The organism is Streptomyces sp. NRRL F-5123, from assembly GCF_000721495.1.
Classification (GTDB): Bacteria; Actinomycetota; Actinomycetes; order Streptomycetales; family Streptomycetaceae; genus Actinacidiphila.
Genome location: NZ_JOHY01000009.1, coordinates 172,138 through 212,651, shown reverse-complemented (window position 1 = coordinate 212,651; position 40,514 = coordinate 172,138). Strand labels below are relative to the sequence as shown.

The following is a 40,514-nucleotide window of genomic DNA, read 5'->3' as shown; positions in this document are numbered from 1 at the left end:
GGGCTGGCCACGTGGGGGGTGGGGGAGGTGTGCGGGTTGGCCGCCGGGCGGTACGGGCTGAGGTCTCTGCGCGCGGGGACCACCCTCGACAACGCCGCCTCGCGGGCGGTGCTGGAGCGGTCGGGGTTCGCCGTGGTGGGGGAGCGGGAATACTCCGGGAGGCCGGGACTGGTGTATCGCCGCAGCCTGGAGGACGCCTCATGACCTCGTGGCAGCTGGCTCCCGCGGCCTACGACACCCCGGAGGCGACGCGTCTGCGGCGGGACTACTACGACGAGGTCGCCAGCCGCTACTGGAAGCGGCCCGCCACGTCCGCGGAGGTCGACGAGGGGCTGGCCGGCGACGGGGCGGAGCTGCTCGCGCCGCCCACCGGGCAGTTCGTGGTGGGGCGGTACGGAGGCCGGGCCGCGGCTTGCGGGGGGCTGGTGATGCTGGACGGCGGGCGCGCCGAGCTCACCCGTGTCTACCTGCGGCCCGCCTTCCGGGGGAAGCAGGGCGCCGGGCTCCTGCTGGAGCTGCTGGAGAGCGAGGCGCGCGGGCTCGGGGCCTCCCGGACGGTCCTCAACACCCGGCTCGACCTGGTCGAGGCCCGCGCCTTGTACGTCCGGCACGGATACCGCGAGATCCCGGCGTACTGCGCGGGGCCGTACGTCGAGATCTGCTACGGCAAGGACCTCGGGCCGGCGGCCGCCTGACCGGGCCGGCGATCGCGCGCCGGCCCGGCGAGGGCGTGAGAGCTACTTGAGGTGGCGGGCGAAGAAGCGGTCGCCGTCCTCGCGTTCGAAGGACGGGGTGCCGAGGTGGCCGCCCAGGTTGGCGTGCAGGGTCTTCTGCTCGCTGCCGAACGCGTCGAAGAGGTCGAGGGCCCGCCGGCGGGGATTGCCCTCGTCGTCCCACTGGAGCAGGAGCAGCAGCGGGACGGTGACGTCCGGGGCCTGTGCGCGCTGCGCGCGGGGCACGTAACCCCCGGCGAAGAGGCCGACGGCCTCGATACGGGGGTCGGCCAACGCGAGGGCTATGCCGAGGGCGGTCCAGCCCGAGTACCCGACGCGGCCGCTGACCTCGGGGAGGGCGAGGAGCGCGTCGAGGGTGGTCCGCCACTCCGGCACGGCACCGGCGACCAGCGGGGCCACGAGGGACTCGAAGGTCTCGTCGACCGGCTCGCCGGCCTGCATCGCCCGGCGCAGCTCGGCGCGGGCCTGCTCGGCGGCGGCGGAACGCGGCCGGTCGCCGCACCCGGGGGCGTCGATGGTGGCCACCGCGTAGCCGTACGCCGCGGTCAGCCGGGCCCGGGCGACGAGGCGGGGCTCCCGCCTGGGCAGGCCGTTGTTGTGGGCCATCAGGATCAGCGGGGCGGGCGAGGATCCGGTCGTCCAGAGGGTGCCGGGGATCTCGCCGAGGGTGAATTCGCGCTCGACGACGCCGTCGTCGAGGAGCTTTTCGGAAGTGAAGTGCACGGTCGTGCCTTTCGGGAGTACGCGTGACGGCGCTCCCGGACGACCTATCGCCCGACCGTGGCCCACGAGGGGAGCACCCATGTCGATACTGCGTTCACGGGTACCACCTCCTCGTTCTCTCGCACGGCCTCGGCGAGGTTAGCAGGGGCGGCCGCGGCCCGCCAAAGGGTTTTCCGTGCGCCCTGCCGGGCGCTGGGGCAACAGCGTCCGGCGCGGCTCACTCCGTTTCCTCAGGCCGCGGCGGCAAACCCCTGCGAATCGTCTCAACCACGCAGCCAAACCGCGAAGTTGGCCACGTGCCCGCCCGAAACTCACCTCTTGTCATGTGCAGCTACCCCTGGTTAATCTCCCGCCGGGGGGGTCTTGCGGTGGAGCACGGTCGACGCTGCTCGGATCCCATGGGGATTTTTTACGGATTCGGGTGGGGTATTCGTGTCGTCGCGTGTCATTGTCATGCGCACTTCGAGATCATCGAAGCGTTTGTTCCGTCGTAGAGCCATGGGGGTCACGACCCTCGTATCGGTGCTCTCTCTCGTGTTCACGGCGGCCACGTCCTCGGCGGCGCAGGCCGCGACGGACTGGAACCTCGGCAACACCGGGGTCTCCCATCTCGCGGACCTGGATGCCGCGGCCAGCGGCGCCGTGCGCAACGACGGCCTCAGCAAGTGCCTGGACGACCTCGCCGGCAGTACGGCCAATCACGCGACGGTCGGCTCCTCGGCGTGCACGGGCACGGCGAATCAGGACTGGACGTTCACCCCGAGCCAGGGCCTCGACTGGATTTACAGCCCCCACGGGACCCTCACCCTGACCGGCACGCCGGGCAAGTGCCTCGACGTCGCCAGCACCAACGGCGGCGCGGCGCAGGCTGTCGCCGAGGGCGGCGCGGTGAAGATGCTGCTCACCCCGTCCGGCGAGGTGTACGCGAAGGGCACCACGGGCGGCTGGACGAAGGAGAACGACACCGCCTTCCAGATCGCGGCCGGTTCCGACGGGACCCAGATGCTGATCGGTGCCGACAGCACCGTCTACGCACGCAACACCATCGGTGCGACCGCCTGGACCAGCGAGGGCGGCACGTCCGTCAGGGCGATCGCGACCAACGGCGGCGTTCAGCTCTACCTCGACGGTGACGGAATCGTGTACGCGCGCAACGGGATCGGCGCGAGCACCGGCTGGACCGTGGAGAGCGGCAGCGGGGTGAAGGCGATCTCCGTGGGCTCAGACGGCACCCAGATGATGATCGGCAGCGACGGGGCCGTCTACGCGCGATCGAGTATCGGCTCCTCCACCGGCTGGACCAAGGAGCAGGCCCCGGGCGCCCTGGCGATCACCACGAACGGCGGTGTCCAGATGCTCCTCGGCAGCGACGGGGCCGTCTACGCCAGAACCGGCATCGCCCTGAACGGCTGGACGAAGGAGAGCGCCGCGATCGTCACTCCCACCGGTTACTACGGCAGGACCGTGATCGCGGCCGGCTCCGACGGCACCCAGATGATGATCAACACGGACGGCTACGCCTACGCCAAGAAGGGGATCTCGCTCAACGGGTGGACGAAGGAGACCGGCCCCGTCGACGCCGACGTCGACCACACGGCGATCGCCGTCGGAGCGGGCGGCGCCCAGGCCGTCCTCCTGAGCACCGGTGTCGTCTCCACCCGGACCGGGATCAGCGCCACCGGGTGGGTCGCCGAGAGCGACGTCAAGGCCGAGACCGACAACGGCAGCCTGGTCCAGCTCTTCGACTGCCACGGCTGGCGCAGCCAGCAGTGGCGGTTCCAGCACGACAAGACCGGCGGCGTCCAGCTCTACAACCCCTTCTCCGGCCGCTGCGTGGACACGCCGAACGCGTCCTTGGACGACGGCGTCGCGCTGCAGATCTACACCTGCAACGACACCGCCGCACAGCGCTTCTCCCCGCCGGCGGCCTCCGGGCCGCCGAGCGGCCCCATCACCAGCTCCACGATGGGCAAGTGCGCCGTCCCCGCGTCTACCACCGCCGCACCCGCCGACGGCACCGCGGTCGTCCTCTACACCTGCGGTGTCGGCTACACCACCGGTCCGCTGCTGCCGTGGAAGCTCAGCCTCGACGGCACCCTCGTCGCCGGCGGGCGCTGCCTGGCCCTGGCCGGCGGGGAGGCCGGCACCGCCAACGGCGCGCTGGTGCAGATGACGAAGTGCGGCACCGGTCTCGACCAGCAATGGGCCGTCGGGTACGACACGAGCAACCGGCCGCGCCTGCTGAACCCGTACACCGGGCGCTGCCTCGACGATCCGAGCCAGTCGAAGACCGACGGCACGCAGCTGCACGTGTACACCTGCAACAACACCGACGCCCAGGTGTGGGACATCCCGCACGCCTCGCGCACCTTCGTCGGCCCGGTGGCGGCGACACCGTCGACGCTCCCGCCGGGTACGGGGGACCTCGACGCCCGGGAAGCCGCGATGGCCCAGGCGGCGACGGCGCGGGACACCCGCGAGCACCTCGCGACGCTGCTGCACGCAGGCGGGATCGGAGTGCGGACGTCCATCGCCCAGACACTGGCCGGCCCGGACACTCCGCTGACCGAGCCCTGGTCGGACTACCTGAGCGAGAACTGGGAGAATGCCCCCAACGGCCCCTTTTTGGACGATGTCGGCAAGGCAGCCGTCGCGGACCAGGCACGCGCGCAGCGATCGGCCGGGATCAGCCGGTTCCTGTCCGGCTACCCGATGGACAAGTACGGCGCCCAGCCCGATTTCGACGCCGACGTCACCAACTTCATGTCGAGCGATGCGACTTTCCGGCTGGCCAGCCAGGGTATGTGGGCGAATCTGCCCATCGCGCACGCCGACCAGGCCGCGCAGGACAAAGTGACGGCGATCGCCGCCGCGCACGCGGCGGCGGACCCGGACAAGGCGTGGTACTGGAACTTCTACCGCGACATGGCGAACAGTGGTTCGGCCGACGACGTCCGCCGGTTCATCCAGTACGACGGCTACCCCACGGTGGCACCGGTCCCCGGGACACAGGAATTCCGGGTCGAGGTCGAGTCCCTCAAGGCACGCTGGGGCTCGGGTGATCCTTCCAACCCGTTCGACCCCGACCACGTGCTCGTCGGCGCCGAGGAAACGGCCTGGGCCGAGTACCAGGCCGAACTGAACGCCCAGGCCCAGCCCCGAGCCGACATCCTCGCCGCCGAGATGCAGGCCCTGGAAGCGCTCCAGGCCAGCGCGGAGACGATGCGCGACGGCCTGGACTACGCATGGACGGCCGGCGGCATCCTGTGGGCCCAGGGCCAGAAGACGGCCAACGCATCCGGCTGGGCCAACGTGAGCACTGCCAACGCGACGCACGACCTCGGGCTGATCAAGGCGAAGGTCGCCGGACTCGCGTCGGCCGCGCAGAACGAGGCGCTGATCGCCCAGGACGCGGCCGCCAAGGTGGACGCCGCACGCGCCACGGCGTACGCGACCGCTGACGCCGCCGGTCTGCCGGAAGGCCGGGGACTGACCTACGCGCTGCAGTCGGCGCAGGTGACCCGCGCCGCCGCAGCCGCGGCGCAGGCGACGGCCAACGCCATGAAGACGGCGGTGGCGGCCACCAACTCCACGCTTGCCGACTCCGCGACACTGCTGGCGAACGCCAGTGCACAGGCCCACGCCGCTCGCGCGCTTTATCAGCGGCAGACCGCGCAGGACAACGCGGCGCAGGCTTCGGCCCTCGCCACCCAGGCAGCGGGCCAGGCCGCCGCCGCCGCGACCGCGGCCACCACGGCCGCGTCCGACAAGGCTGCCGCGGCGGCCCTGGAGACGGACGCCAAGGCCGCAAAGGCCAAGGCCGACACCGCCGCAGCCGACGCGGCGAACCAGGCCACCATCGCCGCGAACGCCAAGGCGACTGCGGAGACGCAGCAGGGCAAGGCCGCCACGGCCGACGCGAACGCGCAGGCGCAGGCCGCAACGGCGGCGACCAAGGACGCCGCCGCCGCCGACAAGGCCGACACCGCGCGGACACTCAACGCCGCGGCGCAGCAGGCGGCGGCGGACGCGTCCACAGCGCGGGCCAAGGCCGAGGACGCACAGATCGCCAAGCATGCCGCTGACGCCAAGGCGCAGGCGCTGGCCGCCGTGGCAGCCGCCAACGAGGGGACCGAGGACGCCGCGGGAGCCACCGCCGCCGCCCAGCAGGCCCAGGCGGACGCGGACGCGGCCGGTGTCGCGGCCTCCGCGGCCGGCGCCAGCGCCACCCAGGCGTCCACGGCCGCCGCCGCGGCGCAGGCTGCGGCCACGCGGGCGAACTCCGCGGCGGAGACCGCGAACTCGGACGCGGTCACCGCGGACGCGGCTGTCGAGCAGACCAATGCCGATGCCCGGAAAGCCGATTCGCTGGCCGCCGACGCGATCGCCCAGGCCGGAATAGCGGCAACGCAGTCCGCCGCCGCCCAGGCGTCCGCGGCGCAGGCGAAGACCGACGCCGACAATGCCAAGGTGGCGGCCGACGCCGCACAGACCGAGGCCGTTCTCACGGCCTCCGACGCCGCGACGGCGACCGGCCAGGCGCTCGCCACCGCACAGGCCGCCCAGTCGGCCGCGGCCGAGGCGGCGACGGTGGCCGCACCGGCGAACGAGGCCATCGACCTGGCGGCGCCGTACGCGGCGCGCGACTCCGCGGCCGGGCTCGCGTCCTTGACCTCCCAAGCGGCCAAGACCATGGCGCAGCAGCAGTCCGCCGTTGCGGCGGCCCAGGCCGCGCAGGCAGCGGCCCTCGCGGCGGCGGCGCGGGCGGCGGCCGACGCCGCTTCGGGCGACGCCAAGCTGGCGGCGCAGGCCGCGGCCGACGCGGCGACCTCGGCGTCGCAGGCGGCCAACTCCGCGGCAGCGGCGATGGCCTCCGCGGCGCAGGCCGCGGCAGACGCGGCCACCACCAAGGCCACGGCGGGCCGGATCCACACGATCGACGCCCAGACGCAGACCGATGCGGACAATGCCCACGCGTCCGCTTTCGACGCCGGTGTCTCGGCTGCGGCGGCCCAAGCGGCGGCGACCGACAGCGAACTCGACGCGTCGTCGGCCGCAGCAGCGGCGAGCGGTGCCGCCGAGAGCGCGTCCGACGCCCAGAGCCACGCGGACGACGCGGCGGGCTACGCGGCGAGTGCGAACGCCGCCGCGTCCACCGCACAGTCCGACGCGGATGCGGCGCAGACCGCCGCCGCGAACGCCGAGGCGGAGCAGGCCGCGGAGGAAGAGGCCAACCGCAGGGCCGCCCAGCAGGCGGCAGCCGCTCAGGCGGCTTCGGGTCAGCCGGCGCTCGACGCGAGCGACCAGGCGCTGCTGCTGGCGAGCTGCGGCCAGACCTGCGTCGACAACTACAACCAGGCCCAGGCGCTCGTCGGCACCGACCTGGAGACCTTCATCATCGACAACGGCGGCCAGTTGATCCTGGACTTCATCGGGGTGAACGACGTGGAGGACTGCTTCGACAAGCACGATGTCTCGGGCTGCCTATGGACGCTGGTGGACCTGATCCCACCCTTGAAGCTTTTCAAGTCAGGCAGCTTCGCCGCGAAGATGATGGAGATGGCACCGAAGATCGCCAAGTTCATCCAGGACGTGAAGGAGGCCAAGAAGACCCTGGAGACGCTGAAGGCGCTTCTGAAGGAGCTGCAGAAGGCGAAGGCGCTGGAGGACCTGTCCAAAAAAATGGACCAGGTGTGCGGCGGGCGGGTCGCGCCGGGGAAGATCGACTACGGACCGGTCGGGCCCGGCGGTCGGGCCACCGTCGGCGTCGCCTGCCTTACCAAGCCTATGGTCGAGGGCTCCGGGACCAACCACACTCGCTACAACGTGCCCGGCTATACGGACGCCCAGAAGCGGGCCACGGCGCTCGGCACCAAGTCAAGTGAGACGATCAACGCGTGCCATCTGATCGGGGATCAGCTCGGCGGTTCGGGGACCGAAATGGCGAACCTGGTGACCTGCGCCCGTGCGGCGAATTCCAAAGCCTACGCGCTGCCGTGGGTGCCGATATTGAACCCGAACATGGGGACCCGCGAGAACCAGATCGCGAGCGGCGTGAAGGCAGGGCAAACAGTCGCCTACGTGGTGGTGCCTCTATACGCCGACGACACCAACGTGATACCTTACGCCATCAAGATGACGGCCGAGTGTGTCGCGAACTGCTCTAATAATCCCGTGGAGGTCGGCGACACCATTCAGAACACGTTGTGGAGCCCCGTCAAGAATGCTTGGGTCAACATCAGCCTGCCGTAGTCGATATCCGAACTCAGAGGGATATGTGATGTCTTCGCGCGATGAGCTTCTACGGCTGCTGGAGCCACCCGCCGAGAAATGGGTTCCTCCTTCCCCGGACGAGATCGTGCGCGGGTACGGGACGGTTTTGCCCGCGGACTTTCTTTGGCTGATGGAGACGTACGGCCCGGGGGAGGTCTCGGATTATCTCGGGATCTATCCCCCGCTCCCGGCCTCCGAGATCGGAAAGGGTCCCGGAGTCTGTCCGACCGCTGCCATCGAGGAAGAGGGGATGGAGGGCATCGAGCCGGAGTACGTGATGCACGGCGGCCTCTTCGTGTGGGGCTCCACCCCCGATGGCGACGGTGCTTTCTGGAGCACCGTCGGCGAGCCCGACGAGTGGCGCGTCGTCACCTTCCGCAGGCACCACGGTCCCTACGAGCCGGCGTGGACCCGCTTCGACTGCGGCATCGTCGAGTTCCTGGTGCGCACCTTCCAGGGGAGCCTGCCGCACAACCCCCTCAGCGGTACGGACCTCTGGGGGAACACGTCCCCCACCTTCCGCCGGGACTGAACGGCTCCCTCACGCGTACGCCTCCCCCTCCGGCAGCGCCGCCCACACCGTGGTGTCGGGCTCCAGGGGGAGGGCCGCGAGGGAGTGCGTGGGGAGGTCGGCGGTCAGGGGGAAGGCGGCCTCCGCCGTGGTGAGGTGGACGCGGACGGCGTCGGCGTGGGGCTCCAGGGTGCGTACCGTCACGGGCCACACCGCCGCGCCGGCCTCCGCGGCCGCGGCCCGCGTCGCATGGAGGGTCACCGCGGACGGCGGGAAGGCCACGAAGGCAGGGCCCTGCGACTCCGCCGTGGTCGCCAGGGTGAGGCCCGGCGCGAGGTGGACGGTGCGGCCCGAGGCGTCGCCGCGGAAGAGGTTGAGGCCGACGAGGCGGGCCACGTAGTCCGTACGGGGGCGGCGGGCGACCTCCGCGGGCGGGCCCTCCTGGACGCGCCGGCCGCCCTCGATCACCAGCACCCGGTCCGCGAGGACCATCGCGTCGACCGGGTCGTGCGTGACCAGCACCGCGACCGCCTCGAACGCGGCGAGGTGCCGCCGCAGTTCGGCCCGTACGTCGAGCCGGGCGCCCGCGTCCAGGGCGGCGAGCGGCTCGTCCAGGAGCAGCAGCCGCGGGTTCGTCGCCAGCGCGCGGGCCAGCGCGACCCGCTGAGCCTGGCCGCCGGACAGGCGGCGCGGCTTCTTGCCGGCGTGGTCGGCGAGGCCCATCCGTGCGAGAAGTTCGGCGGCGAGCGTCCGCGCGGCCGCTCGCGGCATGCCGTGGCAGCGCGGGCCGAAGGCGACGTTCTCCAGCGCGGTGAGGTGCGGGAAGAGCAGGTAGTCCTGGAAGATCACGCCGACCGGGCGGTCCTCGGGCGCGGCCCGGCGGCGTACCGCGGGCTCCTCCAGCGTCTCGCCGTCCAGCCGCAGACGGCCCCCGGTGAGCGGGGCCAGCCCCGCGAGGGCGCGCAGCGCGGTGGTCTTCCCGGCCCCGTTGGGCCCGAGCAGAGCCAGCACCTCGCCGGGCCGTACGAACAGCTCGACGTCGAGCGTGAAGTCCGTGCGGGCGAGCACGAGCCGGGCGTCGAGTCCTTCGCCGGTGAGCCTGGCCGGGGGAGTGGTGGCCGTCATGACGCCTCCCGGCGGGGGAGGACGTGCGACGGCGTACGGCCGCGGGACGGGCGTACGTACGGCCCCGCGCCCGGTGCCGGTGGCGCCGCGGAAGGTCGTCGCGCGCCTCCCCGGCGTACGTGCGACCTCGCGGGCACCCTGAGGCCCGCACCGCGGGCCCCCCGCGTGCGCACGGTCCTCACAGCGCACCCCCCGTCCAGCGCTCGCGCAGGCCCGCCAGGACCGCCAGGGACACCGCGAGGAGCACCAGGCTCAGGGCGATCGCGGCCGCAGGGTCGTCCTGGAGGGCGAGGTAGACGGACAGCGGCATGGTCTGGGTGCGGCCGGGGAAGCTGCCCGCGAAGGTGATGGTCGCGCCGAACTCGCCGAGCGCCCGCGCCCACGCCAGGACCGCGCCCGCCGCGACGCCCGGCGCGATCATCGGGAGCGTCACCCGGCGGAAGGCGGTCAGCCGGGAGGCCCCGAGCGTCGCCGCGGCCTCCTCGTAGCGGACGTCCGCGGCGCGCAGTGTGCCCTCGACGGTGACGACGAGGAAGGGCATCGCCACGAACGTCTCCGCCACGACGACGCCCGAGGTGGTGAAGGGCAGCGTGAGCCCGAACGCCGAGTCCAGCCAGCGGCCGACGACGCCGTTGCGGCCCAGCGCCAGCAGCAGCGCCACACCGCCGACCACCGGCGGCAGCACCAGCGGCAGCGTCACCAGCGCGCGCAGCAGCCGCCGGCCGGGGAAGGACGTGCGGGCGAGCAGCCAGGCGAGCGGCACGCCGAAGACCAGGGACACGGCTGTCGCCAGCGTCGCCGTCTGGAGCGAGAGCCGCAGCGCCTGCCAGACCGCCGCGCTGGTGAGCTGGTCCGGCATGCTCCGCCACGGCGCCCTGATCAGCAGTGCGACGAGGGGCAGCAGCAGGAACGCGAGCGCGAGGGCGGCGGGCACCGCCAGCGCCACGGGCGCGCGACCGCCCCGGAACCGGCTCCGCCGCGCTCCCTCCGGCTTGCCGGAGCCGTCCCCGTACGGCAGCTCCGGTCGCACGGCACCGGCGCCGGACCCGGGGCCGCCCTCGGCGGAGAAGACGCTCACGGGTTCAGGAATCCCGCCTCGGTCAGGACCCTCTGGCCCTCCGCGGACTTCACCAGCGCGATGAAGGCCTGCGCGCCCGCCGTGTTGGGGGCGTGGGCGAGCTCCACGATCGGGTAGTCGTTGACCGCGTCCGCCGACTCCGGGAACTGCACGCCGTCCACCTTGCCGCCCGCCGCCCTGACGTCGGTCCGGTAGACCACCGACGCGTCGACCTCCTTCAGCTCCACCTTCGTGAGCGCGGACTTCACGTCCTGCTCGTAGGACACGGGGGTGAGTTCCAGGCCGCTCGCGGTGAGCGCCTTCTGCACGGCCGAGCCGCACGGCACGGTCCTGGCGCACAGCGCGACCTTGAGGCCGGACCTCGTGAGATCCGCGAGGCCGGCGATGTGCTGCGGGTTGCCCGGCAGCGTGGCGATCTCCAGCTGGTTGCGCACGAAGGTGGAAGGTGTGCCCTTGCCGTCGCCCGCGTCCGTGACCGTCTTCATCGTCGTGGGGCTCGCGGCGGCGAAGACGTCGGCGGGGGCGCCGGAGGTGATCGAGGCGGCGAGGGTGTCGCTGCCGCCGAAGTTGAACGTCACCTTCGCCCCCGGGTACGCGGCCTCGAAGTCCTTGCCCAGTTCGGTGAAGGTCTCCTTGAGCGAGGCCGCGGCGAAGACCGTGACCGTACCGCTGACCTTCGATGACGCGCTCGCCGCCGACGAGGGAGCCGACGGGTCCGGTGCGCTGGAGGAGGAGTCGGAGGAGTCGGAGGAGGAGCAGGCGGTGAGCGCCAGCAGCAGCGCGGCGCCGCCGACGGCGAGGGGCAGCGTACGGCGTCGTGCGGAGCGGAATGTCACAGGATGTCGTCCTCTCTGCCGCACACGGGGCGCGGGCACCGGGACGATCTTATGTCCGCAGTTGCGAGGAGGACGAGGCGGTCCGCATTGCAGAATCCAAACGATCCGGCCTCCGGCCCTCGCGCCTGCGGAAGGCAGACGGTGCGGTCCGGGGCCGGATCGGGAGCCGGCCGCGCCACCGGGACGGGACGGCCCGGGGACGCGGCCGGCGGTCATGACCGGGCCGGGGCCCGGAGCCGGTTCACGTCCGGCTCCGGGCCCCGCCGGATCAGCCTGTCGCCCAGCTCGTCAGCCCGGCGCCGTACTGGTAGAGCGGGTTGCCGTACGTCGGCGGCACCGTCTGGCCCGCGCCGATCTTCGCCCGGATGTCCGCCCGCTCGGCGTCGGTCGCGCCGAGGTCGTACGGCAGGTCCCACGCCTCGTTCGCGTCGGCCTGCACGTCGCCGCCGCCCGGCTTGAGGATCTGGTCCAGGCTGCGCGGCAACTGCCAGGGCAGATGGCCGTGCGGGGTGTAGTCGCCGAAGAGCAGGCTCGCCGTCGCGGGCCCGACCTCCTCGCCGCCGCGGTAGGTCACCACGATGGCGTCGGCCAGGTTGTTCCAGTCGCTGATCACGATGGGCCGCGGCAGCGTCAGCACGACGACCACCTTGAGCCCCTGGTTCTTGTAGTTCTGGATCAGCGCCAGCTGGTCGGCCGGCAGGTACGGCTGGGTGTCCGGCCAGGCCGTGGCGTGGGTGTACGACGGTTCGCCGACGTACACCACCGCGACCTTCGGGTTGGTCGCCGTGCCCTGGGAGACGTTCACCCCGTTCTGCCCGGCTCTCGCCTTCAGGGCGTCGAGCTGGTCCAGCGATCCGTAGTCGGGGTGGAAGTAGCTGGACCAGATGCAGCAGGCCGCACCGTCGGTCGCCCGGTCCCCGGCCACCACGATGTTGTCGCCCGAGTTGAGCTTGAGCGGCAGCACACCGTTGTTCTTGAGCACGGTGTTCGACTCGCGGGAGGCCTGGTTTGCCAGCTGCGTGTACGACGGTTGGTGGAAGCGGAACGGGCCGTTGACCGGGTCGCCGTACGGGTGCTCGAAGACGCCCAGCTCGAACTTGAGCGTGAGGATCCGCTTGACCGCGTCGTCGATCCGGGACTGCGGCACGTTCTGCTCGAAGGACCCCATGGTGAAGCCCTCGGCGCCGGGGTCGGCGCCGCCCATCACGTCCGAGCCGGCGTTGGCCGCGTTGACCCACGCGCCCGACGGCAGCCAGTCCGTGGTGATCAGACCGGTGTAGCCCATGTTCTGCCGCAGGTAGGTGAGGATCTTCGCGCTGTCGCCCGCGCCCGGACCGCCCGGGTCGAGGTACGAGCTGCCCGCGTAGCCCGGCATGATGTTGACCGCGCCGGCCTCCATCGCCGCCCGGAACGGGATCATGTGGTATTTGATCGTCGTCGCGTCGTAGACGATGCCCGCCTCGCCGCCCGCGCCCTCGCCCGGCCAGTGCTTGACAGTGGCCAGCACCGAGGACGGGTTGAGCTCGGGGCCGCCCTGGAGCCCCGCGACCAGCGCCTTGAGCTGCGCGGCTGCGACGTCGGCGTTCTCGCCGCCACCTTCCTGGATGCGCGGGTAGAGCACCTTGGTGCCGACCTCGGCGAGCGGCGACAGGGTGCCGCGCGCACCGACCTCCAGCTCCTCCTTGCGCTGCATGTCGCCGAGCTTGTAGTCGAGCGGGTAGTCCTTGCCCGCCGACAGCGTGCTCTGCAGCGGGTAGGTGGTCTGGTAGCCCGCGGTCGTGTCACCGGCGGAGACCGGCGGGATGCCGAGCCGGGTCGCGGCCGTGGACTTCAGCACGGTGTCCAGGTCCCCCGGCTGCGCCGGCCCGAAGTGCCAGCCGGACAGCGGGTAGGTCTGGACGTTGTAGAACATCTGGTAGGCCTTCTCCTCCGCCGTCATGCGGCTGAGGAGGTCGTTGACCCGCACGTCGACCGGCTGCCGCCAGTCCTCGTACGGCTCGATCTGCCCGTCCTTGTTGAGGTCGCGGGCGCCGTTGACGACGTTGACGCCGTCCGCCACCTGCTCGACGTCCGGCAGGTAGACGCTGAACTGCCGGATGTCGGACGTGGTTCTGGCGCCCGAGCCGGTCACGGCCACCACGAACCACTTGTACGTCCAGCGGTCGGTGATGTCCCAACTCGGCGTGTACGTCGTGCCGGTGGGCTCGGCCACCTTGGTGTAGAGGTCCAGCAGGTTGCCGGACGCCGTCCAGTCGTAGTCGGTGCGGCTGATGTTGAGCCACACCTCGTAGTGGGCGGCGCCGGAGACCGCGTTCCAGCTCAGCTGCGGGCGGCGGGTGGTGGTGACCATCGCCTTGTTCGCGGGGGCGGACAGCTGGAACTGGCCCGTGGTGGCCGGGGCCTTGGTCGGGCCGGACAGCAGCGGCGGGGTCGCGGTGGAGGTGTCGACCGTGCCGTACACCTGGAACTCCCAGAGGGAGTAGCCGTATCCGGTGGCGCGGGCGGTGCCGGTGAAGCGCACGTAGCGGCCCTTGCCGGTCACGGGCAGCTTCTCCACGCCGCCCTTGCCGGTCGTGGTCGCGTAGACCTGCGTCCAGGAGGTGCCGTTGTCGGAGACCTCGATGCGGTAGCCGGTGGCGTACGCGGACTCCCAGGTGAGCACGAGGCCGCTGAGGGTGCCCGTGCCGCCCAAATCGACCTGGAGCCACTGGTTGTCGCTCGCCAGGCTGGACCAGCGGGTGGTCGTCCGGCCGTCGAGGGCGGCGGCCGGGGCGTTGCCGCCCTCGTAGGAGGACGCCGTGACCTGCTTGAAGGCGGAGATCACGGTGCCGGAGAAGTCGCCGCCACCGGGGTTGCCGGGGTCGGTCGTGGGAGGCGTGGTGCTGCCGCCGCCGGAGGTGGTGCGGACCTGGAACTCCCACAGGGAGTAGCCGTATCCGTTCGCCCGCACGGTGCCGTACATCCGCACGTAGCGTCCGGTGCCCGAGACGTCGAGGGTCTGGACGCCGCCGGGGCCGGTGGTCGTCGAGTAGATGTCGGTCCAGGTCTGCGCGTTGTCCGAGACCTGGATCCTGAAGGAGGTGCCGTATGCCGCCTCCCAGTTGAGCACCACCTGGCAGACGGTCTGCGACGAGCCCAGGTCGACCTGGAGCCACTGCGGGTCGCTCGCGGCGGAGGACCAGCGGGTGCCGGTGTCGCCGTCGACGGCCGCGGACGCCGGGGTGCCGGCGTTCTCGGTGGAGGAGGCCGTCGCGGTCCTGCCCTGCGCCGCGTTGGCGGTGCCGCACGTACCGGGGCTGGTGCCGCCGGTGCTGCCGTAGACCTGGAACTCCCAGAGGGAGTAGCCGTATCCGGTGGCGCGGGCGGTCCCGTACATCCGCACGTAGCGTCCGGAAGCGTTTACGGGGATCGACTGCTGGCCGCCCGTCGCGGTCGTGGTGGAGTAGGCGTCGGTCCACGTCTGGCCGTTGTCGGAGACCTGGATCTTGAACGCCGTGGCGTAGGCCGTCTCCCAGTTGAGCGAGACGGAGCTGAGGGTGTCGGTGGCGCCCAGGTCGACCTGGAGCCACTGCGGGTCACTGGCCGCGGAGGACCAGCGGGTGCCGGTGTTGCCGTCGACGGCCGCCGAGGCCGGGGTGCCGGCGTTCTCGGTGGAGGAGGCCGTCGCGGTCCTGCCCTGCGACAGCAGTGTGGGGGCGGCGTGCGCGGTGCCGGCCGTGGCGGTGATCGCCCCGGCCACCGCGACCACGGCCGCCACCATCGCGGTCAGTAAAGGTCTTCTGCGCCGGAAGCCCCGCCGGAAGGGGGACAGGAGGCTCATATGCATCTCCATGGGGGGTCGGGCCTCGTTAGGAAGCTTGGAGAGCGCTCTCCCGGGGGAGTTTCACCGAGCCGTGAAGCGGTGTCAATGCCTGTGCACAGGAAGGCCGTTGCCGCCGTGGTCGCGGCGGGACGCCGGGTCAGGACCCGCACTGCCGCCCGTCGTCCGTCGGCATCGGTGCCGGGAGGGCGCTGCGCATCCGCTCCTCCGTCCAGTAGGACGCGACGGCGGACGGGTCCTGCGTGCTGCGGTGGCCGGTCGAGAGCCCGGCCGAAGCGGTGTCGCGCGCCGCCGGGCAGCCGTCGCCCGCCCCCGCGTCCCCGCACCCCCCGGCCAGCAGCACGACGGCCGCCACGACCGGCAGCGCGGCGGCCACGGGCGTACGCACCCTGCGGGGCAGGCGGGCGTACGAGGTCTTCGCGTGGGCCATGGCTCCAGGGTAGGGACGGGGGCAGGGGCGGACCAGGGGTTGCGCGTACCCGGCGGGGGCGGGCCGGTTCGCCCCCGCCGTCGCGACGGCCGAGCCCATCGTGACCACCGGCAGCCCGAAGGCGGCGCCCTCCTCCAACGGCGGCGGTCCCTCCACGGTGGTCCGACCCGCGGCGGAAAAACGTGGTGGCGCGCGGCCGCGCGGCGCGCTACCGTCACACGTGTTCGTACGGGAGCCGGTCGCGGTTCCCGTACCGGCCGTTCGAGCGAGCGAGGAGGTGTGGACCGATGGCTGTCTTTGCGCTGGGCGCTGCCCGTATTCAGCAGATCGTGCCATGCACTCCCGTGGTCTCCGGCTGACCTTCCTTCCTCTTCGCGCGCGCTCGGCGCGCCGCTGCCGGGGCCACCCTTTCGAAGGGTTCCCCCTTGACTTTCGCTTTTCGTGACACCTCCTCGCACGCCCTCACGCCGTACGGCTGGGACGACGTGTGGGAGGCGGAGTTCGCCCCGTACGCCGCGCAGGGGCTGGTGCCCGGGCGGGTGGTGCGGGTGGACCGGGACCAGTGCGACCTGGTCACCCCCGCGGGGCCGGTCCGGGCCGACACCGCGCTGGTGATGCCGCCCGACCCGATGAAGGTGGTGTGCACGGGCGACTGGGCCGCCGTCGACGCCGCCGGCGATCCGCTGTTCGTCCGGGCGCTGCTGCCGCGGCGCACCGCGTTCGTCCGCTCCACCTCCTCCAAGCGCTCCGAGGGGCAGGTGCTGGCGGCCAACACGGACTACGCGGTGGTGTGCGTCTCGCTCGCGGCCGACCTCGACCTCGGGCGGCTGGAGCGCTTCGTGTCGCTGGCCTGGGAGAGCGGTGCCCGGCCGGTCGTGGTGCTCACCAAGGCCGACACGGTCGCCGACACCGCCTTCCTGCGGGCCGACGCCGAGGCCGCCGCGCCCGGCGTGGACGTGCTCGTCGTCAGCTCCGCCACCGGCGAGGGGCTCGACGCGCTCACCGCGGTGATCGGCGACGGCACGTCCGTGCTGCTCGGGCAGTCGGGCGCCGGCAAGTCCACCCTGACCAACGCGCTGGTCGGCCACGACGTCCAGGAGGTGCAGGCCACCCGGGACGCGGACGGCAAGGGCCGGCACACCACGACCACCCGCGACCTGCGCGTGCTGCCCGGCGGCGGGTCGGTCGTCGACACCCCCGGGCTGCGCGGCGTCGGGCTCTGGGACGCGCAGCAGGGCGTCGGGCAGGTCTTCGCCGAGATCGAGGAGATGGCCGCGGACTGCCGTTTCCAGGACTGCGCGCACGAGACGGAGCCGGGCTGCGCCGTCCGGGCCGCGCTCGACGACGGCCGCCTCACCCACCGGCGCCTCGACAGCTACCGCAAGCTGCTGCGCGAGAACGCCTGGATCGCCTCGCGCACCGACCAGCGGCTGCGTGCCGAGATGCGGCGCGAGTGGAAGCTGCGCTCGGCGGCGGGGCGTGAGATGTACGAGCGCAAGCGCGGCGGAGGCGGTGGCCACCGCCGTACGGTCTGAGGCCCGGGAGACCGGGGGCCCGTCGCTCCGGAACCCCCGGGATCCCTCAACCCACCTGCGGGCGCGGGCACTTGCCCGGCCCCGCCCGCGGGGGCGCCGTCTCACCCCGTGCCGCGGTCCCGTTCCTGGCGGCGTCGCGGGGTGAGCGGGCTGCCCGCGCTCCAGAACGAGCCGATGACGACGGCCACCACGAGCGCGATTATCACGACTCCGAGAATCACGGAGTAGGCCATGGCAGTCCTCCTCGTCCTCCGGGGCGGCCTTCACCGCTCCCTCACGTTTCGCTGCCCGACCGTGACCTTCCCGTTGCCCGACGTTCCCAACCCACGTCGCCCGCAACCGGTTTCACCGGCCCGTACCCGAACGGGACGGCCCCGTACAAACGGTGACGACCCGTCGGCCGACAGTGGCGGACCACCGGCCGGGGCACCTCACGCCGAGGCGCGCACCACCAGCTGGGTGGGGGTGACGATCGGCGCGAGCGCGACCGGGGCGGCGCCGTCGCCGGACGGCGACTCCAGGGCGCGCAGCAGCAGCCGCGCCATCATCCGGCCCATCTCCTCGATGTCCTGCCGGATGGTGGTGAGCGGCGGATCGGTCCACTCCGCCACCGAGACGATGTCGTCGAAGCCGATGACCGCGACGTCCTCCGGCACCCGCAGCCCGCGCCGCCGCAGCACCCGCAGCGCCCCGGACGCCATGACGTCGGAGGCGGCGAAGACGGCGTCCAGGTCGGGGGAGCGCTTCAGCAGCTCCTCCATCGCGAGGGCGCCGCCCTCGGGTGTGAAGTCGCCCTCGGCGACCAGCGCCGGGTCGGTGTTCGGCAGCACGTCGCGGAAGCCGTCGAGGCGGTCGATGGACGCGGTCTGGTCCAGCGGGCCCGCGATGTGCGCGATCCGGCGGCGTCCCAGGCCCAGCAGATGGCGTACGGCGTCGCGCGCGCCGCCGCGGTTGTCGCAGTCGACGTACAGCGTCGTCGGCCCGGACGCGGCGTCCGACCAGCCGGGCCGACCGCCTATCACGGTCGCCACGCCCGCCCGGCGCGCCATCTCCGGCAGCGAGTTGTCGTCGTGCAGCGAGAAGATGAGCGCGCCGTCCACATGGCCGCCGGCCAGGTAGCGGCCCACCCGCTGGTAGTCGGCGGCGCCTTCGGTGAGCAGCAGCACCAACTGGTTGTCGTGGACGGTCAGTTCCTTGCTGATACCGCGCACCTGCTGGGCGAAGAAGGGGTCGGCGAAGAAGCGCGTCTCCGGCTCGGCCACGACCACGGCGACCGCGCCGTTGCGCCGGGTCACCAGCGTGCGGGCGGCCTGGTTGGGCACGTACCCCAGCTCGTCGACGGCCGCGCGCACCCGCTCGGCCAACGGCGCCCGTACGCCCTCGCTGCCGTTGACCACCCGCGAGACCGTCGCCCGCGAGACCCCGGCCCGGGCCGCGACTTCCTCAAGGGTCGGGCGGGCCGCGAACGTCGGGTCGGACACGGGGAGGGCTCCTTCGTACACGGATAACAGAAAATCCCGGGATCGGTACGGACACCGACAGCGTAACGGGTCACCGGGTGTGCGTGAGAGCGCTCTCTTATTTCACAGCGTGAGCTTTGCCCTGGCGGGGGCGGGGGGAGGGGCCGGAGGAGGGGCGGTCGGAGCGGGGCCGGAGGAAACGGGCGAAGGGCCCGGAGTGGGGTGAGGTCCCGTGCGGGGTGCGGGTGGGGCTCGGGCGGCAGCCGGGACGGCGGTGCGGGCGGGGCTCGGGTGGCGGTCGGGGCGGCAGCCGGGACGGCGGTGCGGGCGGGGCTCGGGTGGCGGCCGGGGCGGCAGCCGGGACGGCGGCGTGGGCGGGGCTCGGGTGGCGGTCGGGGCGGTGGCGCGGGCGGGGTGCGGGCCCTCAGTCCTCCAGGCCCCAGCTGATGATCGCGTACGGGGTGATCCGGATCAGCTCGGGGCTCATCTGCGGCCCCAGGTCGTGCGGGCCCACGACCTGCTCGGCCGTGCCGCGGATCTCCACGCCGCGCACCCGCCAGGGCTTCAGGCTCGCGATGTCGTCGACGACGAGCGAGACGTTCTCGTTCGCGGCGACGTTCCGCCACTTCTTCGTGGTGCCCATCGAGTAGCCGCCGATTTCGACCGTGCCGTCCGGGCGCAGGAAGAAGCCCACCGGGTTGGCCTGCGGGCGGCCCTTCGCGTCCACTGTCGCGAGCCGGCCGAGGCGCTGGCCGCGCAGGTAGGCGAGCTCGGTGTCGTCCAGTTCCGTCCGGGTGTTCGGCTTCGTCATGCCGTCCACCCTGCCACCGCCCCGGCGGACCCGCATCGGGCCCGCGGCGTAGGGCGTGTTGCCTCGGTCGGACGGAGTAGCCCGTCCCCGTGCTGTCGGGCCCGTCCCCTCCGTCCCGTTCCCTCTGCCCTGTCCGTCCCGTCCCGGCGGCCGGGGTCGTCCGGGGGAGGCCGCCGGGCCGGACGCGGACGCGGGCGCAGGTGTGCGGGCGCGTGTGGGCGTTCGGGTGTTCGGGCGTGCGGGCAAGGTGGTGGCGGGCGTGGTGGAATGGGCGGGGGCCGTGCCTGCCGGGCCCCGCCCTGACCGCTCGCCGAGGGGAGCAGCCCGTGGTCGTACGCCGTGTGGTGACCGTCGTCCATTCCCTGGCCGCCGAGCGGAGCCGGGAGTTCTACGGGCTGATCGGCCTGGAGCCGGTCATGGACCACGGCTGGATCATGACGCTCGCCTCCCCCGTCGAGCCCGCCGCGCAGCTCAGCGTGATGTCCGCCGACGCGACCGCGCCCGTGAGCCCGGACATCAGCATCGAGGTGGACGACGTGGACAGGGTCTACGCCCGCGTACTGCGCAGCGGTGCGGAGATCGTGCACCCGCTGCAGGACGAGGAGTGGGGCGTGCGGCGCTTCTTCGTCCGCGACCCCGGCGGGAAAGTGGTCATCGTCCTCTCGCACCGCTGAACCGCGGGCGGTGGCGCCGCCCGGATCCGGGTCCCGGTCCGGGCCCCTGCCCGGGGTCAGGACGCGATCACCGCGCCCAGCCACGTACCCGCGACCAGCAGACACGCCAGCAGCTCGACCAGCACGGACGTGCCCACCGCGCGCATCGCCGTACGCGTCGCGCCCCACGCGGCGCGGTGGCCGCCGCCCAGCCGGACGCGCTGGGACACGTACAGATAGCCCACGAAGCCCAGGACGGCGCCGAGCACCGGGACGAGGAAGAAGCCGGCGATCGCGACCGCCCCCGCGTCGATCACCGTCCGCCAGGCGAGGCCGGACGCGCGGATCCGGCGGTTCGGCAGCAGCCACAGCACCACCTGGGCGACCGCCAGCACCCCCGTGGCCCCGGCGAGCACGCCCCACGTCAGGCTCGTGTGCTCGGACGTCGCCCACCACAGCACCGCCGCCCAGCACAGCAGCGTGCCGGGAACACCGGGCACGGGCACGCACACCAGGCCGAGCAGCATCACGATGCCGATCAGCCCCGTCTGCGCGGTCCCCATGGACCCACCCTGCCGGATCCGCGCGCTTCCCGCCGCCGCGGGTGGCCCTTGGCACCTCCGTACGGGTACGCGCCGCCGGCTGCGGGCGATGGTGCTGGTGGGGCCGGTGCGGTGGGGGAGCGGGCGGCGAAGGGCGGCGCGCGGTGCGGCGATTCCACGTTTCCCGGCGGGCCGGGCGGTGGACAATAGGGGCATGAGGCAGCAGGGGGACTCACCGAAGCGTCAAGAAGACGACTGGTGGCGGCAGTTGTACGACGAGGAGGCCGGTGGCGTGGCCGGTGCGGGGGGTCGGGCGCCGGACTCGATCGACGAGCACTTCGACACGGCTGTGAGCGCGATGTCCCCGCCGCCGCCCGCGTCGCCCCCCGCCGACACGCTCCGGCTGCGCCGCCCCGTCCCCCCGCCGCCCCCACCGTCCTGGCCTCGCCCGACCCGCACCCCGCCGCCGGTGGCGCCTGCGCCCGGTGGGCCGGGTTCGCCCGGGCCGGTGGCGCCCGCGCGGGGTGAGGGTAGGGAGGGGGTTGCCCCGCCGGTGGCGCCTGCGCCGGGCGGGCCGGGTTCGCCTGGGCCGGTGGCGCCCGCGCGGGGTGAGGGTGGGGAGGGGGTTGCCCCGCCGGTGGCGCCTGCGCCCGGTGGGCCTGGTGTGCCGGGTGGGCCTCCGGCGGGTGGGTCTGGGGCGGATGTGCCGGATCCCGTCGGTGCGGGTGAGGGTGGGACTGCCTTGCCGGGCGCGCCCGCGTCGGGTGGGCCCGGCGGGTCGGAGGTTGGGTCGGTGACTCGGGGGGAGGGTGCCCCCGTGGGGGGTACGCCGAGGGTGCCGGTCGTGCGGTTGCCGGGGCGTGCATTGCCGGTGGCTCCGCCGCAGGCCGGCGAGGAGGTCGCCCCGCCGGCGGCTCCGGCCCCGGGGGCCGCGCCCGTGCCGGACGAGGGTGGGACGGTTCCGCCGGGGGCCCGCGCGCCGGGTGCGTCCGGGGGACCCGCGGCGGGTGACGTCGCGCCGCCGTCCGCCGGGTACGCGCCGGGCGGTACACCGGGGTTCGCGAGTGAGGCGGGCCCCGATGCGTACGGCACCTCCGCCGGTGAGGGCGGCAGCGCGCCGGAGGACGTGCCGGAAGGGCGGGGTGCCGAGGCGCCGCCGTGGGATGCGTGGGCGGCCCGTCCCATGTTCCCCTCGCCGGGCGAGGACCGCGGCGAGGAGCCGGGCGCGGAGGAAGCGCCGGGTGCGGGTGCGGGTGCGGGTGCGCAGGCCGGGCCCGACACGCAGCGCCGCTGGCCCGTGTGGTCGCCGCGGCCCGGAACCGCGGAGGGCCGCCCGGTGCAGCCGCGCCCCGGGCCGGGGCCGGAGCCGGAGCCGCGAGCCGAGGCCGCGGCCCCGGAGTGGGGCGCCGCACCGCCCGCCCCGGCGGAACCGTGGACGTCGGCACCACCCGCGGGGTGGCCGGTCCCGCGCTTCCCCGAGCAGCAGGAGCGCCCGCCCGCGCCGGGGCCTGACGCCACGTTCAGCCCGGCGGAGCCCTGGTCGTCCCCGGCCCCCGCCGAACGCGGCCCGTACGCACCGCCGCGTTCCCCCCGCGTCGCGCCCGAGGAGAACCCTTACCGCACCTCGCCCGCCGCTGACGTACTGCCGGTCGAGCAGGCACCACCCACGAGCGAGGCCGACCCGGTGCCGCCCGCCGGTGCGGCTGCCTCTGGACCGCAGGCCCCGAGCGGGCCCGGGGCCGTGCCGCCTGCCGGTGCGGTTGCTCCCGCGCCGCCGGTGGCGCCTGGGCCGCAGCCCGCGCAGCCCGTGAGCGGGCCCGGGGCCGTGCCGCCTGCCGGGGCGGTTGCCCCCGCCGCGCAATTCGCGCCGCCCGCCCCGCCCGTGGCACCCGCCTCCGGCCCCGAGCCGATCGTGCCGCCCCCGCCCGTGTCCGGCGCAACGGCCCCGGGGCCCGAGATCGCCGCCCCCGGCGTGCCGCAGCCGTACGTACCTCCGGTCGGTCCGGCCGGGCCCCTCGCGCGGGCGGCGGCGGATCCGCGGTCCGTGCCGTCGCGAGGGCCCGCGGTGTCCGGGGCGGGCGAGCCCTACCGTTCGCTGGCCGACGCGTTCGCCTCCCCGGCACGGGCGGTGCCCCCCGCGGGCGAGCCGGGGGCCGGGGCCGGGCCCGACTTCCCGGCGGACGGCGCGGACCCCGCCGGTGCGCCCGCCCTGCGGCCCGCAGCGGCCGGCGGGGTGAGCCCCGGCGCCGCGCCCGCGCCGCCCACCGCGATCGAGCCGCCCGCCGTGCGGGCCGAGCTGCCGCCCGCCGAAGCCGCGGCGTGGGGCGAGACGGCGTACACGGAGGGGGCCGTGCGGTGGGCCCCCGAGCTGCCGCCCGGGTGGGTGGCCGCGGCGGAGGAGGAGCCGGCCGCGACCGTGGTGGGCGGCAGCCCGCCGACGTACGCGGCCGAGCCGACCGCCTGGCCCGAGGCCGATCCCGAGGGTCTGGACGGCCTGGTGCCCGACACCGTGCTGGACGGCGCGCGGTACGCGGGCATGACGCTGCGTACGGTCAGCCTGCGCGGGGACTCCGCGCGCTACCGCGGCCAGCCGCGACGCGACGCGCTGCTCACCGCCCGCTTCGGCTCCGGCGACGACGCCCTGCTGCTGGTCGCGATGGCCAGCGGCGCGCGGGCCGCGGACGACGCGCACCGCGCCGCGCAGGACGCCGTGCGGTGGATCGCCGGGGCTGTCGGCCGCAGCCGTGAGCGGCTGGCCGGCGACCTGCGGGCGGCCCGGCGCGGCGCGCTCAAGTCGGGCCTGCACCGGCTCACCGACCGCTGCTACGGGCGGCTGCGGGCGCGCGGCGAAGACCTCGGCCTGGAGGACGGCGCCTACACCGCGTCACTGCGCTGCCTGCTGCTGCCGGTGGATCCGCGGTGCCGGATCCGGCTCTTCTTCGGGGTCGGCGACGGCGGGCTCTTCCGGGTGCGGGACGGGGTCTGGCAGGACCTGGACACCGCCCCGGAGGACGCCGGATCGCCCTTCCGTTTCCGGGCGACGTCCGCGCAGGCAGGTGACGCCCTCGTGATGTGCAGCGCCGGGCTGGCCGAGCCGCTGCGGGGCGAGCCGGAGCTTGCGGCGCTGCTCGCGGAGCGCTGGGGCGGCGGCCGCGCACCGGGCCTCGCGGGCTACCTGGCCGACGTCCAGACCCGGGTCAAGGGCTACGCCGACGACCGCACGGCGGCGACCGTCTGGGACGCCTGACGCCTGACGCCTGACGCCTGGCGCCCGGCGCCCGGCGCCCGGCACCTGGCGCCCGGCGCCCGTCCGGGACCCCGCGCCCGGCGCCCGGCGCCTGAGGCCTGAGACGAGCCGCCCCCGTACGGGCCTGGCCCCCGTACGGCCTGGCCCCCGGCCGGGTGAACGCTCTCCCGGAGCTGCCCACCCGGCGGGCCGGGCCCACCTGGCGGGCCGGGCCCGTCCGCCGCGGGCCCGCGACCGTCCGCGTACCGGCCCCGTCGCCCTGCACCCCGCGGTCTCCCGCGGTCCCGCGGTCCCGCGGATGCGGCGGCTCCGCGCTCGTGCGGAGATGGATACATGGCGAAGCAGACCGTGGCCGAGCAGTTCATCGACATCCTCGTACGCGCGGGCGTGCAGCGGCTCTACGGGGTCGTGGGCGACAGCCTCAACCCCGTCGTCGACGCGGTGCGGCGCACGCGCTCGCTCGAATGGGTGCACGTCCGGCACGAGGAGACCGCCGCGTTCGCCGCGGGCGCGGAGGCGCAGCTCACCGGGCGGCTCGCGGCGTGCGCCGGGTCCTGCGGGCCGGGCAACCTGCACCTCATCAACGGGCTCTTCGACGCGCACCGCTCGATGGCCCCGGTGCTCGCGCTCGCCTCGCACATCCCCAGCAGCGAGATCGGCACGAGCTACTTCCAGGAGACGCACCCGGACCGGCTGTTCACCGAGTGCAGCCACTACAGCGAGCTGATCTCCAGCGCCGCCCAGATGCCGCGGGTGCTGCAGACCGCGATCCAGCACGCAGTGGGCCGCGGCGGGGTGTCGGTCATCAGCCTGCCCGGCGACATCGCCGCCCACCCCGCGCCGCAGCGCAGCATCGAGCACGCGCTCGTCACCCGCCGCCCCACCGTGCGACCGGGCGACGCCGAACTCGACGCGCTGGCCCGTATGGTGGACGGCGCCCGGCGGATCACCCTCTTCTGCGGCAGCGGCACGGCGGGTGCGCACGACGAGGTGATGGCCTTCGCCGAGCGCGTCAAGTCACCCGTGGGGCACGCGCTGCGCGGCAAGGAATGGATCCAGTTCGACAACCCCTACGACGTCGGCATGAGCGGCCTGCTCGGCTACGGGGCGGCGTACGAGGCGATGCACGAGTGCGACCTGCTGATCCTGCTGGGCACCGACTTCCCGTACAACGCCTTCCTGCCCGACGACGTGGCGATCGTCCAGGTCGACATGCGGCCCGAACACCTCGGCCGCCGTTCGAAGTTGGACCTGGCGGTGTGGGGGGACGTCGGCGAGACGCTGCGCTGCCTGACCCCGAAGGTGCGGGAGAAGACCGACCGGCGCTTCCTGGACCGGATGCTGAAGAAGCACAGCGACGCGCTGGAGGGCGTCGTCAAGGCCTACACCCGCAAGGTCGACAGGCACCGGCCGATCCACCCCGAGTACGTGGCCTCGGTGCTGGACGAGGAGGCCGACGACGACGCGGTCTTCACCGTCGACACCGGCATGTGCAACGTCTGGGCGGCCCGCTACCTGACGCCCAACGGCCGCCGCCGGGTCATCGGTTCGTTCACGCACGGCTCGATGGCCAACGCGCTGCCGCAGGCAATCGGCGCGCAGTTCCTGGATCGCGGGCGCCAGGTCGTGTCGATGTCCGGCGACGGCGGCTTCAGCATGCTGATGGGCGACTTCCTCACCCTCGTGCAGTACGACCTGCCGGTGAAGGTCGTGCTGTTCGACAACTCCTCGCTCGGCATGGTCGAGCTGGAGATGATGGTCGAGGGCCTGCCCGCGTACGGGACCACCAACCACAACCCCGACTTCGCGGCGGTGGCGCGCGCGGCGGGCGCGTACGGGGTGCGGGTGGAGAAGCCGAAGGAGCTCCGCTCGGCGCTGCGGGACGCCTTCCGGCACAAGGGCCCGGCGCTGGTCGACGTGGTGACCGACCCGCACGCGCTGTCCCTCCCGCCGAAGATCACCGGCGAGCAGATCGGCGGCTTCGCGCTGTCGGTCGGCAAGGTGGTGCTGGACGGCGGGGTCGGCAAGATGGTGCAGATGGCCCGTTCGAACCTGCGCAACGTGCCGCGCCCGTAGTGCTGTTGCCGGACGCGGCACGCTGCATGCCCTGTGCGGGAGGTCAGTTGGTGATCAGGTCGAACTCCTCCCAGGGGCCGATCGCCGTGCGGTTGGCGATGAGCGGCTGCGCGCCGGCACTCTCCGCGGTCACGTAGTCGCCGTTGACGCGCGCCTTGAGGCTGACGCTGCCGTCACCGTTGTGGATCAGCTGGAACTGCTCCCACGTCCCGACCGCGTCGACCTTCGCCAGCAGCGGCGCGGCTCCCGCGTTGTCGGCGGTGACGTACTTGTTGTCGGCGTGCGCGCGCAGCGCGATGTAGCCGCCGCCCGCGTCGATCTCGTCGAACTGCTCCCACGGCCCGATCGCCGTGCGGTTGGCGATCAGCGGCGACGCGCCGGCGTCATCGGCCGTGACGTAGTCGCCGTTGGCGTGCGCCCGCAGGCTGATGACGCTGCCGTTGCCGGGGCTGGTGCCGCCTCCGCCGTCGAGGCCGATCTGCACGTTGCCCAGGTGTCTGGCGGCGGTCGCGGGCGAGCCGCCGACCTGGGCGTACGGCAGCGAGGCCGTCGGCGTGCCGGTGCGCTCGACCAGGTACGACTGGCCGGACGAGACGGGCACGCTGACGGTGCCCGCGGTGGTGGAGGACACCACGACGGCGCCCGACGACCCGTTCACGACCTGGATCGCCTGGCCCGGCCAGGGGTTGCGCACGCGCATGGTCTGCGACGACCCGGCCTGGATGGCGACCGTGACCGGGGTGCCGCCCTGCACCTGGACATCGACCTTGGTGTTGCCCTGCACCGACACCGTGCCGCTGACGTCCCAGCCGGACGGCCACGCGGGTGCGATCCGCAGCAGCCCGTCGTAGTCCTGCACCAGCGCCTCGTCCAGCGCGGTGGCGACCCCCGAGATCTGCTCGATGTAGCCTTCCGTGCCCACGCTGTTGCCGAGGTCGGCCAGGCCGTTGATGTAGACCTGGTGGCCCTGCGTGATGGACACCAGCCTGGCCGCGACCTCGCTCGCCAGCCCCAGCCGGGCCGCGTCGATCGCGTCCATGCTCCAGTCGTTGCCGCCCGTCACCGGCCGGTGGTTGTACGTGCGCACGCCCAGGTCGTGCAGCGCGCCCGGCTCGTCGGTGACGAGGTTGTACGGCCACACCGGCTCCAGGCCGATGTTCTCGCTGTTCCTGATCGTCGCGGTGGGCTGGTAGGAGTCCGCGATCATGTCGTTGCCCTGGGCGTCCGCGGACGGCGGCAGCACCTGCGTGCGGCCGTAGTCCGTACGCGCCCAGTCCGGTATCTGGCCCTGGGCGGTGGTGAGCTGGCTGATCAGGGTGGTGTCGCCGGTGTTCAGCAGCTGCGCCGCCTTGACCACCACCGGGAAGAGGGCCGCGTCCGCCGCGAGGTCGGTGGTCGGGTCCTGCACCGCCCACTGGGTCTCGTGCGCGTTGGCGACCGCGTGCAGCTTCCCGTCGGAGCCGACCTTCTGGTATGCGAGCAGGAAGACCGCCGAGTCCTTCATCAGCGGATAGTAGGTGCGCAGGAAGTTCAGGTCGCCGGTGTCCTGGTACTGCCGCCACACGTACAGGCTGATCTCCGCGCCCGACGTGACGTTCAGGGCGTTCCAGTTGGGGCTGCCGGGCCGGCTGCAGGCCCCGTTGGCGCCGGCGCCCGGGTCGCCGCCGTTGCCGTTGAAGCGCATGACCTCGGGCACGCAGGCGCCGGGGAGGCCGCCCATCTGCTGCTTCGTCCACGCCTCGATGCCGGCGAGGCTGTTCTGGTAGAGGTTGAAGATCGGGATGTTGAGGGCGAAGTTGCCCGAGGACATGTTCGCCGAGATCTGGGTGCGCAGATTCCACAGCCAGGTCGCCGAGGGCGTCCAGTTCTGGTGGTCCTGGCCGAAGTTGAACATGTCGGCCACACCCGCCTGGCTGCCCGGGACGGTCGCGCGCATCGAGGCGGCCTCCATGAAGAGGTAGATCGTGCGCAGCGACTCCATGTACTGGGCCTGGCCGTCGGCCGACTCGGCCTCCAGGATGCCGGTGCTCGCCCAGTAGTTGGCCCACCACGACTGCTGCGAGCCGAGCAGCGACGACTCGGCGGCGGTCGCGTCCGAGCCCAGCAGGCCCGACGCGGTGCCGGCGGCGTTGCCACCGGTCCAGGTCGGCGAGCCCACGACGACGCGGTACGACCCGTCGGTGTTCGGCGTGAAGTCGACCTTCACCTGGGTGTTGCCGACCACCCGCGCCGACACGTTGCGGCCGCCGGCCGACAGCGCGGCGAGCGAGCCGAACGTCTTCCCGGACCAGCCGGCCTCCTGGTTGTCCACCCAGGTCTCGGCGAGCGTGCCGATCGCACCGGACGCGGCGGCCTGCGGGCTGCGGCCCGACCACAGGCTGACGGTCGCGGACTGCGCGGTGTTCGGGTCGGCGCCGGTCACGTCGACGACCAGCTCGTCCTTGGTGGCCGACACCCACGCCTTGAGCGTCATGCCGCCGCCGGACTCGGTGAGCACCCCGGTGTAGAGGTCCAGGGTGCCCTTGAAGTCCGAGGCGCCGGTGAGCTTGGACAGGCCGGGAATCTGCACCTGGCCCGGCGACTTGCGGCCGGGCAGCGTGTCGGCCCGGTTGAGCTGCGCGGTGAAGCCGCCGGCCGCCCACGCGGCGACGCCGAGCGAGCCGTTGCCGAGCGGCAGCGACTGCGCGGCCTGCGAGTTGGGCGAGCCCAGCACGATGTCGGAGCGGCGCACCACGTTGGGCGTGTCCACGTGGTAACTGCCGTTCTGCCACGCGGTGGTCGCCGTCGCCGCCGAAGCGGCCGTGGGGGAGACGGCGGGGACCAGTACGGCGGCCGCGAGCAGCGCCGCAGTAGCCAGGGCTGGTGGTCGGATCATTCGGCGTCGGCCGAAAGTGTGGGGCTTTCGGTTCACGAGCGGTTCCTCCTGAGGAGAGAAGGCCTGTGGTACAGGCGCGTTCACCCGTGGATGGCGAGGGGTGAACGGGCCACACAGTGACGGGAGGCCAGGGCCGTGTCAAGGCATCGACGCGTCATACATCCGACCTATCAACGCCCCCTGGCGGAAACCCCGTTGGCCCCCGGGCATCCAGCAAAGCCCCGCCGCCCCGCTCCCGCCCCGCGTATCGCGCCGTCGCGCTCGTCACAGGACTGGACGGGGTGCACGCGGGGCATGCCTTTGTCAGGGGAAAAATCGGTCCGGACCGGAACGGGGGAGGCTCACGGACAGCACGGGGAATCGTCTACGGTACGCGGTCCGGCGCGCGGATCTGCGGGCCGTCGCGGAGTCCCGCAGACGCCTGCGGGACCACCTGCGCCAGTGGGGAGTGCCGGCACTCGCCGACACCGCGGAACTGCTCGCCACCGAGATCGTCACCAATGCCCTCCAGCACACCGGCGGCGGCGCCGTCCTGACGGCCACGCTCTCGCCGGGCCCGGCGCGCACGCTGCGGGTGGAGGTGCACGACTCGCTCGGCCGCCGCCCGCCCGGCGGCGGACGCCCCGCCGACGACGCCACGTCGGGCCGCGGCCTGCTCCTCGTCGAGGCCCTCGCCGACACGTGGGGCGTGCAGGCGCGGGGGGCGGGGAAGGTCGTGTGGTTCGAGATCGAAGCGGCGGCCGCCGCCTAGTCTCCTGACTCAGGAGACTAGGCCAGGCCGCCCGTGGCGCGCAGGTTCTGGCCGGTGACCCAGCGGCCGTCGGGGCCGGTGAGGAAGGCGACGGCGGCCGCGATGTCGGTGGGCAGGCCGAGGCGGCCGAGCGGGGTGATGCGGGCGACGGCCTCCAGCGCCTCCGCGGGGTTGACCGAGCGCAGCAGGTCGGTGTCCGTCGCGCCGGGCGAGACGGTGTTCGCGGTGATGCCGCGCGGGCCCAGCTCCTGCGCGGCCACCGCGGTCAGCTGCTCGATCGCGCCCTTGCTCGCCGCGTACGCCCCGATGCCGCGCGCGGCCCGCGCGGTGTTGACCGACGAGACGGTCACGATCCGCCCGCCGTCGCGCATCCGGCGGGCCGCGTACCGCAGCGTCAGGAAGACCGCGCGGGTGTTCACGGCCAGCACCGCGTCGAAGAGGTCGGTGCCGGTCTCCGCGAGTGTCGTCGGCTTGTGCGAGAGCGCCGCGTTGTTGACGAGGATGTCGAGCCCGCCGAGCGTCTCCTCCGCGGTGCGCATCAGCTCCTCCGGGCCGTCCGGGTCGGCCAGGTCGACACGGACGGCGTGCGCCCGGCCGCCCGCCGCGCGTACCGCGGCGGTGACCTCCTCCGCCGCGCGCTCGTCGCTGAGGTAGCCGAAGACGACCTCGGCCCCGTCCGCGCACAGCCGCTCCACCACGGCCCGGCCGATCCCTCGCGAGCCGCCCGTGACGACCGCCGCCCTGCCCTTCACGCCCTGGTCCACTGCCGCCGCCTTTCGTTGCCGATTCAGGGGACCGACGCTAACCCCAACCGCCGTGGTGGGGGCAGCAGTTCGCGGTGAGCGATACAGGCGGGCGCACAAAGGCGACGGGACCGCGTACGGGCGGCCAGTGCCCGTACGCGGTCCCGCGCGGTCGTCGGTGCGGCGGCGGTCAGCCGAACTGCCGCTCCATCTCGGCCAGTTTGCGCTCCAGCGAGTCCAGCCGCGGCAGCGTCATCGTGTCGTCCTCGGCCGTCAGGTCGATCGGGAAGGACCCGCCGCCCGCCGTCGCGCCGGTCGTCTGCGCGGCGTCGTCGCGCACCGGCTGGAGTGCGGGCAGCGCGCGGACCGGCAGCTCGGCGGAGGCCGTGCCGGACCCGGCTATGGCGGGCTCCGACGCCCCCTCGCCCGAGCCGGCCAGGCTCGCGGCGGGCACGTCCACCGGCACCTGCCGGCCGCCACCGCCGCGCGGCCAGGAACGGCCCTGCCGGCTCAGCGCCTTGATCTTGGCCCGCTCCAGCCGGTCGTGGTCGCGGCGGCGCAGCTGGTTGCTCTCCCGCTGCCGCTTGTCCTCGCGGACCTCCTCGACCGCCTCGTCCAGCGAGCGCACGCCCTCCAGCAGCATCAGCGACCACGCGGCGAAGGTCTCGCGCGGGGCGCGCAGCCAGCGCACCATGCGGATCTGCGGCAGCGGGCGCGGCACGAGGCCCTGCTCGCGCAGCGCCGCCCGGCGGGTCTGCTTCAGGGCGCGGTCGAAGAGCACCGCGGCCGACAGCGACATGCCGGCGAAGAACTGCGGCGCGCCCGCGTGGCCCATGCCGCGCGGCGCGTGCACCCAGTTGAACCAGGCCGCGGCACCCGCGAAGAGCCACACCAGCATGCGCGAGCCGAGCGCCGCGTCACCGTGGCTGGCCTCCCGCACCGCCAGCACGGAGCAGAACATCGCCGCCCCGTCCAGGCCGAACGGCACCAGGTACTCCCACCCGCCGGTCAGGTTCAGGTTCTCCCGGCCGAAGCCCACCAGACCGTGGAAGGAGAGCGCGGCCGCGACCGCGGCGCAGCAGAACAGCAGCACGTACGACGCGCTGCCGTAGACCGCCTCCTTGCGGCGGCGGCGCTCCTCGCTGCGCTCCCAGGAGTCCGCGGGCTTCCCTTCCGCGTTCTGCGTGCGGCGGGTGCGGAACACGACCGCGCACGCCGCGAGCACGACCAGGCCGACGATGCCCGAGAGCACCCAGTCCAGCGATATGTCTCTCATATGCGTTTCCTAGAGTCGCTTCCCGTCGCGCTCGGGCCGCGGGACGGCGTACGACCGACATCTTTGCGAAGAGCGCGGGTGAGTGCAGACGTTATGGCACAAGAGTCGCGGCGAAATCCCGCGAAGAGGGACGTTTGCTCGAACTCGCGTGCCAGAGCAGTCTAGTTGAGCGAGATCGTAGCGCGGCCGCTCAGGCCGCCGTCGCGCGGCGCCCGATCCGGTCGGAAGCGGTCGCACGCGGGCACGAAACGCACTCCTGCTCGGGGCTGACGGTGTAGAAGAGGCAGCACGTCAGTCGATCCCGCGCACAACCACCCACCGGCGCACCCCTGTTGCCCGCGTACGGGGCGGCGCGGAAGCCGGCGCCGCCCGCGTAGGGCGCGGTGTCGCCCGGGAGCAGCTCCGTCAGCTCCGCGACCGCGCGCTCCTCCTGGCCCATCAACCCCGCGACGTAGTGCAGGCCTTCGGTGACCTCGTCGGTCGCCATCGCCCACAGCGCCCGCGGCCCGCGCCGCATCCGCGGCCCGAACGCGTCCAGCAGCGGCGCCAGATGCTCGGCGACCGCTGCCCGCAGCTCGTCGCGCAGCGCCGCCTCGGACGGTACGGTCCACGCGCCCGGCAGACCCGCCGCCGGGTCGTCCGGCAGGCAGGCGAAGGTGCCGGTGCGTACGGTCATGGCGCCGGACGCGCGGTGGAAGGACACGTCCGCGACCGGCAGCCGCGGCACCCGGCGGTGCAGGAACCACGGCACCGTGAAGAGCAGGCACGCGGGCCAGGCGTAGCGGTGCAGGGCGAGCGCGGCCGCGACGTGCGGGCGCGGCGCGCGGCCGTACTCCCGGGTCAGATCGGCGGTGTCCTGCGCGGCGAAGGCGTCCAGGGCCGCGCCGCCCGTCGCCAGCTCCGCGGCACCGACCCAGCCGCCGCCGGAGCGCGGCGCGCCCTCGGTCACCCGCAGGCCGGGGAAGGCCGCGGCGAGCCGGGCGTAGGCGGTGCCGGTCACGGACATGCGCGGGCCTTCCGGAGAGCCGAAGATCAGCAGAGGTAAGCCTTACCTTAGCCTGTGGGTGCGGCGATTATGCTCACCGCTGTACGCCATAGGGGTGACCCAGGGGGCGTGCGACGCCCCGGCCGGGGCGTCCGGCCGACGAGAACGAGAGGTGGAGCGGCTGATGGAGGGTCCAGCGTCCCTGCGGGGCGGCGGCCGGGCGCCGCTGCCGGCGCCGCGGCGGATGCCGGAGCGGCACTCCGTCCGCGGGCAGGTCCTCGCCGAGCTGCGGGCCGCGCTGCTCACCGGCGAGCTGCCGCCCGGCTCCGTGCACTCCGCGCCCGCGCTCGGGGCGCGCTACGGGGTGTCGGCCACGCCGGTCCGGGAGGCCATGCAGCTGCTCGCCCAGGAGGGCGCCGTCGAGGTGCTGCCCAACCGCGGCTTCCGGGTGACCCGCCGCACACCGGCCGACCTCGCGGAGATCGCGCAGGTCAGGATGCTGGTCGAGATACCCGTCGTGCAGTCGCTGGCCCGCAGCGTGCCGGCCGCGCGCTGGGCCGAGCTGCGGCCGCTCGCCGGCGCCGCGGCGGCGGCCGCGGAGGCCGGCGACCGCGCCGGGTACGCGGAGGCGGACCGCGCCTTCCACCGCGCGCTGCTGCGGCACATGGGCAACACCCAGCTGCTGGAGGTCGCCGACACCCTGCACCGCAGCGCCCAGTGGCCCGCCGAGGGCCCGCGCCCCGACCTGCGCGCCCACGCCGCGCACCACGACGCGCTGCTCGACGCGCTCGCCTCCGGCGCCCCCACCGAACCCCTGCTGCGGACCCACCTCGCCGCCTGCCCCTGAGCCGCCTGCCCCTGTCCCGCCTGCCCCTGAGCCGCCCGGTGCGGTGTGTGCGCGGGGGCTCCGCAGCAGTCTGACCTGCGGCGCAAGGGTGCCCCGGCGGAATCCGGGCGTCCGGGCGGAAGCGCGGCCATCGGGCGGGGAACGGTCACCGCGGGCCGCTCCGCCGCACTACAGTCGTCCCGCCGGTGAACGGCATTCCCGGGGTCGGGTTCTTCGAGAGCGTGGGTTGGGGGCGTCGTGGCCGGTGCGGACACGTCTCATCGGATCGGTCCGGAGACGGAACCGGACCGCTACCGGCTCGTCCGCTCGATCGGCAGGGGCGGCGAGGCACTGCTCTACCTCGCCGAGCTCGAACTCGCCGGGGAGACCGAGCCGGTCGTCCTCAAGATCTTCGACACCGCGGCCACCGTCAGCGAGGAGCAGTTCGAGCGGATCGGCCGCCGCTGGAAGGAGCAGGCCGAACTGCTGCGGTTCGTGCACCGTCCCGGCGTCGTCGGCGTGCGGGAGTACTTCGAGGCGCAGCCCGTCCACCGCTCGGGCGAGGCGGCCGCGGTGAGCGGCCGCGCGCTGGTCCTGGTGCTCAACTACGTCGACGGGCTCGACCTGCGGGACTGGCGGGCCGCGCGCAGCTTCGAGTCGGCGCAGGACCGGCGGGAGGTCGCCTCCGTCCTGGCGCAGCTGGCCGAGACGCTGGACTTCCTGCACTCAGGGCTCGCCACCCCGTCCCGCCGGCTCGTCGTGCACGGCGACCTCTCGCCCGGCAACGTCATGGTCGACGACCGCGGCCAGACCACCCTCGTCGACTTCGGGCTCAGCAAGCTCACCGCCGAGGGCAGCACCGCCCAGGTCTGGTTCACCCCCGGATACGCCGCGCCCGAGGTCTTCGAGGGCAAGCGCACCCCCGCCACCGACCGCTACGCCTTCGGGGGCATCGCCTACTTCCTGCTCTGCGGCCAGGCGCCGCCGATCGCCCCCGACCAGCTCGCGCACGCCCTCGGCGGGCTCCCGCAGCTCGCCGCGCTGCCCGCGGACATCCGCGAGCGGCTGTGCGCCATCGCCGCGGCCGACCCGGACCGGCGGCCGGGGGACCTGTCGTCGTGGGTCGCGGCGCTGCGCCAGTCCGTCGTGAGCACGCCGCTGCCGGAGCAGGGCACGCTGCGCGCCGCCCCGCCGTTACCGTCCGCGCCGCCGCCGTCCGCCTACCCGGCCGCGCCCGGGGCCCTGCCGCATCCCACCGAGCCGTACCGGCCGGGCACCCTGCTCCAGCCCGTCCCGGCCCCGCCCGGCCCACGCAGGCGGCGACCCGCGCTGCCGGCCCTCTCCGTCCTCGCCGCGGTCGTCGTCGTCTCGCTCGTCGTCTACCTCGTCGCGAACCGCGGTTCCGGCGGCGACGGCTCCGCCAAGGGCGGGGACACCCCGCAGCCCAGCTCCACCGGACCAGCGAGCCCGGCGACGTCCTCGGCCCCCGCGGCTGCTCCGACCACCGCGCCCACCACCGACCCGCCCTCGCCCACGCTGCCCCCCACCCTGTCCCTGACCGACCTGCGGCCCGTCGCCAAGGACGCGGACGGCTCCCTGCAGATCGGCGGCGGAACCATCGACACCAAGCGCTACGACACCGCGCTCGTCGTCGACCAGGGGCCGCAGGCCCGCTGCCAGGGATCGATCTCCTACAACCTCGGACGCAACTGGACCCGCCTGACCATGGTCGCCGGCATCGACGACGACTCCTTCGACACCGCCTCGATCGTCACCGTCTACGTCGACAACGAGCAGCTGTACACCGGCGAGGTGAACGTCGGCTCTCCCGCCTCGATCGATCTGGACGTCACCAACGGCCTGCGCCTGACGATCGGCTTCTCCGACACCGAGCCCAACCCCCACTGCCGGATGGGCGACCTCGTCCTCGGCGCCCCGACCCTCAGCCGGTGAGCCGCCGGCGGCCGGCGGGCGGTGGGTGCAGCCCGCACGCCGCAATGAGGCCGTGGCGTAAGGCGGTTGAGTACGCGTACTCAGGCAAGACGTTCGAATCCGCTCATAGCATCGCGGCATGGCATCGGACTTCCGGACCACCGCGCCCCGTGCGGGCTCCGCACCCCGCACGGGGCGCGTCCCCGCCGAGGGCACCGCGCCCCGCGCGACACGGGCGGGCATCACCGCGGCAGCCGCATGGCTGCCCGAACGGAGCGTCAGCTCCGCCGAGTTGCAGGAGCGGATCAGCGCGGCCGCGGGGCTGCGGCTGCCGCCGCGGATGGTCGAGCGGGCCACCGGGATCGCCACCCGCCGCGCGGCCGGGGAGGGCGAGTACGCCTCCACGCTCGCCGTCCGCGCGGCCCGCACCGCACTCGCCCGCGCGGAACTGGCGCCCGGCGACCTCGACCTCCTGGTCTTCGCCTCCGCCACCCGCGACGTCGTCGAACCCGCCACCGCCCACATCGTCCAGGCCGAACTCGGCTCCAGCGCCCACGCGCTGGACGTCACCAACGCCTGCAACAGCTTCGTCAACGGCATCGACACCGCCCGCGCGATGATCCTCGCCGGGCGCGCCCGCCGCGCCCTCGTCGTCACCGGCGAGACCCCCAGCCGCGCCGTACGGCACGCACCGTCCGGCCCCGACCAGCTCAAGGACGGCTTCGCCGGCTACACCTTCGGTGACGCGGGCGCCGCCGTCGTCGTCGAACCCGTCGCGCGCGGCGGCATCCTCGACGTCGACACCGAGACCCGCTCCGAACACTGGCCGCTCGGCGGCATCTTCGGCGGCGGCTCGCGCCACCCGCGCGGCGACGAGCACACCTACTTCCACGGTGACGGCAGCCAACTGCGCACCGTCTTCGAGCGGTTCGGCATGCGCGTGCTCGACCGCATGCGCGAGCGCACCGGGCTGGGCTGGGACGACTTCCGCCACGTCCTCGTCCACCAGGTCACCCTGCCGTACCTGGACCGCTTCGTGGAACTCACCGGGGTGCCGCGCGACCGGCTCGTCGTCACCGTCCCCGAACTCGGCAACATGGCCAGCGCCACGCTCGGCGTCCAGCTCGACCGGGTCCACGGCGGGCTCGCGGCCGGCGACCGGGTGCTCTTCGTCGGGCTCGGCGGCGGTGCGAGCGTCATGACGATGGTGTGGGAGAAGGCGTGACCGCGCTGTGGGTCGTCGTCCCCGCCTACCAGGAGGCCGCGCGCATCGGCAGCACGCTGGAAGCGCTCGCCGCGCAGCGGGACCGGGACTTCACGCTCGTCGTCGTCGACAACGCCTCCACGGACGGCACGTCCGCGCTCGCCTGCGACTTCGCCCGCTGGGCGCCCTTCCCCGTGCACGTCCTGCACGAATCCGACAAGGGGGTCGGCTGCGCCGTCGACACCGGTTTCCGCTACGCGATACGGGGCGGGGCCACGCTGCTCGCCCGCACCGACGCGGACTGCCTGCCGCGGCCCGACTGGACCGCGGCGGCGCGCGACGCGCTCCGGCACGGCGCTGGGCTCGTCTGCGGCCGCATCGACGCGCGCCGCGACGAGCACGGGGCGCTCGGGCGTGCGGCCTTCCGGGCCCTGGTACGCGTCGCCGCGCTCTTCGGCCGCCTCCGCCCCGCGCACCGGCGCGGCCGCGGCTACCTCGCGCCGTACCGCATGCACGCCGGCAACAACATGGCCGTCACCGCGGCTCTCTACGAGGCGGTGGGGGGCATGCCCAGGCGTCCGTCGCCGACGGACCGCCTCTTCCTGAACCGCGTGCGGCGGCACACCGCTGCGATCGTGCACGCACGGGGCATGGTCGTCGAGAACTCGACGCGGAGGCTGCGGGCGTACGGGGTCGTGGGGACGGCTCGCTGGTACCTGGACCGCGGGGCGGGGGAGCGGGGGGAGGATCCGCGGTGAGGTGCGGTTGCGCGGTTGCGGTTGCGCTACGGGGTGGGTGGTGCGGTTTGTCGTGCGACCTTCCTGTGGGTGGGGGTTGAGCGCGCAGTTCCTCGCGCCCCTGGTTGTCACCCGGCGGGGCATCGCGCTTTCCGCCCGGTGGGTGGGGGCGGGTGCCGCCACGGGGCACCTCCTCGGAACGCGCCTTCGCCCTCTTGTCGAGTTGGTGAGGCACTACCGGCGCATTCCTGCGGGGGCACCCCGCACCGTCCCCCTCCGGGCGTAGGAGCGGCTGTTCCGTCGGTGGGGGTGATGTTCGAACTCGGCTTCGTCATAGGGGGAACTGGATCGTGCTGGACGAACTCGCGCGGGGGTTGCGCAAGGCGCCGCAGAGGCCTGCTGTGTTGCGGGCCGGGTGGAACGGGGGCGTGCGGACTGCCGTCACCCGCGGGGAGTTGGCCGATCTGGCGGAACGGTACGCCGCGGCGCTGCACGCGCGGGGGATCGGGGCGGGCGGGACGGTGGGGGTGGCCGTGCGGCCGGGTCCGCGGGCGTTGGCCGTGCTGCTGGCCGTGCACCGGCTCGGGGCGCGGGGGGCGGTGCTGGATCCCGGCGCCGGGCCCGATGTGCTGCGGGCGCGGCTGGCGCTCGCGCGGCCCGAGGTCGTGCTCGCCGACGCCACCGCACAGGCGGTCGCCGGTTGGGCGCGCCCGCTCGCGCGGCGGGCGCATCTGGCGCTGCCGGACCTGGCCGAGCTGGGGCCCGTCGCCACGGTGGGGCCGCGCTTGCCGGGCTGCGCGCCCGCGCTGGACGCCGGGGTGCGCTCGGGTGTCCTGCCGCGGCCGGTGGAGGGCGACGGGGACGCCGCGATCGTCTTCACCTCCGGTACGGCGTCGCGGCCGCGCGCCGTGGTCCACACCCGGGCCTCGCTCGCCGCGGGCATGCGTACCGTCGCCGAACTCGTCCGCCCCGCCGCGGACCGGCCCGTGCTCGGCGGGACCTTCTTCGTCCTCGTCCCCTCCCTCGCCTCCGGCGCGCCCGTCGCCCTGCCCGCCCGCTCACCGCGCGCCCTCGCCCGGCAACTGCGCCGACTCGCCCCGCAGGCCACCTACTTGACGCCCCCTCAGCTGCGGCGGGCGCTGGCGGAGGGCGCCGCCTTCACCGGCCGGGTGTGGACGGGCTCCGCCCCGGCGAGCGCCGACCTCCTCACCCGCGTCCGGCGGGCGGGCGCCGACGAGGCGTGGGGCGTCTACGCGCTCACCGAGCTCTTCCCGGCTGCCGCGGTCGAGCAGGCGGAGAAGGCCGCGTACGGGGGCCCCGGCGATCTCGTCGGCGCCCCGCTGCCCGGCGTGCGCGCCCGCACGGACGACGCCGGGCAACTGCTGCTGGCCGGTCCGGGCGCGCGGGACCGCTACCTGGGGGAGGCCCCGGAGGAGTGGGTCGCCACCGGCGACCGAGGGCGGACGGGCGGTGGGCGGCTCGTCCTGGAAGGGCGGGTGAAGGACATGGTGCTGCGGGGCGCCGAGAACATCTACCCGGGGCTGTACGAGCCCTCGCTGCACGTGGCCGGTGTGGAGCTGGCGCTGCTCGTGGGTGTCCCGGCGGGGGACGGCGACGAGCGGTTGGTGGCCGTCGTCCAGCCCGTCGCCGGGGCGGACGCGGGGCAGGTACGGGCGGCTCTGGCGGGGCCGCTCGCTCGGATGGGGACGGCGCGGCCGGATGCGGTGGTCCTTGCGGATATTCCGCTGGGCGGGCGGTCGCGCAAGCCGGATCGGGCGGCGGCGGCGCGGATGGCCGCGGAGCGGCTTCGCGGGTGAGCTTGTTTTTGCCCGCCCCCATGGCTTCGCGTGGGGGTGCCCGCCCGCCCGTGCGGGTGCTTGGCCGTCTGCCGGTGCCACCTGTGGGTGGGTCGGGGGCCACTCCGGGGGTACCTCCTCGGAATGCGCGTTCACCCTCTTCCGGTGGTGGTGCCGGACTGGGAAGCGCATTCCTGCGGGGGCACCCCCGGATCGTCCCCCTCCGGCCGGAGTGGCGGCGTTCCGCCCGGTGGGGGTGAGGAAAGACGGGGACTGCGGCTCGCCCCCGACGGCGAATGCGCCCCACAGGGGGAAGAGAACCGACGTCCGAGCCGCACGGGTGGCGGGGGTGGGAACCCCCCCGCCGGAGGCGCCGCGAGCCGGGCGCGGGCACGGCAGCGGCTCACACCGCAGGCATACCGGAAGAGGGAGGGAAAGGTCATGGGGGAAAGGGCCGCTCGGCGGCGGGACCGGCGGGTGTACGGGAGGGCTCATCCCGTGTTGTTCGCGGTGCTCGGGGCGGCCCGGGGGAGGGACGTGGTGAGGGTGGGGCGGACCGTGGTCGTGAACGGTGCGCAGGCGTACAAGGAGGCGCTGACGCGGGTGCCGCTGGATCGTGCCGCGGCCGGCACGACGGGCGGGGCGGTGCGGGAACTGGGCGCCGGCGGGGGGCTGTTCGACGAGGAGGGCGGTGAGCACCGGGGCAGCCGGCGCGCGGTCGCGGAGGGTCTCGGGGCTGCGGGGGTGGAGCGGCTGCGGCCGGTGTGGCGTGCGGTCCTGGACCGGCGCCTCGCGCCGCTCGCCGCGGGGCAGGAGGTGGATCTCGTGCCGCTGGCCCGCGAGATGGCGGGCGCGACGGTGTGCGCGCTGCTCGGGGTGGTGGCGCCGCCGGAGGCCGTGGCGGAGGCGGCGGGCGTGGCGGCCGCGGCGGCCGTGCGGGCCGAACTGCCGGGCCCGCGCAAGCCGTTCGCGGGAAGAAGGGCGGCGGAGGCGGCGGCCCGGCTCGCGTCGCTGCTGGGCCCGGAAGGGGCGGGCGGGGTGCCCGCCGTGCTCGCGGTGGCCGGGGTGAACACGACGGTCGCCGCGGTGCCGCGCGCCGCGGCGTGGTGTGCGGAGGCGGGGTGGTGGGCGTACGCGGAGGCGGCCCGAACGCGGGCCGCGCTCGTGAGCGAGCTGCTGCGGGCGACCGCCCCCTCGCCGGTGCTGCCGCGGGTGGCCGCCGGGGACGCGGAGCTGGGCGGCTGCCCGGTGCGCCGCGGGGACCGCCTCGTGCTCGTCGCGCGGCACGCAGTGCTCGCCCACCGGTTGCCGCCGGACGTGCGCGACCCGGCGCCGCCCGCGGTGGCGCAGCTGGTGTTCGGCGCCGGGAGCCACGCGTGCCCGGGGGCGCGGCTGGCGCGTGCGCAGCTCGACGACGTGCTCGCCGCGCTCGCGCCGTACCGTCCCGCCGTCGTACGGGCGCGGGTGGACCGGCGGGCGGCGCTGCCCGGGTGGCGGACGCTCGTGGTGAGGTCGGGGCGGTGACCACCGTCGCC

General features: G+C 74.2%; 29 protein-coding genes and 2 pseudogenes (1 of these 31 running past the window's edge). 16 read left to right on the top strand and 15 right to left on the bottom strand.

All coding sequences use genetic code 11. From position 1 onward, the window contains the following. Nucleotides 1-204: hypothetical protein (locus IH54_RS0112050; protein ID WP_031515782.1), on the top strand; the 204-nt coding region annotated here is incomplete at its 5' end. Beyond that, complete coding sequence (locus tag IH54_RS0112045) at nt 201-695, top strand: GNAT family N-acetyltransferase (RefSeq protein WP_031515780.1); 495 nt, start codon at nt 201-203, stop codon at nt 693-695. The genes IH54_RS0112050 and IH54_RS0112045, both read left to right, overlap by 4 nt. 42 nt (nt 696-737) lie before the next feature. On the opposite strand, the gene IH54_RS0112040 is transcribed toward IH54_RS0112045, so the two are convergent. Beyond that, the gene (locus IH54_RS0112040) at nt 738-1,457 is read right to left on the bottom strand and encodes a dienelactone hydrolase family protein (protein WP_031515778.1); all 720 of its coding nucleotides are present in this window, start codon (nt 1,455-1,457) and stop codon (nt 738-740) included. 522 nt (nt 1,458-1,979) lie between these two features. Between IH54_RS0112040 and IH54_RS41535 the strand changes: the two genes are divergently transcribed. Both IH54_RS41535 and IH54_RS0112030 read left to right on the top strand, forming a co-directional pair. Then, nucleotides 1,980-7,709, top strand: coding sequence for a ricin-type beta-trefoil lectin domain protein (locus IH54_RS41535; RefSeq protein ID WP_159011784.1), 5,730 nt, complete (start codon nt 1,980-1,982; stop codon nt 7,707-7,709). A gap of 28 nt (nt 7,710-7,737) precedes the next feature. Further along, nucleotides 7,738-8,262: a hypothetical protein gene (locus tag IH54_RS0112030; RefSeq protein WP_031515774.1), complete on the top strand. Its 525-nt coding sequence runs from the start codon at nt 7,738-7,740 to the stop codon at nt 8,260-8,262. A 9-nt stretch (nt 8,263-8,271) separates the two neighbouring features. On the opposite strand, the gene IH54_RS0112025 is transcribed toward IH54_RS0112030, so the two are convergent. From IH54_RS0112025 to IH54_RS44420, 6 genes and pseudogenes are all read right to left on the bottom strand, one after another. Continuing rightward, nucleotides 8,272-9,366 carry an ABC transporter ATP-binding protein gene (locus IH54_RS0112025; RefSeq protein ID WP_031515772.1) on the bottom strand — a complete coding sequence of 365 codons (1,095 nt, stop codon included), beginning with the start codon at nt 9,364-9,366 and terminating at the stop codon, nt 8,272-8,274. Between the two features lie 178 nt (nt 9,367-9,544). After that, nucleotides 9,545-10,396 (bottom strand): ABC transporter permease, encoded by an 852-nt coding sequence (locus IH54_RS0112020; protein WP_052397333.1) that lies wholly within the window; start codon nt 10,394-10,396, stop codon nt 9,545-9,547. 44 nt (nt 10,397-10,440) lie between these two features. Then, nucleotides 10,441-11,280, bottom strand: coding sequence for a molybdate ABC transporter substrate-binding protein (gene modA, locus IH54_RS0112015; protein ID WP_031515768.1), 840 nt, complete (start codon nt 11,278-11,280; stop codon nt 10,441-10,443). A 268-nt stretch (nt 11,281-11,548) separates the two neighbouring features. Then, nucleotides 11,549-13,099, bottom strand: a pseudogene (locus IH54_RS46765) (glycoside hydrolase family 3 C-terminal domain-containing protein); the annotation flags it as partial. Between the two features lie 606 nt (nt 13,100-13,705). After that, nucleotides 13,706-15,040, bottom strand: a pseudogene (locus tag IH54_RS46760) (discoidin domain-containing protein); the annotation flags it as partial. Between the two features lie 199 nt (nt 15,041-15,239). Beyond that, nucleotides 15,240-15,530, bottom strand: a complete 291-nt coding sequence (locus tag IH54_RS44420) for a hypothetical protein (RefSeq protein ID WP_107060157.1) — start codon at nt 15,528-15,530, stop codon at nt 15,240-15,242. Between the two features lie 425 nt (nt 15,531-15,955). On the opposite strand from IH54_RS44420, the gene rsgA reads away from it, so the two are divergent. Then, a complete protein-coding gene (rsgA, locus tag IH54_RS0112000) occupies nt 15,956-17,065 on the top strand; it encodes a ribosome small subunit-dependent GTPase A (protein ID WP_031515762.1) in 1,110 nt (369 codons plus the stop codon). 101 nt (nt 17,066-17,166) lie between these two features. Here rsgA and IH54_RS47645 read toward each other — a convergent pair whose 3' ends face one another. From IH54_RS47645 to IH54_RS0111985, 3 genes are all read right to left on the bottom strand, one after another. Then, a complete protein-coding gene (locus IH54_RS47645; RefSeq protein WP_267965180.1) occupies nt 17,167-17,298 on the bottom strand; it encodes a hypothetical protein in 132 nt (43 codons plus the stop codon). Between the two features lie 198 nt (nt 17,299-17,496). Further along, nucleotides 17,497-18,546, bottom strand: a complete 1,050-nt coding sequence (locus IH54_RS0111990) for a LacI family DNA-binding transcriptional regulator (RefSeq protein WP_031515759.1) — start codon at nt 18,544-18,546, stop codon at nt 17,497-17,499. A 403-nt stretch (nt 18,547-18,949) separates the two neighbouring features. Beyond that, complete coding sequence (locus IH54_RS0111985) at nt 18,950-19,336, bottom strand: PPOX class F420-dependent oxidoreductase (protein WP_031515757.1); 387 nt, start codon at nt 19,334-19,336, stop codon at nt 18,950-18,952. A gap of 326 nt (nt 19,337-19,662) precedes the next feature. Here IH54_RS0111985 and IH54_RS0111980 point away from each other — a divergent pair, with 326 nt between their 5' ends. Further along, nucleotides 19,663-20,010 carry a VOC family protein gene (locus IH54_RS0111980; protein WP_031515754.1) on the top strand — a complete coding sequence of 116 codons (348 nt, stop codon included), beginning with the start codon at nt 19,663-19,665 and terminating at the stop codon, nt 20,008-20,010. Between the two features lie 56 nt (nt 20,011-20,066). Here IH54_RS0111980 and IH54_RS0111975 read toward each other — a convergent pair whose 3' ends face one another. After that, nucleotides 20,067-20,552, bottom strand: a complete 486-nt coding sequence (locus IH54_RS0111975) for a DUF456 domain-containing protein (protein ID WP_031515752.1) — start codon at nt 20,550-20,552, stop codon at nt 20,067-20,069. 2,023 nt (nt 20,553-22,575) lie between these two features. Here IH54_RS0111975 and IH54_RS43025 point away from each other — a divergent pair. Together IH54_RS43025 and IH54_RS0111960 are read left to right on the top strand one after the other, a co-directional pair. Beyond that, nucleotides 22,576-23,778 carry a protein phosphatase 2C domain-containing protein gene (locus IH54_RS43025; RefSeq protein ID WP_234343468.1) on the top strand — a complete coding sequence of 401 codons (1,203 nt, stop codon included), beginning with the start codon at nt 22,576-22,578 and terminating at the stop codon, nt 23,776-23,778. 333 nt (nt 23,779-24,111) lie between these two features. Further along, complete coding sequence (locus IH54_RS0111960) at nt 24,112-25,854, top strand: pyruvate dehydrogenase (protein WP_031515748.1); 1,743 nt, start codon at nt 24,112-24,114, stop codon at nt 25,852-25,854. A 43-nt stretch (nt 25,855-25,897) separates the two neighbouring features. Here IH54_RS0111960 and IH54_RS44415 read toward each other — a convergent pair whose 3' ends face one another. Then, a complete protein-coding gene (locus IH54_RS44415; RefSeq protein WP_052397320.1) occupies nt 25,898-28,729 on the bottom strand; it encodes a fascin domain-containing protein in 2,832 nt (943 codons plus the stop codon). Nucleotides 28,730-28,829: 100 nt separating this feature from the next. Here IH54_RS44415 and IH54_RS47905 point away from each other — a divergent pair, with 100 nt between their 5' ends. Beyond that, a complete protein-coding gene (locus tag IH54_RS47905; protein ID WP_324607776.1) occupies nt 28,830-29,480 on the top strand; it encodes an ATP-binding protein in 651 nt (216 codons plus the stop codon). 17 nt (nt 29,481-29,497) lie between these two features. On the opposite strand, the gene IH54_RS0111945 is transcribed toward IH54_RS47905, so the two are convergent. From IH54_RS0111945 to IH54_RS0111935, 3 genes are all read right to left on the bottom strand, one after another. Beyond that, complete coding sequence (locus tag IH54_RS0111945) at nt 29,498-30,244, bottom strand: SDR family oxidoreductase (protein ID WP_031515742.1); 747 nt, start codon at nt 30,242-30,244, stop codon at nt 29,498-29,500. 169 nt (nt 30,245-30,413) lie between these two features. Then, nucleotides 30,414-31,499 carry a DUF2637 domain-containing protein gene (locus IH54_RS0111940; RefSeq protein ID WP_031515740.1) on the bottom strand — a complete coding sequence of 362 codons (1,086 nt, stop codon included), beginning with the start codon at nt 31,497-31,499 and terminating at the stop codon, nt 30,414-30,416. Between the two features lie 190 nt (nt 31,500-31,689). Then, complete coding sequence (locus IH54_RS0111935) at nt 31,690-32,505, bottom strand: (2Fe-2S)-binding protein (protein ID WP_031515738.1); 816 nt, start codon at nt 32,503-32,505, stop codon at nt 31,690-31,692. A 58-nt stretch (nt 32,506-32,563) separates the two neighbouring features. Between IH54_RS0111935 and IH54_RS0111930 the strand changes: the two genes are divergently transcribed. The 7 genes from IH54_RS0111930 to IH54_RS0111900 form a co-directional block, all read left to right on the top strand. Continuing rightward, entirely contained in the window at nt 32,564-33,331 is a 768-nt protein-coding gene (locus IH54_RS0111930; protein ID WP_420711732.1) for a GntR family transcriptional regulator, read from the top strand. Between the two features lie 237 nt (nt 33,332-33,568). Continuing rightward, a complete protein-coding gene (locus tag IH54_RS0111925) occupies nt 33,569-35,263 on the top strand; it encodes a protein kinase domain-containing protein (RefSeq protein WP_031515734.1) in 1,695 nt (564 codons plus the stop codon). Between the two features lie 118 nt (nt 35,264-35,381). Continuing rightward, on the top strand, nt 35,382-36,467 hold the full coding sequence (locus IH54_RS0111920) for a 3-oxoacyl-ACP synthase III family protein (RefSeq protein WP_078862111.1): 1,086 nt from the start codon (nt 35,382-35,384) through the stop codon (nt 36,465-36,467). After that, nucleotides 36,464-37,204: a glycosyltransferase family 2 protein gene (locus tag IH54_RS0111915; RefSeq protein ID WP_043180555.1), complete on the top strand. Its 741-nt coding sequence runs from the start codon at nt 36,464-36,466 to the stop codon at nt 37,202-37,204. The genes IH54_RS0111920 and IH54_RS0111915 overlap by 4 nt, the downstream gene beginning before the upstream one ends. 407 nt (nt 37,205-37,611) lie before the next feature. Then, entirely contained in the window at nt 37,612-39,000 is a 1,389-nt protein-coding gene (locus IH54_RS0111910) for an AMP-binding protein (protein ID WP_234343466.1), read from the top strand. Between the two features lie 537 nt (nt 39,001-39,537). Next, complete coding sequence (locus IH54_RS0111905) at nt 39,538-40,503, top strand: cytochrome P450 (protein WP_199923369.1); 966 nt, start codon at nt 39,538-39,540, stop codon at nt 40,501-40,503. Beyond that, nucleotides 40,500-40,514: the 5' end (the start) of an NAD-dependent epimerase/dehydratase family protein gene (locus IH54_RS0111900; protein ID WP_031515724.1), read on the top strand. 885 nt of this gene lie beyond the right edge of the window; the window shows 15 of its 900 coding nt (coding positions 1-15); the start codon lies at nt 40,500-40,502; its stop codon lies beyond the right edge, outside the window. The genes IH54_RS0111905 and IH54_RS0111900 overlap by 4 nt, the downstream gene beginning before the upstream one ends.

Bases quoted from the DNA above. Each gene is read 5' to 3' on its own strand.
- IH54_RS0112045 (WP_031515780.1), top strand. From the start codon at position 201: ATGACCTCGTGGCAGCTGGCTCCCGCGGCCTACGACACCCCGGAGGCG.
- IH54_RS0112030 (WP_031515774.1), top strand. From the start codon at position 7,738: ATGTCTTCGCGCGATGAGCTTCTACGGCTGCTGGAGCCACCCGCCGAG.
- IH54_RS0112025 (WP_031515772.1), bottom strand. From the start codon at position 9,366: ATGACGGCCACCACTCCCCCGGCCAGGCTCACCGGCGAAGGACTCGAC.
- IH54_RS44420 (WP_107060157.1), bottom strand. From the start codon at position 15,530: ATGGCCCACGCGAAGACCTCGTACGCCCGCCTGCCCCGCAGGGTGCGT.
- IH54_RS47645 (WP_267965180.1), bottom strand. From the start codon at position 17,298: ATGGCCTACTCCGTGATTCTCGGAGTCGTGATAATCGCGCTCGTGGTG.
- IH54_RS0111985 (WP_031515757.1), bottom strand. From the start codon at position 19,336: ATGACGAAGCCGAACACCCGGACGGAACTGGACGACACCGAGCTCGCC.
- IH54_RS0111975 (WP_031515752.1), bottom strand. From the start codon at position 20,552: ATGGGGACCGCGCAGACGGGGCTGATCGGCATCGTGATGCTGCTCGGC.
- IH54_RS0111960 (WP_031515748.1), top strand. From the start codon at position 24,112: ATGGCGAAGCAGACCGTGGCCGAGCAGTTCATCGACATCCTCGTACGC.
- IH54_RS44415 (WP_052397320.1), bottom strand. From the start codon at position 28,729: ATGATCCGACCACCAGCCCTGGCTACTGCGGCGCTGCTCGCGGCCGCC.
- IH54_RS0111940 (WP_031515740.1), bottom strand. From the start codon at position 31,499: ATGAGAGACATATCGCTGGACTGGGTGCTCTCGGGCATCGTCGGCCTG.
- IH54_RS0111935 (WP_031515738.1), bottom strand. From the start codon at position 32,505: ATGTCCGTGACCGGCACCGCCTACGCCCGGCTCGCCGCGGCCTTCCCC.
- IH54_RS0111920 (WP_078862111.1), top strand. From the start codon at position 35,382: ATGGCATCGGACTTCCGGACCACCGCGCCCCGTGCGGGCTCCGCACCC.